Origin of the sequence: Microbulbifer halophilus (assembly GCF_026183675.1) — a bacterium.
Lineage (GTDB): Bacteria > Pseudomonadota > Gammaproteobacteria > Pseudomonadales > Cellvibrionaceae > Microbulbifer > Microbulbifer halophilus.
The window spans coordinates 57,672-114,765 of sequence record NZ_JAPIVK010000005.1 but is presented as its reverse complement, the minus strand read 5'-3'; the positions used below and the strand labels follow the sequence as shown (position 1 = coordinate 114,765).

Here is a 57,094-nt window from a genome sequence, read left to right as displayed (position 1 = left end):
GACATTGGCACCGCTGCCGGCGAACTCCACCATGCCGCCGGTGGCGACAAAGCGGTCGGCATCGCTCACGGTCAGGACGGGGAAAAACTCCAGCGCACCCACCGCCTCCAGCAGTTCCGACCGCTTCATGGCGCCGAACACGATTATCTGGCAGCTGCGCGCGCGCATCGTCTCACCGTCGTTGACGCTTTCGAGTTCGACCCAGCGGTCCTTCACCCGGTGCCGGTCGAGGCGCTCGGCCAGGGGCTCGAGCAGCGCCTCGCCGCCCATCACGCAGATACGAAACGGGGCATCGGCACCGGAAAAGACCTCGATAGGCCACTGCAGGTGGTGGGCGAAATGCACGATGTAGTCGACCATGACCTGACGGCCGGCGGCAGAATCGGACAGCTGGCCGACGGCCTGTGCACCGGGGGCCAGCGCCACCAGCAGCAACACCGCCAGAGGCCCGGAGAGCAGGCCGGGCAGGGTCAGAAAGCTGGGGAATCGGCGCTTCATCATAACTCAAGTTTCGGAGTTGAGAATCCTTGAAAATTGGCACAGAGCCGGGTGGCGCGGCCCTTTGCGGGACCTTGTGAGACAGGGAAGTCGATTAGAGCTTACAGGGACGTACTTGCTGGGGGGCGCCTAGCTCGTGTCCCGCAAAGGGCCGCGCCACCCGGCACCTCCGGCCCGACCCCCGAAACTTGAGATCATAATAGCCCTATGGTTCTCACCATCTGGCCACCGGGGCAGTCGTCGCCGATGGCACTGCCCGCTCGCCGTTCCTGGCGACCAGTCGTTCCGATCAAACCTGCGCGGAAAGCCGCGCCGGAACGCCGCTGCGGCCCACCAAAGAAAAGATTAGTCGCGGGGATATGGCTTCGCCACGGCCGCAGGGGCCGGTTGTGCAGGCGGTTACCTTCATTGCGGGGATTTCAGCGATCCGCGGCGCCGTTGTTGGCGGCGGGGCGCCATTTCAGCGCCTTCTCGATCGACGCGATCATGGAGCCCGCCACATCCTTGCGGGTGGCGCTCTCTATGCCCTCGAGGCCCGGCGAGGAGTTGACCTCCAGCAACAGCGGCCCCTTCTTCGAGCGGATGATATCGACACCGGCCACCTTGAGCCCCAGCGCCTTGGCCGCCTTGACCGCCAGGCGCTTCTCGTCCGGCGTCACCTTGACCACGGACGCGGTGCCGCCCTGGTGGATATTGGCGCGGAACTCACCCGGCGCGGCTTCGCGCTGGATCGAGGCCACCACCTTGCCCTCGATCACGAACAGGCGCAGGTCCTTGCCCTCCGCCTCGCGGATGAATTCCTGCACCAGCAGGTTGGCCTTCAGAGCCTTGAAGGCGTTGATCACCGACTCCGCGGCCTTGCGCGTCTCCGCCAGCACCACGCCCCGACCCTGGGTGCCCTCGAGCAGCTTCACAATCAGCGGCGCGCCGCCGACCATCTCGATCAGTTCGTTGGTGTCCACCGGCGAGTTGGCGAAACCGGAGGTGGGGATATTCAGCCCGGCCTGCTGCAGCAACTGCAGGGAGAACAGCTTGTCCCGCGACTGGCTGATGGAAGAGGAGCCGTTCAGCGCGAACACGCTGATACTCTCGAAGTGGCGCGTCAGGGCACAGCCGTAGAAGGTCTGGCTGGGGCGGATGCGCGGAATCACCGCATCCAGGTTGTTGAGGATACGCCCGTCGCGATAGTGCACTTCCGGATCGTTGGCATCCAGTTTCATATAACACTGGCGGATATCCAGGAAGCTCATGCGGTGTCCCCGCTCGGCCCCCGCTTCCATGATGCGCTGGTTGCTGTACAGGTCCGGGTTGGAAGCCAGCAGCCCGATGCGCAGGCCGGTACCGGCCATATGGTGCTCGTCGCGGTAATACTCTTCCAGCTCACTGGGGCGCACATCGCCGAGACAGAAAGTCTCCGACGGATCCACCATCATGCGCCCCAGCATCGCCTCGCGTCCCAGCAGCATGCGGTAGCCCATGGTGTCGCGGTTGGTCAGGGTCAGCTCGATATCCCAGACGCTGCCGCCGATGGACAGTCCCGTGCGGATCACCGGGCGCCGCTCGCTCTCGCCGGAAGAGCTGCGCACGGTGCGCTTGTCCAGCAGTTTGGCTTCGCAGCGCACCGTCGGCCGGCGCTGGTGCTGCAGGGGATGCGCCTCAAAGCTGACCCAGGCTTCGCCGTCGCGTTTGAAGGTGTGGATGTTATAGGCGTGCAGCGAGGAGGTCTTGGCTCCCGAGTCCACTCGCGCCTTGATCGCGGGCACCCCCAGGGAGGGCAGGCCGCACCACTCTTCACTGCCGACAATCAGTTTGTTTTCCAATTTCGCTTCCCTTGCTCGTGGAGATTTTGCGTCCCGGTCCTCCGGCAGGGCCCGACCCGGACGCGATCCGGGGCGGGCTCCCACCGGGCAGAATCATTTCAGGCCCAGCACATCGCGCATATCGTAGTGGCCCGGCGCGCGGCCGTCCTCCATCAGCCAGAGTGCCGCGCGCACCGCGCCGCGGGCGAAAGACAGGCGGCTGCCGGCCTTGTGGGTGATCTCCACCCGCTCGCCCTCGGCCAGGAACATCACCGAATGCTCGCCCACTACGTCGCCGCCGCGCACAGTGGCGAAGCCGATGGTATCCCGCTCGCGCGCGCCCGTCTGCCCCTCGCGGCCGTAGACCGCCACCTTCGACAGGTCGCGGCCCAGGGTGTCGGCCACCACCTCGCCCATGCTCAGGGCGGTGCCGGAGGGCGCGTCCACCTTGTGGCGGTGGTGGGCCTCGACGATCTCGATGTCGGCGTCTTCGCCCATCACCCGGGAGGCGGTTTCCAGCAGGTTGAAACAGAGATTCACACCGGTGGAATAATTGCTGGCGAGACACAGCGGCACCCGCTGCGCCCGGGCCAGCACTTCGCTTTTCTGCTCGCTGTCGAAACCGGTGGTGCCGATGACGATGGGGCGACCCCGCTCGGCGCAGAAGACGGCGTTGTCCCGCGTGGCCGCCGGCGCGGTGAAATCGATCAAGACATCGAAGTCGGCCCGCTCCAGGCTGTCGACGATCGCCAGAGTCCCCTTCCCGAAACCGAGGGACCCCAGCCCCGCCACTTCGCCGGCGTCGGCACCGACCAGGCTGGAGCCCGGGCGCACCACTGCCGCGGACAACTCGGCCCGCTCCGACTGCACCACCGCCGCCGCCAGCGCACGCCCCATGCGGCCGCCGAATCCCGTTATCGCCATTTTTACCGGCATATTGCCCTCTCCCTTAAACCCCGATACAAAGACGCCGATTCTACCTCCGGAGGAATCACCCGGCATAGAATCGTTTTACACGGCGCGAACAGCAATAAACCCGCCGGGCCGCGGCCATGGAAAACGCACAACTGGGACAATTCAAGCAGAGGTGGCTGGCGATGCAATGCGGGCTGGACTGGTGGGGCGTCCGGGTTCCGGGGCGCGGCGGGTCCCTCTCCCCCGGCCCCTCTCCCGGTGGGAGAGGGGAGCTTAGTCGGAAGCGGCGGGGGTGGATCGGCCTGCGAGGCCTCGTTCGACCCCGTGCCAGTCCCCTCTCCCGCTGGGAGAGGGTTAGAGAGAGGGGAGCTTTCTTTTCGGGTTCCGAGTCCCAAACTTACAACTTCATATCCCCGAAGAAATTCTTCACCCCTTCAAACCAGCCGGTCTGGCGCGGTGAGTTTTTCTTTTCGCTGAGGGTATTGGAGAACTCTTCCAGCAGCTCTTTCTGCCTGCTGGTCAGATGCACGGGCGTTTCCACCACCACGCGGCACAGCAGGTCGCCGGGGGGGCCGCCGCGCACCGGGGTGACGCCCTTGCCGCGCAGGCGGAAGAGTTTGCCGGTCTGGCTCTCGGCGGGAATCTTCAGTTTGACCTTGTTGTCCAGGGTCGGTACTTCCAGCTCGCCGCCCAGCGCGGCAGTGGCGAAGCTGATGGGCACCTCGCAGTAGAGGTTCCGGCCATCGCGCTGGAACAACTCGTGCTCCTTGACCACCACCTGCACGTACAGGTCCCCGGGCGGGCCGCCGTCCGGCCCCGCCTCGCCCTCGCCGGAAAGGCGGATGCGGTCGCCGGTGTCCACGCCCGGCGGTACCTTGACCGACAGGGTCTTGGCCTCTTCCACGCGGCCGCGGCCGTGGCAGCTACCGCAGGGGTCGGTGATGATGTTGCCGCGCCCGCGGCAATTCGGGCAGGTCTGCTGCACCGAGAAGAAACCCTGCTGCATGCGCACCTGACCGATACCACCACAGGTGCCACAGGTCTGCGGCTGCGAACCCGGCTTGGCGCCGGAGCCGTCGCAGGTATTGCAGGCCGCCAGGGTGGGCACACGGATCTTCACGTTGGTACCGCGCACCGCGTCTTCCAGGTCCAGTTCCAGGTCGTAGCGCAGATCGGAACCCCGCGCCGGGCCGCGGCGGCCACCCCCGCCGCCGAAAATATCGCCGAACACGTCGCCGAAGATATCGGAGAAACCGCCGAAGCCGCCGGCTCCGGCACCGCCGCCGCCCATCTGGCCGTCCACGCCGGCGTGGCCGAACTGGTCGTAGGCCGCCTTTTTCTGCGGGTCGGACAGGATCTCGTAGGCCTCGCTGGCCTCCTTGAATTTGTTTTCCGCCTCGACGTCGTCGGGATTGCGGTCCGGGTGGTACTTCATCGCCACCCGGCGGTAGGCTCTCTTGAGGTCTTTTTCCGAAGCGTCCCGGTCGACACCGAGGACTTCGTAATAATCGCGCTTGGACATATCAGGAGTGTTCTTTTTTGACGGCACTTCTTAACGGCGTAAGGCGCGGCGGCTTTTCCGCAGAATTGCCGTCGCGCCTTGCGAGCTATTTGTAGGAGCCTGCCCTGCATGCAGCTTTGTTTTTTTGCCTGCGAGGCAAGCCCCTACATAAGAGGAGTAAGCTGACGCTTACCTTTTATTTATCCTCTTTCTTGTCGTCCTTCACTTCTTCGAACTCGGCGTCCACTGCGTCGTCACCACCGGAAGACTGCTCGGCCTGTTCACCGGCTGCCCCTTCGGCGCCGCCGGCGGCCTGGGCCTGCTCGGCGTACATCTTCTGGGCCACCGGGCCGGAAGCCTCGGTCAGCTTGTTGGTAGCGGCGTCCATGGCTTCCTTGTCGTTACCCTTGACCGCTTCCTCGGCTTCCTTGATGGCTTCCTCGATCGCGGTTTTCTCTTCCGCGGTGGCCTTGTCGCCGGCCTCTTCGAGGGTTTTCCGGGTGGCCGAGATCAGGCCGTCGAGGGTATTGCGGGCAGTCACCAGTTCCTCGAACTGTTTGTCCGCCTCGGCATTGGCCTCGGCATCGGACACCATCTTGTCGATCTCTTCCTCGGACAGGCCGGAGGAGGCCTTGATCACGATGGACTGCTCTTTACCGGTCGCCTTGTCTTTGGCGTGCACGTGCAGGATGCCGTTGGCATCGATATCGAAGGTCACCTCGATCTGCGGGGTGCCGCGCGGCGCCGGCGGAATATCGGCCAGGTCGAAGCGGCCCAGGGACTTGTTCTGCGCCGCCTGCTTGCGCTCGCCCTGTACCACGTGGATGGTCACGGCGGTCTGGTTGTCGTCCGCGGTGGAGAACACCTGCGATTTCTTGGTCGGGATGGTGGTGTTCTTATCGATCAGCGGGGTGGCCACGCCGCCCATGGTCTCGATACCCAGGGTCAGCGGGGTCACGTCCAGCAGCAGTACGTCCTTGACGTCGCCGGCCAGTACCGCGCCCTGGATGGCCGCGCCCATGGCGACCGCCTCGTCCGGGTTGACGTCCTTGCGCGGTTCCTTGCCGAAGAACTCGGTGACTTTCTGCTGTACCAGCGGCATGCGGGTCTGGCCGCCCACCAGGATCACTTCGTCGACACCGGAGGCGGACAGGTCCGCGTCGGCCAGGGCGGTTTTCACCGGCTCCAGGGAACGGGTCACGATCTCTTCGACCAGGCTCTCGAGCTTGGCGCGGGTCAGTTTGACCACCAGGTGCTTGGGACCGGTGTTGTCCGCGGTGATGTACGGCAGATTGACCTCGGTCTGCTGGCTGGAGGACAGCTCGATCTTGGCCTTCTCGGCGGCCTCTTTCAGGCGCTGCATGGCCAGCGCGTCGCCGGACAGGTCGATGCCCTGGTCCTTCTTGAACTCGTCCGCCAGGTAGTTGATCAGGCGCAGGTCGAAGTCCTCGCCGCCGAGGAAGGTGTCGCCGTTGGTGGACAGCACTTCCACCTGCATCTCGCCGTCGACGTCGGCGATCTCGATGATGGAGATATCGAAGGTACCACCGCCCAGGTCGTAGACCGCCACGGTGCGGTCGCCGCTCTGCTTGTCGAGGCCGTAGGCCAGCGCCGCCGCGGTGGGCTCGTTGATGATGCGCTTCACTTCCAGGCCGGCGATGCGACCGGCGTCCTTGGTGGCCTGGCGCTGGGAGTCGTTGAAGTAGGCCGGCACGGTGATCACCGCGGCATCGACCGTCTCACCGAGGAAGTCCTCGGCGGTCTTCTTCATCTTCTTCAGTACTTCGGCGGAGATCTGCGGCGGGGCCTTCTTCTCGCCTTTCACTTCCACCCAGGCATCGCCGTTCTCGGCTTCGATGATGCCGTAGGGCACCATCTTGATGTCTTTCTGGACCACCTCGTCCTTGAACTTACGGCCGATCAGGCGCTTCACCGCGAACAGGGTGTTCTGCGGATTGGTAACGGCCTGACGCTTGGCGGCCTGCCCCACCAGGATTTCGCTGTCTTCGGTGAAGGCGACGATGGAAGGCGTGGTGCGGTCGCCCTCGGCGTTCTCGATCACGCGCGCCTTGTCTCCATCCAGTACTGCCACACAGCTGTTGGTAGTACCCAGGTCGATACCGATAATCTTGCCCATCTGTAGAATCCTCGCTTTTGTTGCGCGCCGACCGCGTCGAGCGGGCCCGCTGCGCGTTTGCATTCGGTGATGCCAGCTATATTGGTGCCGGCCTTACAATTTCAAGGGGCTTTTTGCCCGATCCTCCGGAACTCTTGTCGAGATGCAGGAGGCGGACCGGAAAGCGATCCGCCTCCCGGTCTTCACACTTCAGTGCAGATCCCTAGGGTGCCTTGCTGACCACCACCATCGCCGGGCGCACCAGGCGGCCGTGCAGGCGGTAGCCCTTCTGGAACACTTCCAGCACCGTGTTCGGCTCCACATCGCCGTTGGGCACCTGGGTCATGGCCTGGTGCAGCTCCGGGTCGAAGGGTTCGCCGGCCGGGTCCACGGCCTCCACCGAGTATTTCGCCAGGGTGTCCACGAAAGACTTGTGGGTCAGCTCGATACCCTCGACAATCGCCTTGTTGGCCTCATCGTCGGTGTCGATGGTGGACAGCGCCCGCTCCAGGTTGTCCACCACCGGCAGCAGGTCCTGCAGCAGCTTCTCCACACCGAACTTGTGCGCCTTTTCCACATCCTGCTGCGCGCGGTGGCGGGCGTTCTGCGCCTCGGCCTGGGCGCGCATGGCCAGGTCTTTCTGGATCGACAGCTGTTCCTGCAGCTTGACGATCTCTTCGTGCAGTGCGTCGGAGCTTTCGTCCTCAGCGTGCAGGGCTTCCTCGGCCTGGTGCTGTTCCTCTTCGGTCGGCTCCTCGACTTCCGCGGAGGCCTCCTCCTCGGTTGCGGCTGCCTCTTCGGTCAGTGCCTCGGGCTCTTCCCCCCCAACTGAGGGCTCTTCTATCTGATCTTCTTCGCTGCGCTCTTTGGCCACTGCTTTCTCCGTCGCGTCGACTGTCAGTTTCAACAAAATTGCCCGTCGGGCGGGCACTGCCAACCTATATGGGGCCCCACCCCCACAGTTCAAGTGGACTTTTCGCCGCGGAACCGATTGGGTCCGCGAAGAGCCCGCTGCCGCGGCGGCGGCGCAGCCTCTGGGCAGGCTAGTGTGGTGTAACGTACTAAATGCACTTATCAGAGCCCCCCAAATTGTTCACAGCAAGGCGCCGCTCGCAGGGAATGGTGGTTCCATTTGCAAGAGCGGCAACGCCGCTGTGGACGATTTGGGGGGCTCTGATAAGTGCATTTAGTACGTTACACCACACTAGTGTCGCCCCGCCCGGCTGGCTAACCCCACGGGATTACTGTATAAATAAACACTGATTCGAGCGCCGGGAATGCCCCGGCCGCCGAAACTGAACCCCGAAACCTGACCCAATAACAACGGCCACGATTGCTATGCTGCTGCACCTGTCGATCAGCCAGTTCACCCTGGTGGACCAGCTGGAGCTAGAGTTCGGTTCCGGCACCAGTGCCCTCACCGGCGAGACCGGCGCCGGCAAGTCCATCACCCTGGACGCCCTGGGCCTGGCCCTGGGCGACCGCGGCAACGCCGAACTCGTGCGCGCCGGCGCCAAGCGCGCCGACATCCACGCCACCTTCGATATCAGCGACCATCCGGAGGCGGCGGCCTGGCTGGAGGAGCAGGAGATGGACGCCGGGCCCGAGGCCATCCTCCGGCGCGTGATCGGCGCCGACGGCCGCTCGCGGGCCTATATCAACGGCCAGCCGGTGACACTGCTGCAGTTGCGCGCCCTGGGCGAGCAGCTGATCGATATCCACAGCCAGCACGAGCACCAGTCGCTGCTGAAAAAGGACACCCACCGGCGCCTGCTGGACGAGTTCGCCCATGCCCAGGAGCTGGCCGCCGAGACCCGCATCCATTTCAAGACCTGGCGGGACCAGTACCGCCGCTATCGCTCCCTGGCCGACAGCGCCGAGGAAACCCAGGCGCGCCGCGACCTGCTGGAATACCAGTTGGAGGAACTGGAACAACTGGACCTGCAGCCCGGCGAGATCGAGGAACTGGAGAGCGAGCAGCGCCAACTGGCCAACGCCGGCCAGATACTCAGCGGCAGCTACCAGCTGGCGGCGATGCTGAGCGGTGGCGAGGGCGATATCGCCGAACACCTGCACCGCGCACTGCAACTGCTGACGGCGATGCCGGAGCAGTCGCCGGCACTGGCGGAGGTGGCGCAGATGCTCGACAGCGCGCGCATCCAGGTGGACGAGGCGGCCGGCACCCTGTCGCGCCATATCGACCGCTTCGAGATGGACCCGGAGCGCCTGGCCGAGGTGGAGGAGCGCCTCAGTGCCATCTACCAGGCGGCGCGCAAGCACCGGGTGCAACCCCACGAACTGGCGGATCTGCAACAGCAACTGCAGTCGGAACTGGACGATATCGGCGCACCGGACACCCTCGATCGCCTGGCGGCCGAGTGCGAAAAGCTGGAACAGACCTTCCGCGCCACCGCCGGCAAACTGAGCGATCTGCGCACAGAAGCCGCCGCGGAGCTGGCGGAGGCGGTCAACGCGCAGCTTTCGGATCTGGCCATGCCCCACGCGCGGGTGGAACTGGCACTGCAACCGCAGGAGAAGCCCAGCGCCAGTGGCCTGGAGGAAGTGGAGATACTGATTTCCACCAACCCCGGCCAGCCGCCGCGGCCGCTGGGCAAGATCGCCTCCGGCGGCGAGCTGTCGCGGGTCAGCCTGGCGATCCAGGTGGTCACCGCACAGACCTCGCGCACGCCGACGCTGGTGTTCGACGAGGTGGACGTGGGCATCGGCGGCGTCACCGGCGATGTGGTCGGTCGCCTGCTGCGCCAGTTGGGCGAGCGCCGCAACGAGCGCGCCGGACAGGTGATCTGCGTCACCCACCTGGCACAGGTGGCAGCCCGGGCCCACAAACAGTACCTGGTGGAAAAACACAGCGACGGCGAGGCCGCGTTCGTCTCCCTGCGGGAGCTGAAAGACAGCGAGCGCCGCGAGGAAATCGCGCGTATGCTGGGCGGCGAAACCACCGCCCAGTCCCTGGCCCACGCCGGGGAGATGCTGGAGCGGAGTTGACTGGGGGACTCAGTGAGGTGCGCCGTGGCAGACAACTGCTCCATGCGTTTTCTGCATGACCGCTGGGCGGCACCCCGCATCCTTGGCGGCCTCGCACCGACCGGCCAATGGGCCGAAAATGACCGGGAATGGCAGTAAACTTCACCTATACTGCTGCGCCACCAGAAGTAACAATCTCGGCACTATCCATGCGAAGAACCATATTCAACACCCCCATTCTCACCCCGCTCCTGCGTCAGGGCGCCCGCCTGCTGTTGAGACTGCACGGCTGGCGCGTGGTCGCCGACCAGCAGGCGCTGAAACTGAAAAAGTACGTACTGCTGGGCGCGCCCCACACCAGCAACTGGGATGGCTACTACTTTATCCTCGCCGCACTCAAGCTCCGGCTGACACCCCACTGGATGGGCAAGGACAAGCTGTTCACATTCCCGCTCGGCGGGGCAATGCGCTGGTTCGGCGGTATTGCCGTGGACCGCAGCAGGGCCAACAACCTGGTGCAGGGCACCGTCGACCAGTTCAACGCAAGTAGCGAGCTGGTCGTGGCGGTGCCGCCGGAGGGCACCCGCGGCCGCAAGGAACGCTGGAAAACCGGTTTCTACTACATCGCCCGCGGCGCGGTGGTACCGGTGGTGTGCGGCTTTATCAACTATCCCAGAAAGGAAGTGGGAATGGGGATGGCCATGGAGATGGGGGAGAACCTGAAGGCGGAACTGGAGCGCTTTCGGGACTTTTACGCGGACAAAGTTGGCAAGTTTCCCGAACGCTATACGCCACCGGCCTGATGCCGGTCGCGCCGGAGCCCAGTCCGGCAGGCCTGCGGCCTGCAAGCGGAGCTGGAGCTCCGCACTCCCGGGATCACTTTTTCTTCACGTAGAGCACCAGGCTGTGGCCCGTCAGTTCGTAGCCGTGCTCTTCGGCGATCTGCTCCTGCAGGCGCTCGATTTCCTCGTTGTGGAACTCGATCACCTTGCCGGTATCAGTGCAGACCATGTGGTCGTGGTGCTCGCCGCGGTCCAGCTCGAACACCGAGTGACCGCCGTCGAAATTGTGGCGTATCACCAGACCCGCCCCCTCGAACTGGGTCAGCACCCGGTAGACAGTGGCAAGGCCGACGTCCTCGCCCGCCTCCAGCAGCAGCTTGTAGACATCTTCGGCGCTCAGATGCGGCTCGCTGGAGCTTTCCAGCAGCTGCAGGATCTTCACCCGCGGCAGGGTGACTTTGAGGCCCGCTTTGCGCAGTTCCTGATTCTCAGTAGACATGAATAAATAGTTCCCGACAGGATTTCGGTGGATTGTTCACTTTCAGAGGCTCGCTCGCGCAGCCCGCAGACTGCCGGCCGACTCGACAACGACCCGCGACAGGGCCGTGCCCGGACTCCGCAGGGGTCCCTGTCAGCGGGCCAATACTTCGGGTATTATCCACGCCCAGCGGAGTCAGCGGAACCCCGGGGCACTTTCCGGTCGCATTGGCGGCCGATGGCGCCCGGCTGTGGAACTTTCGCCGCCGGCGAGCGCCTATTCTGTAACCCGGCCGCCAATGCTGACCGAGAAACCATAATGGAGCAATGAATGCCGTCTAGCCTGAGAATCCTCGCCGTCGTCGGCCTGAGCGCCCTGCTCGGGGCCTGCAGCCTTTTCAAGTTCCCCGGTGTACACCGCATCGAGGTACAGCAAGGCAATATCGTCACCCAGGAGATGGTCGACCAGCTCAAGCCGGGCATGACCCGCCGCCAGGTGCGCTTCGTACTGGGCACCCCGCTGATCGAGGACACTTTCAATCCCAACCGCTGGGATTACATCAACCGCGTGCGCGACCCGGAAAACGAAGTCACCCAAAAGCGCTTCAGCGTCTACTTCAATGGCGACATCCTGATCGCCACCAGCGGCGACTGGCAGCCGGCGGGCTGGCCGGAGTAACCGGCCTGGATCGCGCCTACTGCTGTTGTTTCTGCGCCTGCCGCTTCGCCTTCTCTGCGCGCTGCCTGCGCGCCTCTTTGGGATCGGCGATCAGCGGGCGGTACACCTCGACCCGATCCCCCGGCTGCAATTCGTACTGGTCCGCAGGTGCCAACCCCTTGGTGCCCAGGGCCTGGCCGAAGATCCCCAGCTTTGCCGTGGCCGGATCCACCTCCGGGTACTCCTCCGGGATGCCGGAGCGCACCAGCGCCTCCTGTGCCGTAGTGCCGGGCGCGACCAGCAGGCGCATCAGCCGCTGCTCGTGGGGCAGTGCGTAAACCACTTCCACCGCAATCGTCCTGTTCTCCGTCATGGCGATTCCCCGCTCTTGTCTCCGTAAACCTGCTCTGCCCTGGCACTCATGACCCCCACCATCTGATTGGCCAGCTCGCTGAACAGCTTGCCCGCAGCGGCGGCAACCAGCCGGTTTTTCAGGCTGAAAGACAGCGAAAAGCGCACCTTGCAGGCATCCACCGCCAGCGGTGTGAAATGCCAATGGCCGGTAAAATCCGAAAAGGGCCCTTCAACCAGTGTCAGCGTCATGCGCAACGGTCGCTCCAGTTCGTTGCGGGTCACAAATGTCTGGTGAATCCCCGCCCGCGCCAGCTCCAGGCGCGCCTCGAGGATGTGTTCGTCCCTGAACAGAACCTCGGCGCTGCGGCAACCGGGCAGGAACTGCGGGTAGCTGGCCACATCATTGACCAGGTCGAACATCTGTTCCGCACTGAACATCACCAGCGCGCTGCGCTCTATTTCAGTCATTACTGCTGTCTATTCCAATACTTCGAGCCATTTTGCCTGCGATCGGCGGCGAGCCGGCAATTTTGACAGCCGGCGCTACTCAAGCAAGGCAATTCCTGCAACAATCGCACTTTTTACCCGGCCGGTCACGGCGGCGGCCGGGCACAACCAATCCGAAAGACAAGAATAACAGGCGAGCGAGAAGACTATGGCCGCAGCGAGAGAACACTTTGGATCGCGACTCGGATTTGTCCTGGCCGCGGCGGGTTCCGCCGTGGGTATCGGCAACCTGGTGGCGTTTCCGGTAGCCGCCACCAAGAGCGGCGGGGGCGCCTTCCTGCTGGTTTACGCGCTGTTCGTGTTCTTTATCTGCCTGCCGGTGATGATGGCCGAGCTGTCCCTGGGCCGCAGGTCCGACAAGGACCCGGTGGGCGCCTACCGCCAGCTCTCCGGCGGCTCCGGGCCGTGGCGCATTCCCGGCTGGCTGGCCCTGATCACCCCTTTCATGATTGCGGTCTTCTACCTGGTGGTGACCGTGTGGATTCTCGGCTACCTGGTGGAAACCCTGCGGGGCAACCTGGACCAGCTCGCCACACAGGCCCATTTCAAGCAGTTCATCAATTCGCCGATCGTGTTTCTCTACCTGGTGATCGTGATGCTGGGGATCAACGGCATCCTGGCGCTGGGCGTCAAGGACGGCATCGAGCGCGCGGCGAAAACCCTGATGCCGACACTGTTCGTGATGCTGCTGGGACTGGTGATCTTCGTGCTCACCCGCGAAAACGCGATAGTCGGCATCAAGTACTACCTGATACCGGACTTCTCCCAGCTGGATGCGAGGGTCGTGAACAACGCCATGGCGCAGGCGTTTTTCTCCCTGTCGCTGGGCATGGGCATCATGATCACCTACGGCTCCTACATGAAAAAGCAGGATTCGATCCCCGGTTCGGCTCGGGCGGTGGCCATTACCGACACCCTGGTTGCCTTCACGGCCGGGCTGCTGATACTACCCAGTATCTTCCACTTCAATCCGCAGATAGATACCACCACCCTCAGCGACTCCTCCGCCGGCATGATCTTCCTGTTTCTGCCCAAGATCTTCTTCGCCCTGCAGGAGAGTATCGGCTATTTCGGCGCGAGCGCCTTCGCCTCGGCCTTCTTCTTCCTGGTGCTGGTGGCCGCAATCACGTCGCTGGTGTCCATCATCGAGGTGCCGCTGGCCACCCTGCGCGACGAAGGTGGCATGGGGCGCAAGAAGTCCATTTACACAGTGGCGGCAATCCAGCTCGTGCTGGCCATCGGCTGCGCCATGTCCTTCGGTATGGCAGACTGGCTGACCAGCTTCGTCCAGGTGGCCGGCAAAGACACTTCTTTCTTTGCTCTGGTAGAGCTGATCTTTTATTCTACGATCCTGCCGCTGAACGGCCTGCTGGTCTGCCTGTTCGTGATCTACAAATGGAAACGGGCCAACTTCGACAAGGAGCTGCAGCAGGGTGACAGCGGTTTTGCCGGCTCCCTCTTCCAGAGGTACGTAAACTTCTCCCTGGGGACCTTTATCCCCCTGATCCTGTTGCTGGTCTTCATCATTACGGTGGCAGACAAGTACTTCGGGTACAGTTTCTTCTAAATCGGGCACCAGTAGTATCCATGGCCAAAAAGAAAAAGGCACAATCCTCCCGCACCATCGCGCTGAACAAGAGGGCCCGCCACGATTACTTCATCGAGGAGAGGTTCGAGGCGGGCCTGGAGTTGCAGGGCTGGGAAGTCAAGAGCTGCCGCGAGGGCAAGGCGCAGCTCACTGACAGCTACGTGATTTTCAAGCGCGGCGAGGCCTTCCTTCTGGGTTCGCGCATCCAGCCGCTGCCCAGTGCCTCGACCCATTTCGTCACCGAGCCCGACCGCACGCGGCGCCTGCTGCTCAAAAAGCGCGAACTGGCCAAGCTGATCGCCTCTGTCGAGCAGAAGGGCCACACAGTGGTGGCCACCGCAATCTACTGGAAAAAGCACCTGATCAAGTGCGAGATCGCGCTGGCCAAGGGCAAGGCCAAGCACGACAAGCGCGAGACGGAAAAGCGGCGCGACTGGAACCGCGAGAAACAGCGTCTGATGCGCAACGAGTACCGCTGACCCGGGCTCCTACAGAGTACGCTCGGCGTAAGCACAGATAAGAATAACGAAGAGAATCACAATGAGTGCACCGCGAGGACAGTTCAGCTCCAATATCGGTTTCCTGATGGCCGCGGCCGGCTCCGCCGTGGGCCTGGGCAATATCTGGGGCTTCCCCACCAATGTGGCCGCCAACGGCGGCGCCGCCTTTGTACTGGTCTATCTGATCATGGCCTTCCTGCTCGCGTATCCGGTACTGATGGCGGAACTCACCATCGGCCGCCACGCGCGGCGCAATATGGTGCAGGCACTGCGCGGCATCGCCACCGGGCCGATCAACCGCTTTCTCGGCGGCCTGACAGGCTTCGGCGGCATCCTGGTGGCCTCGCTGATCCTCAGTTTCTACGCCATCGTCGCCGGCTGGATGGTGGCGCACCTGGCGGAGCCCTTCTTCAGCCTCGCCGGCGTCGAGGGCACCGCAGAGTGGCTCAGCGCCAACAGCACCGCCCGCAACCTGACCTTCACCGCCCTCTTCAGCGCCCTGACCATGCTGATCATCGCCAGCGGCGTGGAGAAGGGGATCGAGCGCTGGTCCACCCTGCTGATGCCATCGCTGATGGTGTTGTTGCTGCTGTTGATCGTCTATGTGCTGACCCAGGAAGGCGCCATGGAGGGGCTCAAGGTCTATCTGATCCCTGACCTCAACCAGCTATCGCCGGAACTGTTGCCGGAGCTGTTGATTGATGCCATGGGCCAGGCGTTTTTCTCGCTGTCCCTGGGGGTCGGCACCATGCTGATCTACGGCTCCTATCTCAGCCGGCAGGAAAGCCTGCCACGCCTGGGCGTACTGGTAACCCTGATCGACGTGGGCATCGCCTTCACCGCCGGCCTGCTGATACTGCCTGCCATGTACGTAGCCAGGGAAGCCGGTACGGAAATCTTTGACAAGGCCGGCAACCTGATCGCGGAAGATCAACTGGTTTTGCAAGTGCTGCCCGCCCTGTTCGACACCATGGGCACCGCCGGCCTGTTCGTGGCCATCGCCTTCTTCGCCCTGATGGTGATCGCCTCCCTCACCTCCTCCATCTCCATGCTGGAGGTACCGGTGGCCTTCACCATCGAGAACCTGAAAATACCGCGCCGCCTGGCAACTCCACTGGTCGGCCTGGTCATCTTTGCCATCAGCAGCCTGATCATCTTCAATTTCAAAGCTCTGTTCCTCCTGATAGTCACCATCGCCACCAAATTCGGCCAGCCATTGCTGGGCGTCGCCCTGTGCATCTTCGCCGGCTGGATCTGGCGCCGCGACCAGCTGCTGGCGGAACTGAAAAAGGGCCACGAAGATATCGAGCAGACCCTGTTCTGGAAGATCTGGCCCTGGTATGTGCGTATCGTCTGTCCGCTGCTTATCCTGACCGCTTTCGCCCAGTCGGTCATGTGACCCCCGGGCCATTCCGGGACCGCGGAGCTCGGGAGCGCCCGCCGCCAGCTCCGCACAGCCCACAGGCCCTCCACTGACCCGACAACCACAAATACTCCCGCGACGCCTATTGCCTCCCAGGGAATTTTGTTATACTCCGCTCCACGCAAATGCGTTTCCTACCGGGGATGACTTGGATTCGACGCCGGTGACGAAACCATGGGTGCATGCCGTGATGGCAGCCAATCACGTAAATCCAAAGCTGCAATCTATTAGTTGCCAACGACGACAACTACGGTGCCCAACTCGCTGCGTAAGCAGCCTGTGAAGCACTAACTAAGGGTTCGTCCCTTAGCGGTCTTCAGTAAGGTGCCAGTACCGCGCTGCAGACTGTCAAACAGAACTGGATCGCTGTGAACCGCGCCTGTCGGGGATCGGCTAAAACCTAAACAGGCTCGCCAATTACGTCCTGCCCGTCGGGCTGTAAGCGGCTAAATCAATTGACGGAACTAAGCATGTAGAGCCTCTGGCAGAGTGCTGACGGACGCGGGTTCGACTCCCGCCATCTCCACCAACTCACCGTCTCAGACGGACCACAGAAGCCTCGAAAGCCCAGTGTTTTCGGGGCTTTTGCTTATCTGACCCATCCCAGTTAATCTAACTCAACCCGTCCAAATCTAACCGCAACTGGCCGGGTTTGTGGACGGGTTGGGCCTGCCGGCACCGTCCACCCCGTCCAAATCCAGCGAGGAAGGCTCAGCCATGCCGCTGTCAGATACCAAGATCCGCGCACTCAAGCCCCGCGGGAAGAAGTACCTCGAGGTCGACGAGAAGGGCCTGGCCATTGAAGTGACCCCCAGCGGCGCCAAGCGCTGGGTGTTCCGCTTCAGGCTCCACGGCAAACGGCCGGAGATGGCCCTGGGGCTCTACCCTGATGTACCCCTGAAACGCGCTCGAGCGCTTCGGGACGAGGCACGCCAGCATGTGGCCGCCGGCATAGATCCCCGGGACGTGAAGCGCGCCCGCAAGGAATCCGCCCTCGAGGCCAATCGCAATAGCTTCTCCGCGGTCAGCCAGGAGTGGTTCGCAGCCAAGATGGCCCATCTGTCCAAGTCCTCCAGGGACCGCGCCCAGCGCGCTCTGGATAGCGACCTGCTGCCCTACCTGGGCAAGCGCCCTATCGCCGAAATTACCGCGCCGGAGGTGCTGCGCTGCCTGCGCCGGATCGAGAGCCGCGGCGCCCTCGAAACCGCCCACCGGGTAAAGCGGGTAGCCGGCCAGGTCTTCCGCTTCGCCGTGGCCACCGGCAAGGCCGACCGCGACCCCACCACCGACCTCACCGGCGCGATGAAGCCCACGAGAAAGCGGCATCTGGCCGCGATCACGGATCCGGCGGAGGTAGGCAAGCTCATGGTGGCAATCGACGAGTACCAGGGCACCCCGACCGTGAGAACCGCCCTCAAGCTGTCCCCGCTGCTCTTCTGCCGCCCTGGGGAGCTGCGCAAGTTGGAGTGGTCGGAAATCAACTGGGAGGCCAGCCAGATAGAGCTGCCGGCCGAGAAGATGAAGATGGGCGAGCCACACATCATTCCGCTGGCAGAGCAGGCCCTGGCCCTGCTGCGGGAACTCGAGCCCCTCACCGGCCGCGGCAAGTACGTTTTCCCTTCCGCCCGGGGCCAGAGCCGCCCCCTGTCCGACAACGGCGTCAGGACCGCCCTGCGCTCCCTGGGATACGACAACGACACCATGACCGCCCACGGTTTCCGGGCAATGGCCCGCACGCTGCTGGATGAAGTGCTGGGCTGCCGGGTGGATTACATCGAGCACCAGTTAGCCCACGGGGTGAAAGATGCCCTGGGCCGCGCCTACAACCGCACCAAGCACCTGCCTCAGCGGGCGGCCATGATGCAGAAGTGGGCTGATTACCTAGACGACCTACGCGAGCACGCGAGATCGGGCAACGTGGTTGCCGTTCATTTTGGTACGAAATAAAGCAAGAAACATGAAAGAAATTGAAACTTTAATGGCAGAGTTCAAGGCTGAGGATGAATATATAGAAGAAATTCAGCTCCGAGCAAAACGCTACTGGAGAGAGCGAAAATGGCCACAAAACCCAGAAGCATGGTTGCGCAAAGCCGAAGTTCAAATTCCTAACGACATTACGCGACTCCCACCTAATCTCCGCGAAGAATTCGAAATGCTGTTCCGAACTCAGTTGCGTCATGCCAAACATTGCCTAGCAAACGGTGACGCCGATGGGTTAACTGTGGCAATAATGTTATTGGACACGAATTGCGAGACTGTGCGTACGAATATCCGATTACACAGAGAAGCCAGCTACTCAGCTTTGCAAAGTGACAAAGGAGATAAGGGAGCACAAGCTCGCTGGGGGAATCGTGGCGAATTGAATAAAAAAATAAAGGAACTTGCACAACGGCAAGACGACTGGGGATCACTACCTACAGCAGAATTATGGCCTTTGCTTTACGCGTGGCTTGACGAGAACAGACTAAACCCGTCAGAAACCACCGGGAAAACAACAGATAAAAGCAGAATTATCTGGGATGGCAACCCTAGCGGAATATCCTACAAGACCTTCAAAAACCAAATAAGCGCCCACAGGCAACAGCAGAACAAAAAATAATCAACCCATCCCGATGACCCGGGCAGGGAGAAAATATAAATAAAGTGCGTATCAGCCTCAACAAGCCCACATAGGAGCTGATACATGCCACACAATCTAAACCTTCCCTCTGCGATCAATCCCGATGCCAGCTACCGAGCCCGTACCTGCGCCAACTTCTTTGGCATAGGACTCTCGACGTGGTGGCATTGGGTAAAAACCGGAAAGGCCAAGCGCGGCACTAAACTCGGTCCTAAAACTACCGTATGGGACGGCGCCTACCTACTGGAGTTAAAGCGGGCCCTCATTGCTGAAGTTAACAGCATGGGGGACGCAAAATGAAAAACGCCCGACCAGCAAAGAACCAGCCGAGCGCCCTGAACAGCGCCAATCCTATCAAACTACCCTCCCGCCTGGAACGCCTGGCCCGCGCCTTCTCGGCATCTGTTGGAGGCCTCTCGCGGGAAGCCGTAGACCGCGCTACGCCCTGCAGCAATGGGCCGGAATACGTCCGACAGTTGCGCCGGCGCCTGGGGGTGAGAATCCCTTGTATACGGGTGCCATTCATCACGAGCGACGGGATCTCCAGCCGCCGCGGCGTCTACCGCCCTACTGATGAGGACCGCACAAAGCTTGCCAAAGCGCTGAATGGCGCGAGGGGGTGACCGTGTGGGTATCAGTCGACAAAGAGCCAAGGGCCGCAAGCCGGCGGGTACATTCGCAGCACTTCCTCACGCCGTCATGGATAGCGATGACTTCCGTTCGCTGTCTGGGGGTGCCATCAAGGTGCTGCTGGGCCTCTTGCGCCAGTACCGCGGTAACAACAATGGAGACCTCTCCGCAACGCTCAACCAGGCGCGGGAATGGGGCGTGGGCAGTTCGGCCACGCTCGCAAAAGCTTTGCAGGAGCTTCAGGACCGTGCCCTTGTCGTCCGGACCAGGGAGGGGCGCTTCCTCAAGCCTGGAGGCTGCTGCGCGCTCTACGCGCTCACCTGGCAATCTATCGACGAGTGCCGCGGGAAGCTGGAGATCGCTCCGACCAGAGCACCGATGCGCAGCTTCTCCTTGGAGCGCATCAAAAAACCTACTTCATAAAGTGAACCGTATCGGTTTAAAAAGTGAAGCGATGGGAGATCCACAAGCACCGGGAAACCCGCCCATCGCTTCAGAAAATGAACCGATGGGCGGGGGTGACCTGCTTCAGAAACTGAACTCCTCTATAGATTACCAGGGGTTCTCCCTGATTTATTATTTACCGCTATGTGTCGCGTGGTCGGCAACAAGCCTTTTCGTCTCGGTAACGATCCGACCGTTACTTCATCGTAATTCCACCGTTACTTATCGGTTCAATGTCCGCATCGGAAGCGGACATTTCGCGGACCTATCAGTCCAACAGCGCCCGGTTACCGAAATCGAGTATTCGGGGAGGCGTCGTGGATCGTGAACGCATACTCCAGGCAGTGGATAACGTGCAGGCAGAGCTGGACGGGCTGCGAGCCCTGGTGCAGGAAGAACAGCGGGAGCCTGCTCTAGATCCCGATACCCAGCCGGAGTGGTTGGAGACCCACGTGATTGTCCACCGATTCGGGATCACCGACGACCACGCCAGAAAAATGGCCCGGCGCCTGGCGCACACCGGTGGGGCAATCAAACCAGAAGGCAGGTGGTTGCTCGACCCGGAGGCGGTACGGGAGGCGTTGGGTCGGCACGTTTAATTTCCCTTCGGCACGGTTGCGGCACGTTTCGTGTGGACAATGACCATTGGATTCAATGAGCAAAGCGAGGTCTATATGGGTTCAGTACGGTTGGGCAATACCGGCGGGCGAGATTTCGTCCGATCCGCCATTGCCGGTGCGCTGGCGGAGGGTGGCTACACCACAGCGGTTAATTATGGTCGATCCCGCTGGGGGATCGAAATCTCAAAGGCGGCTGTGCCTGCCGCTACATTCGGCGACCTGGGTGACATCGACTTACAGGCTGTTGATTTTTTCAACCTTGTGCGGGAGCGGTCCATAATCGGCCGGATGCCCGGCATCCGCAGTGTGCCTTTCGAAACCGTGCTGGTGGAGGTCACTGCCGGCACCACTGCTGCTTTTTTCGCAGAGGGTAATGCGATCCCTGTCTCGGGATTTGATTTCGACGCCGGAGGCTTGCCGATCCGCACCTATGGGGGGCTGACCGTAGCGAGCAAGGACTCGCTGCGTGCCGACAACTTCGAAAACACTATCCGTGACGACCTTTTGCGAGCCGCCATCGACGCTGTGGACTCGACGTTCATCGACCCGAACAACGCCGGCGTTGCCGATGTCATCCCGCCGAGTATCACCAACGGAGTAACCCCGGTTGCCGCAACCGCTGACCCGCAGGCCGACATCACCGCCCTGGTGGGCGACTTTGACGGCGACCTGGGGGCTGCGTTCCTCATCACGACCCCGGCTCTTGCGGTCGCGCTGCACGGCGCTGGTTACGAGGGGGCCGGCGCTCGTGGGGGTGAGGTCGCCGGGATCCCCCTGATAACTTCCCGCAATGTTCCCGACGGTGTGATCGTTCTGGCCGACGCTGCTGGTATTCAATTGGCCTGGGAGGCGGGCGTCATCACCTCATCCAATAGCACCACACTGCAGATGGACGATGATCCCAATATGTCCAGCGCTACACCAACCGGCACCAACGTGGTCTCCCTGTTCGATACCAACACAATCGCCTTTCGCGTTGTCGGCAACGCGAACTGGTCCGTACGCCGGGCAGGATCCGTGAGCCTCGTTACTGGCGCGGAATATTAAGGGGGTAGCGATGACAGTTACATTAAATCAACTGGCTCGCCGCGTCGCTGATCTCGAGATGGCTTTGCGCCACAAGAGAATGGATCTGGCCTTGGACCACGTGCAGAAATTTGTCAGCGGCGGCAGAAGGGTGGTTACTGGGATAGCCAGTACCAAACAGGTGGACAGAATGGGCGACATCGTCGAGCCCAAAGGCGGGCACTGGTCGCTGCCGGTTCCATTGTTGTGGATGCACCGGCATGACGAACCGGTCGGATGGGTGCGCGAGGCGACGGCCACCGATTCCGGGGTCCGCGTCCGCGTTGAGATTGCCGAGGGAATCCCGCGCGCGGACGAGGTGTGGAAAATGCTTGAGGCCGGTCTGGTGGATAGCTTCTCCATCGGGTTTATCGGAACCAAGTCAAAGCCAATAAAAACCGGCCGGCGCTTCACGGAATGGGAGCTGATAGAGATTTCCGTGGTCAGCATCCCGGCAAACCCTGGCGCCAAGATCGGAAAACAATACAGCCGTGGCGAGGCTGTAAAACTGAACACCGTCGGACGCGGCGCCGTTCGCTTGAAGAGAGGATGAATCGATGAGCCTTGATACAGACAAGAGCCGTGCACTGCGCGTTGAAATTTCCGAAAGGGTGGCCTTTTTTACTGAATCTCTGGGGGTCGACAGCGGTGATGTAATTTTTAGCGGAACAGTTAAGGACGGCATGATTGAGATCGTGGCTGCTGTGGCGTTCCTCGATCTGGAGGAGACCGCCCGCGTCGCGGTGCCGAGAAGCTGTAGCGAAAAATTCGTTGCCGCTCTCGTCGAAGCGCTTCGTGCGGACTTCGCGGGGACAACACAAACACATTGAAGGGGGAGCCCATGGCAACTCGCTCACTCGGCACACTGACCCTGGATCTCGTCGCCAAAATAGGCGGCTTCGAGCAGGGTATGGGGAAAGCAGAAAAGCGCACTCAGAAATGGCGCAAGGAGGTAGAACGAAACGTTCGGGCTGCCGGTAAAGCATTTGCTGCAGGAGCCTCTGTCGCCGCTGGTGCACTGGCCGTAATGACCACGCGCGTAATTAACAATGCGAAGGAAATAGAAAATTTTTCCAATGTGGCCAACACCGGCGTAGAGGATTTCCAGCGCTTCGCCTTCGCCGCCGAGCGCGTCGGCATCCAGCAGGATAAGCTGGCCGACATTCTCAAGGACACCACCGACAGAGTGGGGGATTTCCTCCAGACGGGCGCCGGCCCGATGGCGGACTTCTTCGAAAACATCGCCCCGCAGGTGGGGGTGACGGCCGATGAATTCCGAAACCTTTCTGGCGCGGACGCGCTTGGGCTTTATGTAGACAGCCTTGAAAAGGCGAATTTGTCGCAAAATGAAATGACATTCTATATGGAGGCTATCGCCAGCGATGCCACCTTGTTGTTGCCGCTACTTCGGGACAACGGTCGTGAACTCGAAAGATTCGGTGACAAGGCGGAGGAAGCGGGCGCGGTCCTGTCCGAAATCGAGCTGGAGAACCTGCTGGACGCCAAGGAAAACATCGACGATTTACAAAATGCGATCACTGGTCTGCAAAACGAAATAACGGTCAACGCGGTTCCGGCCATCGATAATATGACGGAACTTCTGAGCGACCCAAAAACAATCGATGCTATCAGTGACGTAGCGGAAGCCTTGATTACAGTCGCATCCGCCGCCGTCAAGGCAACGGTGGAGATCACAGAATTTACACAGGGAGTTGCCGAAAGTGTGGCCCGGCTGGTGCATGGGGAGCCGGAAGTTCTGGCGCTTGAGCGGTCTATCAACTCACTGCAATCGACGCTGGAAAGTGGGGTTATTGCAGACGGCAAGCTACTGACGGGCGTGCGCCTGGCAACGGGCGAATTTTTGCATCAGGGGACAGCTGTTGAGGTCCTGGAAGAAAAGCTGAAATCTCTGCAGGCGCAGCGCGAAGAATTTTTCGGCCTTGGGGGTGGTTCGCAAGCTCAGGATCCGCCGCTGGGAGTAATCCCGGAGCTCGACAATTCTTTGATTACGGGCGCCGCGGCGGTTGCCGAAAAGACCGGCGAAACCGCAGATAATATTGCGGCCTTTGTTGATCCTCTCGAAAGGTTCAACAATCTGTACGACTCGACAATCGAGAAGCTGGAGGCTCGGGAGGCGGCGTTACAGCGTCAACGCGATGCGCAAGAGGCATATAACAAGTTGGTTGAGGACCTCCGCACCGACGAGGAACGACTCACCGACCAGGTCCGCGAGCGGCTGGCCGTCCTCGATGCCGTCCAGGACATCACTGACGCCCAGCGCAACCAGACGCTGGGCCGCATCGCCGACGACGCCACCGAGGAGGCCCCGGAGCTGGGCGGCGTCTCCAGCATGGAGGGCATCGACACCGCCCGCACGGAGCTGCAGGACTGGTACGGCGAACAGCTGGACATGCTGCGCAAGTTTCGCGAGGAGCGCGCCGACCTCAAAACCACCTGGGACGAGGAGGAACTCGCCCTCCAGGAGGAATACGAAAACCGCCTGACCGAGATCACCAAAGCTAACGAGGAAATACGCACCCAGCAAATGCTGGATGGCTACAGCGCGATCCTCGATGTGGCCGGCAAATACTACGAGGGGCTGGAGGGGGAAGAGGCGGCCTACACCCGCGCCGCCATCCAGCTCGGCCAGACCCTGCTGGACGAGAAAAAACGCAACGCGCTTGAGAGCATCCTCACCAGCACGCACAGCGCCGCCATGGGCGCCTACGAGGCCCTGGCCTCCATCCCCTACGTAGGCCCCGCTCTCGGCGCCACCGCCGCCGGCACAGTCTACGCCGCTGGCGCAGTGGCTGCCGCCGGCGTGACCGGCATGGCGCACGACGGCATCGACGCCGTCCCGGAGGACGGCACCTGGCTGTTACAGCAGGGCGAGCGCGTCACCACTGCCGAGACCTCCGCCAAGCTGGACCGCACGCTGGACGACGTTCAGCGCGGGATGAGTGGCCGCAACGGCCCCGGCGGAATGACGGTGAACAACAACTTCAATATGAAGGAGCAGCCTACACCCAGGACGCGCCAGCAACTGGCTGCGGAGGCGGCGCAGAGACAGCGGATGGTCGAACGGAGGTTGGGCTCGAGGCGATGACGTAATCCAGGGGGGGGAGGTAAACGAAAAATATTCGCACCGAGCGGACACCGCGCCCCCAATCAAATTTTCGCACTGCCAAAATTAAATTTCGGATTTTCAATTTCGGCAAAAAGGTTAAAAAATGTCCAAAAAGGGGCGAAGACCCAAGCCAGCGCGCCTTCATCTGGTGTCTGGGACCCATCGGCCCGGCCGTCATGGGGATGCGACCTCGAAGCGGGCCCGCACAGATCGAGATCGCTCCGCGTTCGGAGCGCTGAAGAAGCCTCCGAGCCTGAAGGGAGAGGGGGCGAAGGCCTGGAAGCGCTGGATCGAGCCCGCGTACTGGCTCGACGCCAGCCGAGAGCCAGCAGCGATCGCGTTCTGTGAGCTCTGGAAGGAAATGATGGTTAATCCGGCTAGCTTCCAAGCGGCGAAGCACAGCCAATTGCGTGGGTACATGGCTGAGCTAGGCCTCACCGATGAGCGCAACCGCGCCGAGAAGAAAGACGACGAGGAGGATGAATTTTTCGATGATTGATACCAAAGAACAAAGGCAGGCCGCTCTGTCACATGCCCGATCTATGGTTGGCGTGAAGTTTCGACACCGGGGACGCCAACCCTGGGCAGTGGATTGCTGGGGACTCGTTGTTCTCTCTTGCGCGGCCGCAGGCCTGCAAGTTGGAGATAAAAAGTACTATGGCAGAGAGCCCTGGAAAGATGGGTTGAGGGAGCACCTGCAAGAATGTTTCGGGAACCCGATTCCGGAAGAGCAATGGCAACCTGGCGACGTGGCTATGTTCAAGGCTAAGAACCGAGGCCCCTGCCATGTTGGCTTCTTGGCTGATTATAGGTACGGCGGGTTTTCCTTGGTCCACTCACATGCTCAACATAATGTCGTCGAGCATGTTCTCGACAAACGATGGCGCCATCTGCTGGTGGAGGTGTACTCGCCGTGGGATCATTGATATTTGGCAGCATCAAGATAGACGCGCAGCCTGTAGATGTAAAAATACAAACCAGCAAGGCGGGTGTCCCGAGGCCTATCATTTTCGGCACGGTCAGGCCAGTGAAAGGCAATATCATCGCTACCACCGAGCCAAAAATTGTTGAATGGACGGAGAGAAAGTCTGGAGGTTTGTTTGGGCCTGACATCAAGATCCAGCACCGGGAGATATACCGGACTTATGCCATACGCATTTGCGAAGGCCCTGTTACCCGGGTAGAACGTATCTGGAGAAACAATGAACTGATATACGTACACGACCCTGAAGTTTACATTAATGACGTCTACGTAGTAGCGCACGGTCTTCCTCAAGAGCTGGCAGAAATCTACACCGCCACTCTGGAAACAAATGATTTAACATTTTTACAAAGAGCATCCCTTTATCTGGGGGATTTCGACCAACAACCCTCGCCGGTGATGCAAGAGGCGTTCAGCGCAGAGAACGTTCATGCTTACCGTGGCACTTGCTATATGGTAATGGAAAACGAAAACCTGACCTCTACGAGCGGGGCTATCCCCCAGTGGCAGTTCGAGGTTACACGATGCCCAGAGACGCCTATGCCTTCGGCACCGAAGGCGAGGCCCTGAACAACTGATAAAAAAGCCCGCTTTAAGCGGGCTAATCTGCACCTGTTCTTGAGGTCAATTCTTTTCGGCGGTAGCAAGACTAAGAAGTTTCTTGAGGTCGTTAACTTGCCCCTCAACTGCCCATAGCGCGTTAGATACAATCTCTTCATTCAGGCGATCGCAATCCGCTTCAAAATGCGCCGAAAGCATCGTGACCGTGCCGTGTAATCTTTCGAGTCCGCAATTCAGCGCGTCAACGTAAAAGCCTTCTCCCGTGCTGGCGATGTCGAAAACTTCTTCGGGAGTGCACGCAGTTTTCTGAACTTTAGCATTCATTGCGCAGACTCCCCTCTGTTTTTGATGTCCAATTCATCAACAAGGTCGCGACCCTTGTCGGCGAAATTCTTGCCGATAATTGCCAGGCCCCGCGCCTGAGTAATTTCCTCGGAATCAATGACTGCGGCGCACAATGTGTACAAATCCTCGATGGTTCTGGAGATCTTTTCGATTGTGGTGTCCATGCTGGGCTCCTTATTGGATGGAGGCCCCCACCGGTACCGCTGAATGGAGGCGGGCGATTCGAGGTTGGTCCTACCGTCACAGGAACGGCCCGCCGAAGCGGCCCCAAATCGCCCACCATAGATGAGCGAGCACAAAAAAACTCGCGAGCGCGAGTTGTGCGCCTGTGAAGTTCGGGGGACCAATCCCGGCCGCAGATTTTGCCACGGCAGCTTCAGTATCCGCCGATCTCGCCGCTGCCGTCAACCACCCCGTCACCAGACGCATTTGTAGACACGGGGTCGTCTACACAGCCGTCACGGGCGCGTGACGGAGAAATATACTCCCCGCAGCTTTATCAAGGCAGCTTAATCAGTTGGACGGGTTTTGTGACGGGTTTCGATTAAGAATCGAAAAATAGTTAATGTAAATCAATCACTTAGAAATTCTTTTCGACTCCCGCCATCTCAGACGGACCACAGAAGCCTCGAAAGCCCAGTGTTTTCGGGGCTTTTGCTTCTCTGGCCCATCCCAATCTATCCAGCCGCAAGCAGAAAGTTACAGGAGGCTCGGCATTTGACGGGCCTTTTTCGTTTATCCCCACACCTGGCACAAACCATCTTTGAACAACCCTACTGCCGCGTCCGGCCGTCCAGGCCACTTGCCCTCCCCCGTCGCCTCCTCCAGAATCGCCCGCCGTGCAGTGATCGGCTGGCAGAGGGGCCACCCGACCTTCCGGAATACGAGACATAAAAGCTGTGAAAAGCTTCTCCAGTGGATTTCAGATATGACGACACCGAAGAACCCCACCAACACGGCCCTGCCCCACGCCAGTGTGGGAACCCGCTGGCATCAATTGTCCGGGATTCTGGGTTTTCTGCTGGTAGGTCCGCTGGCGGGCTGGCAGATGCTATCGCTGGTCGAGCGGCAGCAGCTGCCCATCTGGCTGTGTTTCCTGGTAGGCGGCCTGGGAATGGTGCTGCCGGGCGTGCTTGCGATGTTACTTCAGCCGATGCGCCAGAGTGTTTCCGTAGACGCCGGAGGGCTGCGCTTCGGGCGGCACGGGTGGGTGCCGTTCTCCGAGATCGATCAGATGCGCTACCAGAGTTTCCTTACCCTGCACCGGCCCGGCAGGGCGACGCTGATCGTCCAGCAGGGTAAGCACGATCTGGATGCATTCAACCGCTTCTGCGAGTCTGCCTGGGGGCACTGGTTCGATTGGCAGCGAATACACGGCACCCCGCCCGGCGCGCAACGGCGGGCCGCCCTTTACGACAGGGCAAAGATCGCCGGCCTCTTAACAGTTGGGGGCACGCTGTTCATCGGGACCCTCGCCCTGATGTTCAATCTGACACTGCCCGTCACCGCGCTTCTAATATTGGCGGGCGTCTTTATAACCGGGCTGATCGTCGCCATTTTCTATGGCGCCTGAAGGGGCCGCGATCTGCCCGGGAAAACGCGGCCACTTTCACGTCCATTCCCCGGACGCGAATGCAGGCCCGCCCCGGCCACAGGGAAGACATTTGCCGTCAGGCGCCAGCCCCGGCCAGTTGCACCGTCTTCGCCCGGCGCTTCTCCCGCGCGGCCCGGCGCTTGCTGCGGCGCCGGTTCCAGATATAGATGCCGGTCACCGACAGCAACAGCGGCGATAACCCCGCCACACACCAGATCACCTTGCTCGCCAGACCGGCGAAGTTGCCGAAGTGCAGGCGGCGGTAGCTGGCCACGATGGCGGCACCCAGGGTGGCCTCGCGAATATCGTAGCTCGACATATGCTCACCGCTCCGGGCGTTGTAGGTCACCATGCTGGCGTATTCGTCCAGCAACGGATTGTTACTGTGCACATCCCCCCAGAAGGTGAAGTTGGTATCCGGTTCCCAGGGAAAGGAGATGTAGGTGGTCTCGAAATCGTCCAGTTGGCGACCGGCATCGGTCATCAGTTCCTGTAGGGAGAGATCATCGTTGTACAGGCGCCCGGCCATTTTGTAGTGCTCGGCGCCTTCGGCGTGGTGTTCCATCTCGTGGGCGAAATGCTCGATATTCCACCAGGCACCGGTAAAGCCGAGGATCAGCAGGACCGGCGCGGCGATGATACCCGTCATCTTGTGCAGGTCGGAAAAATAGACAATCAACCGCGCGTTCCAGCGCAGGGTAAAAAAGTTCTTCCAGAACTTCCGGTAGAGGATGAAACCGGAGATTCCCAGCAGGCACAGCAGGATGGAGAAAATACTGCTGATCAACAGGCCCGTGTCGTCCATTAACAGGGTGTAATGCAGTTCCAGCAGCCAGTCGGTCAGGTGGTGTGTGGTGCTCATGGGCGGGCGCAACGGCTCGCCGGTGTACTGATTCAGCAGCGCGTAGGTCCACTCGCTGGTGCCGCGCTCCATGGTGTAGACCAGGTCGGCGCGGCCGCGATCCTGGAACAGCACCCAGCCGACGATCTCGTAACCGGGGAAGTGGCTGTTTACCGAGTCTGCCAGCGCGTCCAGGTTCATGCGCTCGCGCCCCGCCGGGTCCACCCGCACCCGGTCCTCGATCAGCAGGGCATCTATCTCGTGCTTGAAGACCAGGATACTGCCGGTCACGCAGATGACCAGCAGCGGCACAAAGGCGACAAGCGCCATCCAGCTGTGCAGCTTGAACAGGAATTTATTCATGTATGTCTGTATTCGCCGAAAGAGAACTGTCGGTAACCGACCGCCAGAGCCGTCTCCCTGTCGGAGAAGCAGCGCTGCCCGGCCAGGGCCCGAAAAGATGCGAAAGTTACCACAATAGATTCTCATTTGCATTTAATAAAGCGACCCCATCGATCTTCCCACCGCTTCACACCGGACCGTTCAGGATTCAACCAAACCAGAGGAAATACCCGCCCGACCGTTACCCGAGCCGCCTGAAGAAGGTGCCCCACCGGGTAGTGCAAAGGCCTGGCTCCTGTGCTAGCTTTCGCACCACCCACAAAACGATAATGAGAACGATTATCATGAGTGCTCGTTTTTGCACCCTGGCCACCGCAGTTGCACTGGCATCGGGCGCCCTGCCCGCCCTCGCCGCCGATGAAAAGACTCACAAAGGGCCGGAGCAGTCACAGCAGGCTATCGAAACCGTCACCGTGACCGGGAAATACACCGTCGACGAATCCATCGATACCGCCACCGGCCTGGGCCTGACCCTGCGGGAAACCCCGCAGTCCGTCACAGTGCTGACCGCCGAGCGGATCAAGGACCAGAACCTCAGCAACATTGTCGAGACGGTGAACAACGCCGTCGGCATCTCCTCCTCGCAGCTGGACAATGTCCGCAACTCCCTCCAGTCCCGGGGGTTCGATATCAGCAATTACCAGATCGACGGCGTGCCGCTGTCCTGGTCCCTGGCCGGGGATTCCGGTGAGACCTCCGCCGATGTCTCCATCTACGAGCGGGTGGAATTTGTGCGCGGCGCCACCGGCCTGCTCACCGGTGTCGGCGACCCGTCCGCGTCCATCAACCTGGTGCGCAAGAAAGCGGACCACACGGACCTGGCCGGCTATATGGACGTGGACCTGGGCCGCTGGGGCAAAACCCAGACCACCGCGGATATCGCCGGCGGCCTGAACGAATCCGGCACCGTCAGGGCGCGTATGGTTGCCCGCTACCTGGACAGCGAATCCCACCTGGATAATTTCTCGGAGCAGCAGAACGTTTTCTACGGCGTGATCGAAGGCGACCTCACCCCCAACACCCTGCTGCGGGTGGGCGGCCACTACCAGAACAGGAACCCGCGCGGCGCAACCTGGGGCGCCCTGCCGGCACTCTATTCCGACGGCACCGCAACTGACTGGGACGTCTCCAGGACCACCGGCCTGGACTGGACCCGCTGGGAAACCACCAGCGAAAACCACTTCGCCAGCATCAACCATGTGTTCGACAACGGCTGGGACCTGAAAATCAACTACAACCACCTGGCCTACGACAAGGCATCCCGCCTCGTGCTGCTCAGCGGCGCGCTGGATAAAGAGACCGGCGAGGGCCTCTACGCCCAGCGCTACCGCTCTTCCGGTGCCACCGAGCAGGACAGCTACGACCTGCAGCTGAAGGGGGATTACCAACTGTTCGGGCGACAGCACGAATTTGTCACCGGCGCCCTGCACAGCGAACAGCGGGGCGATACCAGCACCCGGGATCCGGATCCGCTGGGCGGCAATACCGGCTGGGACTCCGTGGCGGTGGGCAATTACTACCAGTGGGGCGACCTGCCGGAACCCGACTGGACCGAGGCGGCCACGGTCCGCGACGACAACGAAACTTCCCAGACCGGCTACTACGCTTCCACCCGCCTGTCGTTGAGCGACCACCTCAAGGTGATCGCCGGCGGCCGCGTTGCCAGCTGGGATCGCCGGCGCACCTACTACGGCGACGTCAGCAATTACGGCGACGACGACGTGGTGATCCCCTATTTCGGCGCCCTCTACGACCTGACGGCCGGGCACCGGGTATACGCCAGCTACACGGAAATCTTTACCCCGCAGAACAACAAGGATGCCAGCGGTGACTACCTGGATCCGCTGACGGGCACCAACACCGAAGTGGGCCTGAAGAGCCGTTTCCTCAACGACCGCCTGCAGACTTCCATCGCCCTGTTCCGCGTCGAACAGGACAACCTGGCCGTCGCCGACCCGGAGTTTGTGCCCACCCCGGAGCAGGACTCCGCCTACTACGCGGCCCAGGGTACGGTCAGCGACGGCTTCGAGGCCGAAGTGATCGGGCGCATCGGCAACGGCTGGGATATCTCCGCCGGCTACTCCCGGTTCGAAGCGGAAGATGCGCAAGGCAGGGAAGTCAACACCACCTCCCCGCGCAGGCAGTTCAAACTGTTCACCACCTATCAGTTCGTCGACAGCCTGCCGGCGCTGAGCGTCGGCGGCGGGGTCAATTGGCAGTCCGGCTTCTACGCGGAGGGTTCGGGCAACCATCTGGAGCAGGATGCCTTCTCCCTGGTAAACCTGATGGCGCGCTATGATCTCAGCAGCAATATGTACCTGCAGATGAACGTGGAAAACGCCCTCGACGAGACGTATTACAACTATCTCAATGCCGGCTATTACAACCAGTACAACTACGGCAAACCGCGCAATGCGACCCTGAGATTCAGTTATAACTTCTGATCCGGCGCGCGGCTCATTTGCCAGGCCACCCTGTGTCTTGCCGCCCCGGTGTCGCGATCGGGAAGGCCACCTGCCGGACCGGAAATTTTGGCAACCGGTGATGTAACCCGCGCGCGTACCGGTTCTCAATCTTCCGGATACATTCAGATTTGGCGCCCAATGCCCTCGAATCTCTGCGGATGCCCCGCTAGTCTCGGCGCGATACAGACAGCGATCCATCGCAGTGCGCCGTTACCGGCAAGCGCCCATAGCCCGCGGGGATCGCCGATAATAAAAACGGTTGCACCGGAATCCCCGATTCGCGGCAGCCGATAACAAAATAAGTTTCAATAGTTCACAAGCTCTCACCACCCCACCCGGCACTTGCGCCGGGCATGCCAATCCGCACAAAAACCAATAAGAGCCGCTGTTTTTCTGGCTCATAACAGGCGGAACTGTATCTGTAGCCAGCGCGCGCCCGCAGGCGGATGCCGTCTATCCGGGCGGGCAATGCAGATACACCGAGGATGCACCGACCTCTGGTCCATCCATAAAACCGTTTCACTACGCGGTGAAACTCAGCTTCGGTCAAAATAATAAATTGACTAAGGAACGTGATGATGAAAATCAGATCCCTCAAATACATTATTCCCGGGCTTGTACTGGCCCTTTCCGGGGGAGTGGCATTCGGCCACGGCCTGATGGTCGAGCCCCCGTCCCGCAACGCCCACTGCGGCCTGAACGAAAAGGCCGACCAGGCGACCACCCCCGCCTGTGTGGAGGCGGCGGAAATCGACGCCAACGGTATGTACCAGTTCATGAGCGTACTCACCCACACACGCGGCAAGTCGGAAGGAACCAGCACCAATGTCTGCGGGTTCGACAGTGAGACCTGGAGTGGCGGTCCCTCGCCGTGGGATTACCAGTTGGACTGGCCCACCACCGACATGGACTCCGGTACCCAGACGATTACCTGGAACATCAGCTGGGGGCCGCACTGGGATGATACCGAGGAGTTCAAGTACTGGATCACCCGTCCCGGATTCGAATACCAGGTGGGCGGTAGCCTGTCCTGGAGCGATTTCGAGGCGGAGCCCTTCTGCGTACTGAATTACGACGACACCAATCCCGACGGAAACCCCGCGGTGGTTGCGGAAAAAAGCGCGAACCTGTTCCACACCTCCTGTGAAATTCCGGAGCGCTCCGGCCGCCATATCATTTACGGCGAATGGGGCCGCAACTACTTCACCGACGAGCGCTTTCACGGCTGTATCGATGCGCAGTTTGACGGCGGGGGCACCGGCTCCAGCTCGTCTTCCTCATCCAGCAGCTCTTCGTCGAGCAGTTCTTCTTCGAGCAGCTCCTCCAGTAGCAGTTCGTCCAGCAGTTCCTCCTCCAGCAGTTCGTCTTCCAGCTCGTCCAGCAGCAGCTCGAGCGGCGGTTCCGGCGGCGTTGCCTGTGAATATGTGGTTTCCAACGAGTGGAACTCCGGTTTCACTGCAGAAATCCGACTGACCAACACCGGCAGCAGCGCAGTGGACGGCTGGGATATCAATTGGGAATACACCGATGGCAGCTCTGTCAGCAGCTCCTGGAATGCGGCGGTCAGCGGTACCAATCCCTATTCGGCCACCGGCGTGGGCTGGAACGACACCATCGGTGCCGGCCAGACTGTCTCCTTCGGCCTGAAGGGTGACAAAGGCGGCAGCGATGTTCAGGTACCGGAGATAACCGGGGACATCTGTAACTGAAAAACAGCGGTATAAATGGTCAGAACTGAATGACGCCGGCACGGTGTCATTCAGTCCAGACTGTCCTTTCGGGGAAACCCGCTCCCGTACGCCGCCTGCCTTCGGGCAGGCGGCGTTTTTGTTCCCGCCCCCCCGACCGTGGCGCAGCTCCTTCCCGCCCGGGCTGCTATTTTTAGAGTCACCTCGATTTGCAAACCGGTATTTTCCCCGGGTGTCGTGTGCCCGGTGCCTTGTTTTGAATGACGATTTCAGCCCCGCAACCAAGCCGCACCCGGCGGCCTGAACCGTGAACCGCAGCCGGCGCACCGTCTGGAGCTGGGCCTTTTACGACTGGGCCAATTCTGCCTTCGCCACCGTGGTGCTGGCGGGGTTCTTCCCGCTGCTGTTCCAGGACTTCTGGAATGCCGGCGCCCCGGCAGAGATCGCCAACCTGCGCCTCGGCTGGGCCAACGCCGCCGCCTCGCTGGTCCTGGTGCTGAGCGCGCCGCTGCTGGGCGCCCTGGCGGACGCCGCCGGCGCCCACAAGCGCATCCTCTTCCTGTTCGCCGTACCCGGCATGGCCGCCACCGCCGCGCTCACCATTGTGCCGGAGGGCGCCTGGCTAACGGCGTCGCTGTTGTTTGTCTGCGCCAGCCTCGGTTTCCTGGGGGCCAATCTGCTGTACGACGCCCTGCTAGTCCAGGTCGCACCGCCGGCGCGCTGGCACTCGGTGTCCGGGCTGGGTTTCGGTCTCGGCTATCTGGGCGGCGGTCTGCTGTATCTCGTCTGCGTCGCTGCAGCGCTCAGGCCGGAGCTGTTCGGCCTGTCGGACAGCACCGAGGCCGCGCTGGGCGCCTTCACGCTCACCGCCATCTGGTGGGCGGTCTTCTCGCTGCCACTGCTGCTCTTTGTACCGGAGCCTGGCCGACTGCGGGAAACTGCCGGCGGCTCCCTGTGGCGGGACAGTATCGGCCAGGTCTGGCAGACCCTGCGCCGACTGCGCCACCACCGCACTATCGCCGTTTTCCTGCTCGCCTACTGGCTGTATATCGACGGCGTGGGGACCGTGATCCGCATGGCCGTAGCCTACGGCCGCGCGTTGGGGTTCGAGCGTTCGAACCTGATCCTGGCGCTGCTGCTGGTGCAGTTCGTCGGCTTCCCCGCCGCCATTGCCTTCGGCCACCTGGGCGAGCGCATCGGGCCCCGGCGCGGTATCTACCTGGGGCTGGCGGTCTACCTGCTGGTCTGTATCTGGGGCACTTTTATCCGCTCACCCTGGGAGTTTTTTACCATTGCGGTACTGATCGGACTGGTGCAGGGCGGTGTGCAGTCCCTGAGCCGGTCCTTCTACGCCCGCCTGATTCCCGCCGGGCGCAGCGGCGAGTTCTTCGGCTTTTACAACCTGATGGGAAAGTTCGCCGCGCTCATAGGCCCACCACTGTTCGGGCTCTTTGGCACCTGGTTCGGCATACGCTATTCCATGCTGGCACTGATCGTGCTATTTGTGGCCGGCGGGCTGTTGCTGTCGCGGGTGCGCGAACACGATTGAACTTCCCGCGGGGCAAGACTGCCGGCACAATCCGTCAATCCCGGCCCGCTACCGGTCTGCTAGCATCTGTCGATCCCGGCTGCAGGAGCCCGCAGAGGGGATTTATTTCATGCACAGGATTCGGCGCCATGCTTTTTACTGAATTATTGCAATCCGCAACCCACGAAGAAGGTTCCAGCCGGCTGCAGGTATCGGACGACTGGCTGCAGGGCCGCAGTCTGTTCGGCGGCCTGCAGGCCGCCCTGGCCGTTTACGCCATGCGCGGGTTGGTGGAGGCGGAACTGCCACTGCGCACCCTGCAGGTGACATTCATGGCGCCAGTGCCCGCGGGAGAGGTATCTGCGCAGGCACGGATCCTGCGCAGTGGCAAGAATACCCGCCACCTGGAGGCAAGTCTGGTCCAGGGGAACGAAACCCTGATGACCGCTATCGGCGTTTTCGGCGCCGGCCGCCAGTCCACAATACGGCTCGCCCCGGAACAACCCCCCGTCGATAACAGCGAGGCGGAAGAGCTTCCCTTTATACCCGATCTCTCCCCGGCCTTCATGCAGCACTTCACCCCGCGCTGGCTGCGCGGCGGCCTGCCGTTCAGCGGCAGCGAGCTGCCGGAAACCGTCATCGAGGTGGACTTCAAGGACTCCTCCGAACAGGCCTCCGAACTGCACGCCATCGCCCTCGCCGACTTCCCGCCGCCGGTGGCCCTGTCCATGCTGAAAGAGATATCCGCCGGCAGCTCACTCACCTGGATGCTGGAATTCCTCACCGACGACTTCGCCGCCCTGCCCCTGCAGGGCTGGCGCATCGACGCCCGTATGCTGGCGGCGCGGGACGGCTACACCAACCAGTCCTGCCGCGTGTGGGGGCCGGGCGGCGTGCCGGTAGCGCTGAGCCGGCAGAGTATGGTGGTCTTTGGCTGATTCACCCCGCCTGCAAAGCAGGCGCACCCGGGAACGCGGAGCTCCAGCTCCGCAACGCCTGCATCGCAGGACCATCAGCCAATAGACGAGTGCATTCATGCCGGAACCCGATCACTGGAACAACCTGCTCTGGGCGGTGACTGCGGAAGATATCGCCCGCGACAGCGATCTGCCCTGGCTGCCCCATGAGCGAGGGGAGTCACTGACTGCGTATTTTTCCCGCACCGACGTCCGCGAGAGGCTGGCGCCCGAACTGGAGTCCGCACTGCACCGCCACGACGAACAGCAGAAAAATACCAGGCTGGGCGCCTATTTCGAGAATCTCTGGGAGTTCGCCTTCCGCCATCACCCAGATTACGAGCTGCTGCACCGCAACCTGCCACTGCGCGCCGAAGGCCGCACGCTGGGGGAGCTGGATTTTATCGTGCGTCACCTGCCCGCAGGGGCCATGGAACACTGGGAAATCGCGGTCAAATTCTACCTGCAGGTGGATGCGGAACACTGGGTCGGCCCCGGCCTGCGCGACCGGCTGGATATCAAGCTGGCGCGGATGCGGGATCACCAGTTGCCGATCGTCCACCGAGCTCCGGTTGACACAATTCTGCAGCGGCTCGGCATACGGATCGAGCGCCAGTGGACGCTGATGCCCGGCCGGCTGTTTCGGCCGCTGGGGGAGGCGCTCGCCAGTGGAGCCGGATACTGGTGGGCTACCCTGGACACATTCCGGCAGGCTTACTGCCGCGAACCGCTCCGCTGGGCGGTTCTGCCCAAACGTACCTGGCTGGCGGAGCTCCGCGGCCAGGTGCGAGGCAGCGAAAGCTGCGACGAGCTCGCGAGCAGGCTGCGGGGGGAAGGCGGGAACACCCCCGTCTGCGCCGCCGCGCTGGACGGCGGGCGCGAAATCGAGCGCGGCTTTATCGTGCCCGACCAGTGGCACCGGGCGGCGCTGGAACGGTTGCCCTGACAGTCGCGCCCTTGTTGGACCTCGGTGCCCGCACCCCGGTCTGCGCAGTAGGAGACATGGGGGCCGGGTCGCCCCCTCTCCCTAACCCTCTCCCCAGGGAGAGGGGACTGGTATGGGGCTCGAGAAGGCTCGATGGTCGACTCTCCCCGATGCGTCCGACACAGCTCCCCTCACCCTAATCCTCTCCCCAGGGAGAGGGGACTGGTATGGGGCTCGAGAAGGCTCGATGGTCGACTCTCCCCGATGCTTCCGACACAGCTCCCCTCACCCTAATCCTCTCCCCAGGGAGAGAGAACTGGTATGGGGCTCGAGAAGGCTCGATGGTCGACTCTCCCCCGATGCTTCCGACATAGCTCCCCTCTCCCACCGGGAGAGGGGCCGGGGGAGAGGGCATCGGAGAGCCCGGTAGCCTCCCCGACTCCGTTGTTGGGCTTCGCTGCACTTAATCCAACCTACATCGACCCCACTCGTTCCCGCTTCATTTGACACCCGTCCCGATTGCTTTACAATTTTCAGAAATTTCTGAAAATTCGTAAATCCATGAATCTCTCCTCCCAGACCCAGGCATTCGTACTGCACTTCGGCGAGATGGGAAGCCGCTGGGGCTTCAACCGTACCGTGGGACAAATGTTTGCACTGCTGACAGTCCACTCGGAGCCGCTCAACGCCGACCAGTTGGCCCGGGCGCTGAAGATCAGCCGCGGCAACGTGAGCATGGGGCTGAAGGAATTGCAGGCCTGGCGGCTGGTAGAACTGCACCACCTGCCGGGGGACCGCAAGGATTATTTCACCGCCGCCGGTTCCATCTGGGACCTGGCGCGGACCGTGTTTGAAGAGCGCCGCAAGCGCGAGCTGGACCCCACCCTGACACTGCTGCGCCAGTTGCTGTTGAACGACCCGCAGGATGAACAGGAGGCCGGGGCACAGGAGCGCATGCAGGAAGTCTACGACCTGCTGGAGCTGCTGGACCGCTTCGCCAACGCCCTGAGCCGGCTGGATCAGAAAGATCTGCTAAAACTGATGAGGTTGGGATCGGGAATCAGCAAGTTGCTCGAACTGAAAGGCAAAAGCGGCAGCAGAAAGCGGTAAGCGCCACAGATGGCGGCGCCGGGCGCGAGCGACAACCCAACAGCCCGGAGCTGAGAATGGTGCGGCACCGAAACCCGTCTTTTCACTCAAATCTTGGGTGGCGGTTTCGGGAGCCGGGGCCGGGTGCGCCATTGGCAGGCACCTCCAACTTCCAAACTTGAGTTTTAAGCCGACCCCCCGAGGTACCCATGCTAGATACTCTGATACTGTCGAGGATACAGTTCGCTGCCAATATCAGCTTTCATATCCTGTTCCCGTCCATCACCATCGCCCTGTGCTGGATCCTCTTCTTCTTCAAGCTGCAGCACGACCGGACCAACGACCCGGTGTGGATGCGCGCCTACCGCTTCTGGGTCAAGGTTTTCGCACTCAATTTTGCCCTGGGCGTGGTGACCGGCATCACCATGTCCTTCCAGTTCGGCACCAACTGGCCGGGCTATATGGAAACTGTCGGCAATATCGCCGGGCCGCTGCTCGGCTACGAGGTACTGACCGCCTTCTTCCTCGAGGCAACCTTTCTCGGCATCATGCTGTTCGGCATGAACCGGGTCCCCAACAAGGTCCATACTTTCGCGACACTGATCGTCGCCATCGGTACCATGCTGTCCGCCTTCTGGATTCTGGCGCTGAACTCCTGGATGCAGACACCGGCGGGCTACGAAATGCGCGACGGTGTCGCCCACGCCATCGACTGGTTGGAAGTCATTTTCAATCCCTCGTTTCCCTACCGCTTTACCCACATGCTGCTGGCATCCGGGTTGACGGCCGCCTTTTTTGTAGCGGGTATTTCCGCCTACCGCATCCTCAAGGGCGACGAAAAGCGGGCCCCGCGCCTGACACTGAAGACCGGACTGGTGCTGGCGGCAGTACTGGCGCCGATCCAGGCCTTTGTCGGCGACCTGCACGGCCTCAATACTTTCGAGCACCAGCCACAGAAAATTGCCGCGATGGAGGCGGTCTGGGAAACCGAGCGCGGCGCGCCGCTGCTGCTGTTCGCGGTGCCGGATGAGAAATCGCGCAGCAACCGGATGGCCGTAGGTATTCCCCACGGCGCCAGCCTGATTCTGACCCACACCTTCAACGGCGAAGTGCGCGGTCTCAACGATTTTGAAGAACACCCGCCGGTGAAACCGGTCTTCTACGGTTTCCGGCTGATGGTGGGCGTGGGCCTGCTGATGCTGGCGGTGGCCTGGACCGGGGTCTACTTCCTGCGCAAACGCAGAGAGCCGCCGCGCTGGTTCCTGAAAGTGGTGGTGGGCATGACTTTCTCCGGCTGGGTGGCGGTGCTGGCCGGCTGGTACGTGACCGAGATCGGCCGCCAACCCTGGCTGGCAACCGGTATCCTGAAAACCGCCGATGCGGTGACACCGGTACCGCCGGGCCACGTGGGTTTCTCCCTGACCATGTACCTGCTGCTCTACGCGGTGCTGCTGACCGCCTATATCGGCACACTCAAGGTGATGGCGATGAAGGCGGTCAGGACGGAAGAATTCGAAACCGCCGAACCCGACCAGGCCGGCAGCCTGACGCACCTGCCTCAATCCTCGAAGGGCACTCACGGAGGTGAAGCATGAGTGAGAGCGCAATGACTTTTGCAGACTGGTTGCCGGTGATCTTTATCGGCCTGATGGGCCTGGCGATACTGATCTACGCAATGCTCGACGGCTACGACCTGGGTGTCGGCATACTGCTGCCCATGGGCGAGGAGGACGAGGCCCAGCGGGACACCATGATCGCCTCCATCGGCCCCTTCTGGGACGCCAATGAAACCTGGCTGGTACTGGCGGTGGGCCTGCTGCTGATCGCCTTCCCCAGCGCCCACAGCATGGTACTGACACACCTCTATATTCCCGCCGCCATCATGCTGATCGGCCTGATCCTGCGCGGCGTATCCTTCGACTTCCGCGCCAAGGCCGCAGTGGCCCACAAACTGGCCTGGGACAGGGCCTTCAAGATCGGCTCACTGCTTACGACGCTGACCCAGGGCTATATGCTGGGCCAGTATGTGATGGGGTTTGATCCCGGCTGGCAGCCACAGCTGTTCTCCTGCCTCAGCGCCCTGGGTGTGACCGCCGCCTACAGCTATATCGGCGCCAACTGGCTGGTGATGAAAACGGAAAGCAAACTGCAGCGCCGCGCGGTGAACTGGGCCAAACTGGCCGGCCGCTCTACTTTCCTGGGTGTCGTGGCGGTATCCCTGGTGAATCCACTGGTCAACCCGGGGGTATTCAGCCGCTGGTTCACCTTTCCACTGGTGATGTTCGTACTGCTGATCCCCGTCATCTGTTTCGCGGCTTTCGTACTCAACGACCGGCTGCTGGCGCGCCTGCCAAAAGAGCGTGACCGCCACTGCCGCGTGCCCTTCTTTGTCACGGTACTGATATTCCTGCTTTGCTTTACCGGGCTGGCCTTCAGCTTCTTCCCCTATATAGTGCCGGGGAAACTGACCATCTGGGAGGCCGCCAGCGCGCCCGAGTCGCTGATGTTTATCCTGATCGGCGCAGTGATTGTGGTTCCGCTAATCCTCGCCTACACCGCATACTCCTATATCGTTTTCAGCGGCAAAGCCACGGATCTCGAGTACCATTGAGAACCCGCCGGGAGTACTTTGTGCTCCCGGAATTTTCGGCCAGTATTATTTGAATTTTTATTCAATTTTCGCAACAGGGTAAAACCATGTTGCGGGCAAATTCAGTTTATTCCCTGAAAAAATGATAAACTATTCCTTGATGAATTGAGATCACCGGCTTCCCATTTTCAATAAATGGAACTGGCTCACGTAGTGACAAAGTACGCTTGCACAATGAAGAACCCCCGTCGATAATCAGACTTCGCCAGATGCCAACACATCTGGCCCGTTTTTTTGCAGCGCCCGGGAATTGGCGCGCCGAGTTACGACGTAGGGATATGACTGTGACCGAAAAACTGATTGGCGACCGTCGGTCCGCCGCGCTGCCACGAAAACCTCAACGCAAAAACGGTCGCGAAAAGTACGAAAAACTGCTCGATACACTCGAGACACTGCTGAAAACCAGGGAGGTTGCCGATATTTCCCTGGCGGACCTGAGTGAAGCCGCCGGCGTTCCCACCGCCTCCGTTTACCACTTCTTTCCCAATCGCGACGCCGGCGTTACCGCCCTGGCCGATCGCTATTTCAACAGTTCCCGCGCAGAGCTCGACATTCCCTCCCAGGCGCGGGAATGGAACAACTGGCAGGACCTGATCACGCTTTTCTGCGAGCGGACAAGGGAGAATTACGAGGCGAGTGAACCGGTAAAAAAACTGAAATTCGGCCCCGAGGTAAGCTGGGCGGTGCGGGACCTGCTGCAGGACAATAACCGTCGCCTGGCGCGCACGCTGCGCGACCTGTTCGCACAGGCCTTTGAGCTGCCGCCCTCGCAGGACTGGGAGGAGCGTTTCCTGCAGGCGATCACCATCAACGATGCCTTCTGGTCCCTGTCCTATGCCCGTCACGGGCGGATCTCCAACTCCATGGCGGCCGAGGGCCGCCGCGCGGCCATTGCCTACCTGAAGCTCTACCTGGGGGAGCTGCTGGAGCGCCGCCAACTGGCCGTCGCCGAGGAGTTGAGCCCGGCCTGAATGGGGCGGGAGCCGACCCGGTCGACGGTTTTCACGATCCCGGATGCAAATAGGGATGGCGGAGCCCGCCATCCCTAAAATGCCTGCCGAATCAGTAGCGCCAGTTCACCGAGGCGGTGAAGCTGCGCGGCGGTGCGTAGAAGCCCTGATCCCAGTAGAGGCTGCTGATGTATTTCTCGTCGGTCAGGTTGTTGCCGTTCAGGGAGAAACTCAGGTTTTCGTTCACGTCGTAGCTGGCGAAGGCGCGCACCGTGGCATAGGCCTCCTGTTCAATCGGATAGCCGTAGTCCTCGTTGATCCGCTCGATATCGTCCTGCCAGTTGATACCGCCACCCACTTTCAACCGTTCCATCGCCGGCGGGCGATAGCTGGCAAACAGGCGCACCACATTGGCCGGCACAAAGTCTCGCTGTCTGCCGCCGTCCTGGTTGTCGATATCCACCCTGGTGTAGCTGAAATTCGCCTGCAGCCCCGGCGCCAGTTGGCCGCTGAGAGTCAGGTCGTAGCCTTTGCTGTCGTAGTCGCGCTCTTCGTAAACCTGGATCTGCGCACCGGTTTCCGGGTGCTCCACAGTGCCCGCAGACTCAGCGACATTTTCCTGCTCAGTCTCGTAGTAAGCGACGGAGGCGATCAGCTTCCCATCGAAAAACTCCCCCTTCGCACCGATTTCGTCATTGATTCCCTCGGTGGGATCGAGATGGACGAGCTCTTCGCTCAGGTCGTCCTGCGGCATGAAGGTTTCGGTACGGCTGGCATAGACCGAGTAGTTGTCGCCGATACGGTAGACGACACCGGCGTAGGGCAGTACGCGGTCGCTCTCCTCGGTGTTGTTGCTGTTGCCGTAGCTATAACCTTCGCTTTCCCAGTCGATCACGCGCGCACCGCCGATCAGCGACAGGGCATCGGTCAGTTGCAGGCGGGTGGCGGCGAAGAAGGCACTCTGCTCGTCGGTCCAGTCGCTGCCATCGGTACCGCCGTTGTACTCGGGGCGCTCGAAGCTGCCGTCCCACTCGCCGAAATCGCCGATCGAGGGGTAGGCGGTCGGGTAGAGGGAGATATCCTCCACGTCGCCCCGGGACCAGTTGTAACCCAGCAGCAGGTCGTGCTCGCGGCCCGCCCAGTGGAAATTGCCGGTCAGGCGCAGATCCACCAGGTCGTGCCGGTCTTCCAGGTCGTAGACACCGGGGTTGGCAAACAGGCCCTCGCCGCTTTCCGTATCCGGCAGGCCGAACATATAGAAAAGCTCGCTGTCGATCTCGCTTTCCGCGTGGGTGTAGTAGGCCTTGGCCTGCCAGCCGTTGGCGAAGGTGTGCTTCAGCTCTGCGAACGCATCGGTGGTGACCTTGTCGGAATAGGCCCAGTCCGATGCGGTGCTGACAGAGGCGTCGTAGTCCACGGGTGAGCCGTCCGCATGGCTCAGCGGCAGGGCGCCCCACAGCGGGCTGTCGGCGTAGCTGGTCTGGTAACTGGAGCCCAGTGTCAGCAGCGTGGAGGCGCCCAGATCCTTTTCCACCACGCCGTAGACGATGGTCTTGTCCATGGCGTAGTTGTCCAGGTAAGACTCGCGGTCTTCTTTGGCCACCACCAGGCGGCCACGCAGGCCGTCGGTCAGGGAGCCGGAGACATCCCCCTCCACCCGGGCCTTGTCCCAGGAACCGGCCTCGGCGCCCAGGGACAAGCGGAAATCCTCGGTGGGGCGCTTGCGCACCAGGTTGACGGTGGCGGACGGGTTGCCGGCACCGGACATCAGGCCACTGGCACCGCGCACCACTTCGATGCGCTCGTACAGGAAGGTGTCGGTTTCGCCCTCCTTGTTGCCGTAGGTCGCCGGTACACCGACGCCGTCCAGCTGGAAGTTGGTGATATCGAAACCGCGGGAGGTGTAGTAGGTGCGGTCCGTCTCGACGCTTTCCACCTGCACCCCGGGCACCGCCAGCAGCGCCTGGTTGAGTGAGTCCAGCTCGAAGTCGTCCAGTTGTACGCGGCTGAGCGCGGACACCGACTGCGGGGTTTCCAGGCCGCTCAGGCCCAGCCCCGTGGCCGTATCCATCTCGTCCACCAGATAGGACTCGACCTGCTCGCCGACGACTTCGACGTTTTCGACTTCGCGCTCGCTTTCCGCCCATGCGCCGGCGTGGGCAGCCACCAGAGCGGTGGCCAGCAGAGTGCGCCCAGTAGGTATACGCTTGCAGTGACTCACAATTCCTTCCCCCTTTGTGAATTTGCCGCGCATTCTATGCACACACAAAACCAAATACAATAAATTATCATTTAGATTTGTATGGATTGGGTGTAGCGGCGCCGACAACTACACTTGGAGGGGACAAGCACAAACCACTAGCCGGAGACCTCGCCATGTCGATCGCCTCTCATGCGCTGGACAAGGATTTCCCCGAATACTCAGAAACCATCAAGCGCCTGAATGAAGACGACCTTCAGTTCAAGACGGAGAGCGACACCTACCACAGGCTGGACAAGCAGATACGGGGGCTGGAGGAACGCGGCGTCGCCACAGACGACAATCACTTCAACGCCCTCAAGATCCAGCGCGCACACCTGAAAGACTGGCTCTATCACCGTATCGCCGACAGTCATCGAAGCCATTAGCGGGTGAACAGCCACTAGCGGACAGGCAGGGCCAGGACCATTGGCCGCCAGCGGCCGGCCCGGAATCACCTGCCCAGATGCTTCCGCCGCCAATCCGCGATGCGCTTCAGGACCTTGTTCGGGTGCTCCGTATACCAGCCGTAGCCGCGCCGGCGCTCCGCGGATATCTCACTCAGCCGGTAGTGGACACTGCCGTCGCGGTCGCCGAATACCGGGCGACCGGAACCGATTTCGTAGAAGCGCGCCCAGAGCGCGTCCGCATCCACATCCGCCAGCAGTTCCTTGTAGTCATGCTCACCCCTGTCCCAGCGGTAACCGCGGATCCGGTGCGCAGCAAACCACTTGTGAGCGCTCACTATTGTCCGCTTGATCTCGTCCGACGGCTGCTCCAGCGCCATCAGGAACAGCAGCAGGTCGGCGCTTTCCGATGTGGCCATGGCCACCGGCTCGAAGGCCCGGGCCGCAGGCCGTCCCGCGCCTGAGCCTGCAGCGATTCCGGGAGAAAACCGAGGCGCGCATCGCCACTGGCGACGGCGTTGACGATGCGCAGCAGATTGCTGACGACGACGGTCGTTGAAAGTGACCAGGTCGTGGTATTCGCCGCGCAGGGGAAAGCTCTGCGGCCAGCCGCCGGAAGGTGTCTGGAAACTGAGCACGCGATCGGCGATACGCCACCCCTCCCCGCTGCGATAGAAGTCCACACCCCGCTCCAGCTCGCGGCATCGATAGTCACTTTCACACCCCCGAAACCAGAGTGATAAAGCACAGGGAGCCGCTTCATAAAGCTGCCATACTGGGCCGCTAACGTGGTGACTTTTTGGGACTCCGCCGTGACGAAGTATTCCAAGAGCAACCTCTGGATACTCTTCCACACCGCTGCCGTTCTCGCGCTGCTGGTGAACCTGTCCAGCGGCCTGCGCATTGCCACCCTGCGCAGACCAGCCATCGCTCAGATCGCCGAGCTGTTGCCCGACGGCCGCGTCCACCAGTTGCATTTCCTCGGGGCCTGCGCCCTCACCGCCATCGCCTGCGCCTATCTGCTGTTCCGTCTCTACACGCTAATCCGCGGTGGCTTTCGCTCACTGGATTGGAAAAACTTCGACTATCACCGCTGCGTGATCTGGGGCGGCTGCGCGGTGCTGGCAGTCTCGCTGGCCAGCGGCTGGCTCCTTCTGTCCGATACCGCGGCGCTGGGCTCGCCCCGGGAACTGCACTTTGCCGCCGCGCTGGGTATGCTGCTCTATCTGTTTTTTCATGGCGGCAGCTATCTGCTGCAGTACGGCAGGCGCGCGCTGCTGCTGATCCTGCGCCCCACCCGCCAACCCGGCGGGCGATTGCTGGCGAGCGCCGCTGTCGCCACCGGTGTGGTGCTCGGCGGCTGGCATTTTATTGCCGGCAGCGCGCAGCATTCCCTGCCTGTGCTCAGGGTTTCCGTGTCGACGCCGATTCATATCGACGGCGCCGCGGACGAAACCGAGTGGACCAGTGCACAGCCACTGACTCTCAGCACAGAGGGCGGCGCCAACTTCGCGAACGGCAACACCCCGGTCACACTGCGCGCCCTGCACAATACCCGGGAAATCTATTTCCTGATTTCCTGGCGGGATCCCACCGAGAGCCTGACACACCTGCCACTGCGGAAAACCGAAAACGGCTGGCAGGTACAGCAGGACGGTTTTCACCGCTTCGACGAAACCCGCTACTACGAGGACAAGTTCGCCGTGCTGCTGTCCGACGCCTGCGACTTCGGCGCCGCTGGCACCGCGCACCTGGGCCGCAAACCGCTCGACAACAAACCGGCCAACTGGCACGGCCACGGCTACCACTACAGCGACTCGGACCGGATTCACGATCTCTGGCACTGGAAGGCCGTGCGTACCAACGATATGTATCTCGCCGACGACAACTTTATCGGCCCGCCGGATATCCGGCGGCCCGGTCGGCGCCGCTACACCGCCGGCTACCGGAAGGATGGCAAGGAATCCGGTTCCTACGTAATGAACTGGCAGTGGTACAGGCCCGACACCGTGATTCCCAAACGCCTGCCCCGCCTGGCGGAACAACTGGCGCGCTACGAGAGCGCCGGAGGCGATAGCGACTGGGTCATTCCCTGGTTCGATTTCGCTCCCTATGCGGCGGAGAACGATGACTTCCCGGAGGGCACGCTGATGCCCTCGGTGATTTACAGTTCCAACCGCTTCGAGGGCGACAGGGCCGATGTGCGCGCCCGCGCGCGCTGGCGGGACGGGCGCTGGACTCTGGAACTGGCGCGCCCGCTGGATACGGGTTCGGCAAAAGACGTGGCCATTCACACCGGCACCTGTCTATGGGTGTCCGCTTTCGATCGCGCCCAGGTGGCACATACCCGCCACAACCGGCCCATCCGGCTGGAGCTGGAGTGATCTTATGTGGCGCCGCGCCCTATTGTTATTCGCCCCGCCGGCCTGCGTGCTGCTCGTCGCGATACTGCACCAGCAACCCCCGCCCACACCGGTGGAATACCACCTGGGCAAGATCGATCGCAACGGCGAAGCTATGGGCGCCTGGTCCGGCCCCTGGGCCTGCGTCTGCGATGCCCGCACCGGCCTTTTGTGGGAAGTGAAAACCGACGACGAAGGTATCCACCACGGTGACTGGAGTTATTCCTGGTATCGGGAGGACTTCGGGGTTCCAAACAACGGCGACTGCTATTTCGAAGAGGAACGCTGCGATACTCGCGACCTGATCCGCCGCAGCAACCGCGAACGACTCTGCGGCACCGACAACTGGCGCCTGCCCGCCAGCGCCGAATTGCAGACACTGCTATATCCGCAGGCAAAGGAAGGCGCCCCGCTGATCGATACCGATTATTTTCCAAAAACCCGGCGCGGCGATTACTGGACCCGCGACGGCGAGAAACCTTTACAAGGCGTTTACCGCCATTTGAAACACGGCGCCGTAGCCATCGATTTTATCGCCGGGGAACAGGTCACAATTCCGTACCGCAATGCGGCATTTGTGCGCCTCGTGGCCGACGCTTCAAAAGCCTGTCATCAACTTCGGAAATAATGAGTGTGCAGTAATAATTCAAGTGTCGAAACTACCCCCGAAACTTGAACAACTCGAGTTTCAGAGTTCGTGGTGCCTACGATTGGCACAAGCTGGAGCGGGGTGCGCCTTTCTGGGACTGTCTGCGAGAGGGACCTCGCAGACAAGCCTACAGGGATGTATTTACGGCGTGTCCCAGAAAGGCGCACCCCGCTCCAGCTCCCTGAACTGAACCCCGAAACTTGAGTTGAGTAATAAACACAAACGCACAACCACTGTTCAAATTTCCTTGAGGAGTCTCCCATGAGACAGTTTCTCGGAGGTATGCTGTTCGCGTCGGCATGCCTGGTCGCCGCCGATATTTCCGCCGCGACCAAACACCATCGCCTGAGCTGGGACGGCGACGGCAGCAATAGCGCGGTCATCGGTTTTTCTCCCGACGGCAGCAGCAACAACCCCACAGTGAAATACGGTTACTCCACCGACGAGGGGAGCTGGTCTTCCGCGCAGGTGGACAATACCGAAACCTTTGACGGCTCTATTACCAGCCACTTCGTGCGGCTTTCCAATCTCAATGCGGACTCCGAAATCTATTTCCGCGTCTGCGACCAGGACGGCTGCGGCCAGCGCTTCTGGTTCCGGACGGCACCGGCCGACAGTGATCCCTACGTGGTGGTCGCCGGCGGCGACACCCGCACCGGCCACACCAACCGCCGCCAAGGCAACCGCCTGCTGGCCAAGGTGCGCCCGCTTGCCGTAATGCACGGCGGCGACTTCACCAACGCAAACAGCGCCTGGGAAATGGATGCGTTTCTCGACGACTGGACGCTCACCTATTCCAGCGACCAGATCGATGGCTACGATTACAAGCGCATCTACCCGCTGATTCCCACCCACGGCAACCACGAGGACGGCAACTACTCCACCCTCTGCCAGGTTTTCGGTGTGGACTTCAACGACGACGGCAACTGCAACCCACACGACACCTACGGCGCGGTGCAGGTTTCCCCGCTGCTACGCATCTACACCCTCAACAGCCAGTTCAAGGACAGCGGCTGGTCTTCCTATGCCCAGGCCATGAACAACTGGCTGCAGAGCGACCTGTCCGCTTCCGGCAGCGCCGCGGACTGGCGCCTGGCCCAGTACCACAAGCCCATGTTCCCACACTACACCGGCAAATCGGAAAACGAAACCCTGTTCGGCTGGTGGGCACAATCCTTCTACGACTACGCCGTGAACCTGGTGGTGGAATCCGACACCCATATGACCAAGTTGACCCAGTCGCTGATTCCCGACGGCAACGATTTTGCCGCAACCACCAGCGGCGGCACCGTCTATACCGGCGAGGGCAGCTGGGGCGCACCGGCGCGCTCCGCCAACGACCCGAAATCCTGGACCATCGACCTGGCCAGCATCCAGCAGTTCAAGGTGATCCAGGTGCGCCCCGACCAGTTGGTAGTGCGCACCGCGCAGTTCGACAGCTCCGCCGCCACCCTCAGCCGCGCCGAGCGCGACGCCGACCCGCTGCTGTTGCCGGCCGGGGTCAACTGGTGGTCCGCCAACCAGGTGGGCGAGGCCGTGACCATCACCCGCAACAGCGCCAACCGCAGCGTGATAGACGGCGGTTCCGGCAACGGTGACCCGGACATTGCACTGGCAGCGACCGACGATGTATTCGTCTCCTCCAGCCAGAGCGCCACCAATCTCGACAGCCACAGTGACGGCCTGCTGGCGGACGGCAGCGACAGCACCTTCGGCGAGATGATGACGCTGATCCGATTCGACCTGTCCGAACTGGCGGGCTGTTCGATCAACGGCGCCAGCCTGGAGCTGAATATCACCAACGTCTCCGGCGACAACTACGGCATCTACCGAGCCGCAGGCAACTGGCGGGAAGGCAGCGCCACCTGGGATTCCGTCGGCGGCAGCGGCATTCTCGGCGGTCTCGCCACCAGCTTCACGCCCTCCTCCACCGGTATCGCCGCCATCCACCTGCAATCCCCCGGCCTGCTCGACGACTGGCTGGACGGCGCCAATACCGGCCTGGTGATCGCCTCGCGGGGCGGCAGCAACGGCGTGGACATGACCTCCAAAGAGACGGGCCTCAGCCCGGTCATCCGGGTGGATGCCGACTGCGACGGTTCCGGCGGCGGCCAACAGCTCTCCCGCGTGAGTAGCGACGATGTGTTTGTCTCCTCCTACCGGAGCGGCGATAACTTTGACGGCCACAGCGACGGCCTGCTCGCGGACGGCTGGGATTTCATCTACGGGGAACTCTACACCCTGGTCAAGTTCGACCTGTCGGACCTGGCCTGCTCCAGCTACAGCAACGCCACCCTGGAGCTGGATATCACCAACCGCTCGGACAAGAGCTACGGCATCTACCTGGCAAACAGCGACTGGCAGGAGGAATCGGCTACCTGGAATTCCATCAGCGGCGCCGACATGCTCGGCCCCCGGGCGGCCACCTTTGTCCCCTCCTCCACCGGCACTCGCCAGATCGACCTGCAATCGTCCGGCCTGATCGACAGCTGGCTCGCCGGCGGCAACACCGGGCTGGTGATCGCCCCCGAGAGCGGCTCCGACGGCGTGGATATCAGCTCCCGGGAAACCGGGCAGGGCCCGCTTTTGAAGCTGGAAAGCCACTGCAACTGAGCGTTCAAAAACCGGCTCCTCGGGAAGGGGAAACCCGTCACTTCCCGCCCCGGGCAGATGCGGTAGCATTGCCGCATCTGCAACCGAGGAGAATTCCCCATGAAACACTGTTGGCTACTGACCGGGATGCTGGCGCTGGCCGGCTGCCAGAATATGGATGCCGTGGCCCCCTGGGTCGATGTGGGCAACCAGGTGGCCAGGAACGCGGGCTACGATACCGATTCCCGAATCGCCGGCGGTATCAAGGAGGTCCTGCACACCAGCACCGACCGCGCCAGCAGCAGCCTGTCACAGACCGGCGCCTTCCACCTGCGGCTGCCGGCATCGGTCCAGCCGCTGGCCGACAGCATGCGCCAGCTGGGCTTCGGCAGCCATGTGGACCAACTGGAAAACGCCATGAACCGCGGCGCGGAACAGGCCGTGGCCGAGGCGGCACCGGTATTCAAGCGGGCGATTACCGGCATGAGCGTCGACGACGCCCTGGGTATCGTGCGCGGCGGCAACACCGCCGCCACAGACTACTTCCGCGGCCGTACCGAAAATGCCCTGCGCCAGCGCTACCAGCCGATTGTGGAAGCCAACCTGCGCAAAACCGGTTTCTACGATCAGTACCGGGAAGTGCTGTCGATCTACGAAAACCTGCCCATCGCCAACAAACCCGACATGGACCTGGAGAGCCATGTGATCGACAGCAGCATGACCACGCTCTTCGGCCGTATCGGTGAAGCGGAAACGCTGATTCGGAAAGACCCGGTTGCACGGGGCAGTGTGTTGATCGGACAGGTATTCGGCGCCACGCAGGGGCAATAAAGCGCCCCGCGCGGCTGGATGGCCGCCGCCCGCGGGCGGCGGCGGTTTAGCGGTTATGGCTCAATGCCGGGCTACTCCCAGAATTTCCACCACTTCTTGCTGTTCTCCTCACGGGCTTCCTGTCCCTGCTGCGAACCTTTATCCGCCTCTTTGTGGACCTGCGCGGACTTTTTCTCCGCCTGTTTTTCCAGGCCACTGCGCTCTTTTTCCCCTTTGCGCCGCTGCTTCCCGTGCTTTTTCTCCGCTGCTGCAGCGTCTTCCCCGACAGCCTTTTCTTTCGCTTCGGACGCCCGATTCATCTCATGCCTTATCTCGTCGTTTTTTTTCTCCGCTTCCCCGCGGCGCTCCTCTGCTTCCCGGCGGTGCTCCTCTGTTTTCCGCTGGCGCTCCTCGGCCTCGGCACGTTTTTCGACGGCCGCCTCGCGGCGCTTCGCGGCTTCGTCTGCGGCCCTGTTTTTCATCGCCTCCCGGCGTGTTTCCATCTCCTCCCGATCGGGTTTGCCCTTGTCGGCAGAATCCGGCTTTTGCGCCAGAACGGGAGTGGCGACGAGCAGGACTGCGAGAACGGAAATTGGTAATCTGGTCATGCGTGACTCCTGGCTTTGTAATGGTTGATCCAACCTCAGCGGATTGATAGCGCAAAATAGGGGCAAAATCTATCGGGGGAGTCGGTATACTGGCAAACGGTCTGCAGGCATCTATGCCGAGCCGGCCATCAGCAGCGCAACGATACCCACCAGCAACAGCGCCACCGCCCAGATCAGGTCGAAGTTGATCCATTTCTGTCGCAACACCGCGAGCCCGAACTTGCGGTAGATCAGCCAGGCGCAGCTGCCCATGACAACCAGCATCGACAGGGTGTGCACACCGACTGCCAGCAACATGGCGCCGTTTGCGGATGCGGCCATGCCCGCGTGGCCGCGATGGCTGTCCGCCCCGTCGGCCACGCCCAGCAGCGCCGGCACCAGCATCAGCCCGGCGCCGTGGGCAGTGGCCATCAGGAAGGACCACCAGAAGAGATCGAGCGCGCCCACCTTCATTCCCACCCAGCGCGGGTGGCGGTAGTAATTGAACAGCTTGTAGATTCCCAGTGCCAGCAGGGCGGCCGCCGTCAGCCAGCGCACCAGTTCCAGCGGCACGAAGCGCAGGCCCGCCATTACCAGCAGTACCACGGCGACAATCGCCGCGGCGTGGCCGGCGGCAATCGGCAACAGTGAATACCAGATCACACGCTCGCTGCGCTGCTGCAGTCCCAGCGACAGGGCAAACAGCCAGCCCATTCCCGGATTCAGACCGTGAAAAGCGCCGAACGCGAGCATCGCCAGCCAGGGCGTCACGAGGGGTAACAGTAGGAGTCGGTGGAGGCGTCGCCCCCCTCCAGCCTTACCTGGTGTACGCGGGTTTTGCCGAAGTCGACAAAAAAGTCCGGATCGATGTCCATACCGCCGTCCGGACGGGTATTGACCTTCACCATCCAGCCGCTCATGCCACCGGGATAGAATTGGTCGTCCCAGCTGCTGTAGAGAGAGTTGGTAAAATAGACACGGCGACCGTCGCGGCTGATTTCCACCATCTGCGGCGCGCCCAGCAATTCGCCCTCGGCTTTGGGGTGCCCCTTCCGGTTGACGACGCCACCGATCTCCACCTTGCCGGTGAGCTGTGGCTTGAACGGATCGCTGACGTCGTACTGGTGCAGCTCACCGGTGCCCCAGCAGGCTACGTAGAGAAAACGGTCGTCGAGGGACAGGTCGATATCCGAGACCAGCGGCGGCACCGCCTTGAAGGGTTTCAGCGCCTCCGGCAGCACATCCTCTTCCGCGGGTACCGGTGGAATGGTGATGACTTTCTCCATCTGCCATTCCCCGCCCCGGCGCCGCCAGGCCCAGACCGAGGCCGACAGATCCTCGGTACTGACCACCACGCCGGCAAAGCCGTACTGTTTTGTGGGATCGTGGGCCGGGCGCAGCTCCAGCAGCATCTGGTGTTCTTTGCCGATATCGATACTCTGTTGCAGGCGGCGCTTGCGCAGATCCCAGAAGTGAATCCGGTGGCCGTATTTATTGCCCAGCAGGTCTTCCGGCACCAGGCCGTTTTCAAACTGCGACGGCTTGCCCCACTCACTGCTGATCAGCACATCCTCCGCCAGGTGCCACCAGAAATCGTAGGCCAGTTCCTGGTCGCCGCGGTGCAGTTCCCAAGGGCCGATCACGTCGAAACTGAAATGATCCAGCAGGAAGATACCGCCGGGCCCGTCGTCGCCGTTTTTCGATCCCATGGCGGAGATGTAAATGGCGTCCGGCCCGCAGTGCACCGTGTGCGGGCGGCTGTAACCGGACTTCTCCATCACCTCCTCCGGCTCCAGGGTTTTGACAATCTCCGGCCTGCGGGGATCGGCCTTGGTATCGATGATATAGATACGCGAGCTGCGAAGACCCGGAACCACGAGATAGCGGCGCTCCAGGTGCGGGTGTGGCGCATAGGGGCAGAGTGCCGAACTGCAGGCGTTCCATCCGAAATGGTGCAGCTCATCGCCGATATTGGGCAACTCCAGTTGGTGTACCACCTGGCTGTAGCTGCCGGAATCCGGATCGAGATCCACTACGCAGATGGCATCGGGTTTATTCTCACCGTCCGGGTTGAGTGCCGCCACATAGGCGTGCCGCTCGGCCGGCGCCTGCATCGCCATTTTCGCGGACGGATAAAAAGACGGGTCGGGCTTCCACAGTGTCATCGGAGGCCTCCTTGCGAGGTGGAGAGTTGAAGCTGCCTGGGCGAGGCCAACAGTATAGGAAGCCCCGGCAGACGATTGCCACAGCCACGGAGCACTACAACAGGCAAAGGGCGCCACAACGCCGGACAAATTGAAGAACCGATAATCTGTGATTATTTGAACTGCGACCGTCCCTCCAGATCCAGTGCCCGTGCGATTTGCCGCAGCAGATGCTCCAGGCGGCGGCGCAACTCCGCCTTCCCCCGCGCCGGTTTCTGCTCATTGTGGACATTGGTCTCTACACCGCTACATAATCTGTTGCTAGCATCGTTGTTGACCGACATCTTTCGTTCTCCTCGTGGACTTGATCACGAGCGCTATTCTTCCAGCGTTCGGGCCGGCGTACGAACGATCCATTATTTAACAAACTATAAGAAAACCTTATGGAAAGAATCCTGTCTCACCTGGGGGCCCTGCGCTGTGTCGAGGCTGCGGCGCGCCACCATAGCTACTCCAGGGCCGCAGACGAGCTGCACGTAACCCAGGCTGCGGTCAGCCAGCAGATCCGCCAGATCGAAGAGGTGCTCGGGGTAAAGCTGTTTATCCGCCGCGGTCGCAATATGGAGCCCACCAACAAGGGCCGGCACCTGGCCGGGCAGTTGAACAGGGGATTTGAGGCAATTGTCGACGGTGTCCACCAGATCCAGACCGAACCGCTTGCCGGCACCCTCAATGTCACCACTACCCAGTCCCTGGCCACCATGCTGCTGATGCCCAATTTGTGGAAATTCCACCGGCAGCATCCGGAAATCGATGTGCGGGTCATGGTGTCCACCAAACAGGAGGACCTCAGGCACGGCGATATGGATGTGGCCATTCGCTTCGGCTTTTTTGAACAGTCGGAATTGCACCAGACAATACTGTTCGAGGATCCCCTGGTGGCACTCTGCACACCACACCTCTTGGAGCATATGGATCTTTCCACCCCGGACAAGGTCAAGGACTGCCTGCTGGTCGATGCGGCTTACCGGCACACGGCGGACTGGCAAACCTGGCTGAAGCTCGCCGGTGTGGATTTCGTGCCGGAAGAAATCAGGTGGCTCAGGGTCAGCAACCTGGATGTGGCGCTGAGCGCGGTAATGTCCGGACACGGGATTTTCCTGGGTTCCCTGACGCTGTCGAAGCAACTGGTGGAAGCGGGCAGCCTGGTCAAGCCTTTCCCTTACCAGATCGAAAACGGTATCCGTTACAGTTTTTTATACGATGAGTCTTCGCCGCGGGCAGAACGCATCCGGGCCTTCGGGGACTGGCTGTTCAATCTGGTGCGAGAGTCGGGCGATATCCGTTGAAAGTCGACCGTTAGCATCGACTTCAAACGACTTTCGATCCCCTCAAGAAAGGGATAGGGGGAGCATAAGCCCTGATGGCCCCAGGATGGGGAAACGGCCGGGTTATTAAGGGTCTCATAATTGTATTAACAGTTGTCCAGGTTCCTTTAACAACGGGCGAGTCCTGTATTCGCTCCATGCCATCGTCATTCCGGACTTGTTCCGGAATCCAGGCCGACGGGGCACCTCCGCTGGATCCCGGATCAAGTCCGGGATGACGGCCCGGAGGGTGGACTTTGGTCAAAACAATTTTGAGACGACTAATATGTCACTTTTTCACACCCAGTCTGTCCAGGTACATTTTCAGTTCGGCCTCACTCATATCCACATATTCCACCACCCGCCCATAGAGCATTGCAGTGGGCACGCTCCGGCCGCCCCGTTCGCGCTGGGTTTCGTCCAGTACATGTAAAACTGTCCGCTCTGTGCGAGTGAGGCCGTCGCGGACGTCGGGAATGTTTTCCTGGAACTTTTGGTGGTCCATTGTCACTCCATTAAAAAACCGGGCAGCGCCCGGTTTTTTTGAAAGAGACCTGTCAATCCGACGCTGCTTTCAGGTGGCGGTTGAAGAAATCCCGAATCATGGTGTACTGGTGGATCCGGGTCTCTTTGCCACGCAGGCTGTGCTTCTTGCCGGGGTAGGTCATCAGCTCGAACTGTTTGCCCTGGTCCTGCAATTGCTTGATCAACCTGGTCGTGTTGGTGAACAGCACATTGTCGTCCGCCATACCGTGGTAGATCAGCAGCGGGCCTTTCAGATCTTCGCTGTAGGGGAATACCGATGAGGCCTCGTAGGCATCCGGCACCTCGTTGGGGTTGCCCATATAGCGCTCGGTATAGTGGGTATCGTACAGGGACCAGTCGGTAACCGGTGCGCCTGAAACCCCGGCCTGAAAATAGTCGCCGGCCTTGAACATGGTCATCAGCGCCATATAACCGCCGTAGCTGTGGCCGTAGACGCCGATACGCTCACCGTCCACATACGGCAGTGAGCGCAGGAACCTGACTCCGGTGACCTGGTCTTCCACCTCGACGCTGCCCATGCGGTGGAAGATCGGGTTTTCAAATTCAGTGCCACGATGGGCGGAGCCGCGGTTGTCCAGGGTGAAGACGATATAGCCCTGCTGTGCCATATACTGGTTGAAAGCGCGATCCCAACTGTTGGTTACCAGCTGGGCGTGTGGGCCACCGTACAGGTAGACCAATACCGGGTAACGCTTGTTTTCATCGAAATCCGCCGGCTTGTACATGCGGTAATAGAGCTGGTGTCCCTGTGGCGCTTTTACGGTACCGAACTCCGGCGCTATCCAGTCTTTCCTGTAGGGATATAGCGGATGGCCTTCGACCACGGCGTTTTCTTCCAGCCAGGTCACCTGCTCGCCATCGGCCCGGTGCAGGCTGACCTGGGGCGGTGTGGTGGTATTGGAAAACTGGTCGATATAGCCGGATGCATCCTCGGCAAATTCGATACCGTGCATACCGGCGCGGCGGGAAATCTTTTGCGGCAGGTTATCGCCCTGCCCGTCCAGATCGACCGTGTAGAGATGGCGCTCCATCGGCGTATCGCGGCGGCCGGTAAAGTAGAGTTTGCCATTTTCTTCATCCACGGCCTCCAGCGCATCCACGGCCCAGTGTCCATCGGTCAGGCGGCGCACAATCCCGCCATCCAGATCGTACAGATACAGATGCTTGAAGCCATCGCGCTCGGAGGCCCAGATGAAGTGATCGCTGTCTTCGAGGAAACGCAGGTCCTTGTTGAGATTGATCCAGCTATCGCTGCGCTCTTCGACCACCACTCGGTCATCGCCGCTGTCCAGGTTGAACAGGTGCAGGTCCAGTCGTTGCTGGTCGCGACTCTGCCGCTGGTAGCTGAGCAGGTTATCGCGGGCCCATTTCACCCGCGGGATATAGATATCCTCGTTGTCGCCCAAATCGATCCAGCGGGTTTCGCCGGAATCCAGGTCCAGCACACCCAGCCGGATTTTGACATTGGGCCGGCCGGCGGCAGGATAGCGCTGCTGGATCAGGTCGATGCGATCGGCGTAGATCTCACTGCGGGTCACCTCGTCCACCGGCGACTCGTCCACGCGCAGGTAGGCGATATGGCGATCGTCCGGTGACCACCAGTAACCGGTCATGCGATCCATTTCCTCCTGGGCGACGAATTCGGCCATGCCGTTCTTGATCGGGCCCTCGCCATCAGTGGTGAGTCGGCGCTCTTTGCCGGTTTCCAGATCGACGAGAAAAATATCCTGGTCGCGGATAAAAGAGACGTAGCGCCCCCCGGGCGA

The 57,094-nt window shown here is 61.4% G+C and carries 53 protein-coding genes, 1 other RNA gene and 1 pseudogene (2 of these 55 only partly in view); 34 read left to right on the top strand and 21 right to left on the bottom strand.

Annotated features, from left to right (window positions below):
* The 7 genes and pseudogenes from OQE62_RS04315 to grpE all read right to left on the bottom strand — a co-directional run.
* Positions 1-501, bottom strand: partial view of a YfiR family protein gene (locus OQE62_RS04315; RefSeq protein WP_265720764.1) — the 5' portion only. Its footprint begins 87 nt before the window's first position; only the first 501 of its 588 coding nucleotides appear in the window; it begins with the start codon at positions 499-501; its stop codon lies beyond the left edge, outside the window.
* Positions 502-917: 416 nt separating this feature from the next.
* Complete coding sequence (gene rimK, locus OQE62_RS04310; protein ID WP_265720806.1) at positions 918-1,832, bottom strand: 30S ribosomal protein S6--L-glutamate ligase; 915 nt, start codon at positions 1,830-1,832, stop codon at positions 918-920.
* Between the two features lie 84 nt (positions 1,833-1,916).
* Positions 1,917-2,402: pseudogene (locus OQE62_RS04305) on the bottom strand (ATP-dependent zinc protease family protein); the annotation flags it as partial.
* Positions 2,403-2,411: 9 nt separating this feature from the next.
* Entirely contained in the window at positions 2,412-3,233 is an 822-nt protein-coding gene (gene dapB, locus OQE62_RS04300) for a 4-hydroxy-tetrahydrodipicolinate reductase (protein WP_265720763.1), read from the bottom strand.
* A gap of 376 nt (positions 3,234-3,609) precedes the next feature.
* Positions 3,610-4,734, bottom strand: coding sequence for a molecular chaperone DnaJ (gene dnaJ, locus OQE62_RS04295; RefSeq protein ID WP_265720762.1), 1,125 nt, complete (start codon positions 4,732-4,734; stop codon positions 3,610-3,612).
* Positions 4,735-4,909: 175 nt separating this feature from the next.
* The gene (gene dnaK, locus OQE62_RS04290) at positions 4,910-6,850 is read right to left on the bottom strand and encodes a molecular chaperone DnaK (protein WP_265720761.1); all 1,941 of its coding nucleotides are present in this window, start codon (positions 6,848-6,850) and stop codon (positions 4,910-4,912) included.
* Between the two features lie 202 nt (positions 6,851-7,052).
* A complete protein-coding gene (gene grpE / locus OQE62_RS04285) occupies positions 7,053-7,736 on the bottom strand; it encodes a nucleotide exchange factor GrpE (protein ID WP_265720760.1) in 684 nt (227 codons plus the stop codon).
* A 431-nt stretch (positions 7,737-8,167) separates the two neighbouring features.
* Here grpE and recN point away from each other — a divergent pair, with 431 nt between their 5' ends.
* Both recN and OQE62_RS04275 read left to right on the top strand, forming a co-directional pair.
* Positions 8,168-9,835 carry a DNA repair protein RecN gene (gene recN / locus OQE62_RS04280; RefSeq protein ID WP_265720759.1) on the top strand — a complete coding sequence of 556 codons (1,668 nt, stop codon included), beginning with the start codon at positions 8,168-8,170 and terminating at the stop codon, positions 9,833-9,835.
* 188 nt (positions 9,836-10,023) lie between these two features.
* The gene (locus tag OQE62_RS04275) at positions 10,024-10,617 is read left to right on the top strand and encodes a 1-acyl-sn-glycerol-3-phosphate acyltransferase (protein ID WP_265720758.1); all 594 of its coding nucleotides are present in this window, start codon (positions 10,024-10,026) and stop codon (positions 10,615-10,617) included.
* A 73-nt stretch (positions 10,618-10,690) separates the two neighbouring features.
* Here OQE62_RS04275 and fur read toward each other — a convergent pair whose 3' ends face one another.
* A complete protein-coding gene (gene fur / locus OQE62_RS04270) occupies positions 10,691-11,095 on the bottom strand; it encodes a ferric iron uptake transcriptional regulator (RefSeq protein WP_265720757.1) in 405 nt (134 codons plus the stop codon).
* 309 nt (positions 11,096-11,404) lie between these two features.
* On the opposite strand from fur, the gene OQE62_RS04265 reads away from it, so the two are divergent.
* On the top strand, positions 11,405-11,752 hold the full coding sequence (locus OQE62_RS04265) for an outer membrane protein assembly factor BamE (protein ID WP_265720756.1): 348 nt from the start codon (positions 11,405-11,407) through the stop codon (positions 11,750-11,752).
* 16 nt (positions 11,753-11,768) lie between these two features.
* Here OQE62_RS04265 and OQE62_RS04260 read toward each other — a convergent pair whose 3' ends face one another.
* The gene (locus OQE62_RS04260; protein ID WP_265720755.1) at positions 11,769-12,104 is read right to left on the bottom strand and encodes an RnfH family protein; all 336 of its coding nucleotides are present in this window, start codon (positions 12,102-12,104) and stop codon (positions 11,769-11,771) included.
* A complete protein-coding gene (locus OQE62_RS04255; protein WP_265720754.1) occupies positions 12,101-12,553 on the bottom strand; it encodes a type II toxin-antitoxin system RatA family toxin in 453 nt (150 codons plus the stop codon). The genes OQE62_RS04260 and OQE62_RS04255 overlap by 4 nt, the downstream gene beginning before the upstream one ends.
* Before the next feature lie 187 nt (positions 12,554-12,740).
* Between OQE62_RS04255 and OQE62_RS04250 the strand changes: the two genes are divergently transcribed.
* The 15 genes from OQE62_RS04250 (at position 12,741) to OQE62_RS04185 (ending at position 26,161) form a co-directional block, all read left to right on the top strand.
* Positions 12,741-14,159, top strand: a complete 1,419-nt coding sequence (locus OQE62_RS04250; RefSeq protein WP_265720753.1) for a sodium-dependent transporter — start codon at positions 12,741-12,743, stop codon at positions 14,157-14,159.
* A 20-nt stretch (positions 14,160-14,179) separates the two neighbouring features.
* Positions 14,180-14,659: an SsrA-binding protein SmpB gene (gene smpB, locus OQE62_RS04245; RefSeq protein WP_265720752.1), complete on the top strand. Its 480-nt coding sequence runs from the start codon at positions 14,180-14,182 to the stop codon at positions 14,657-14,659.
* A gap of 61 nt (positions 14,660-14,720) precedes the next feature.
* Entirely contained in the window at positions 14,721-16,079 is a 1,359-nt protein-coding gene (locus OQE62_RS04240) for a sodium-dependent transporter (protein ID WP_265720751.1), read from the top strand.
* Positions 16,080-16,242: 163 nt separating this feature from the next.
* Positions 16,243-16,632, top strand: a transfer-messenger RNA (tmRNA) gene (gene ssrA, locus OQE62_RS04235).
* Positions 16,633-16,820: 188 nt separating this feature from the next.
* A complete protein-coding gene (locus tag OQE62_RS04230) occupies positions 16,821-18,050 on the top strand; it encodes a tyrosine-type recombinase/integrase (RefSeq protein WP_265720750.1) in 1,230 nt (409 codons plus the stop codon).
* Between the two features lie 10 nt (positions 18,051-18,060).
* Positions 18,061-18,702: a hypothetical protein gene (locus OQE62_RS04225; protein ID WP_265720749.1), complete on the top strand. Its 642-nt coding sequence runs from the start codon at positions 18,061-18,063 to the stop codon at positions 18,700-18,702.
* Between the two features lie 648 nt (positions 18,703-19,350).
* Positions 19,351-19,776 (top strand): hypothetical protein, encoded by a 426-nt coding sequence (locus OQE62_RS04220; protein ID WP_265720748.1) that lies wholly within the window; start codon positions 19,351-19,353, stop codon positions 19,774-19,776.
* A gap of 338 nt (positions 19,777-20,114) precedes the next feature.
* Positions 20,115-20,396, top strand: a complete 282-nt coding sequence (locus tag OQE62_RS04215) for a hypothetical protein (protein ID WP_265720747.1) — start codon at positions 20,115-20,117, stop codon at positions 20,394-20,396.
* Between the two features lie 39 nt (positions 20,397-20,435).
* Positions 20,436-21,464 carry a hypothetical protein gene (locus OQE62_RS04210; RefSeq protein ID WP_265720746.1) on the top strand — a complete coding sequence of 343 codons (1,029 nt, stop codon included), beginning with the start codon at positions 20,436-20,438 and terminating at the stop codon, positions 21,462-21,464.
* A 10-nt stretch (positions 21,465-21,474) separates the two neighbouring features.
* Positions 21,475-22,035 (top strand): HK97 family phage prohead protease, encoded by a 561-nt coding sequence (locus OQE62_RS04205; protein ID WP_265720745.1) that lies wholly within the window; start codon positions 21,475-21,477, stop codon positions 22,033-22,035.
* A gap of 4 nt (positions 22,036-22,039) precedes the next feature.
* Positions 22,040-22,312: a hypothetical protein gene (locus OQE62_RS04200; protein ID WP_265720744.1), complete on the top strand. Its 273-nt coding sequence runs from the start codon at positions 22,040-22,042 to the stop codon at positions 22,310-22,312.
* Positions 22,313-22,323: 11 nt separating this feature from the next.
* The gene (locus tag OQE62_RS04195) at positions 22,324-24,588 is read left to right on the top strand and encodes a hypothetical protein (protein ID WP_265720743.1); all 2,265 of its coding nucleotides are present in this window, start codon (positions 22,324-22,326) and stop codon (positions 24,586-24,588) included.
* A gap of 124 nt (positions 24,589-24,712) precedes the next feature.
* Positions 24,713-25,108: a hypothetical protein gene (locus OQE62_RS04190; RefSeq protein WP_265720742.1), complete on the top strand. Its 396-nt coding sequence runs from the start codon at positions 24,713-24,715 to the stop codon at positions 25,106-25,108.
* Positions 25,050-25,535 carry a C40 family peptidase gene (locus OQE62_RS19470; RefSeq protein WP_377558775.1) on the top strand — a complete coding sequence of 162 codons (486 nt, stop codon included), beginning with the start codon at positions 25,050-25,052 and terminating at the stop codon, positions 25,533-25,535. Before OQE62_RS04190 ends, OQE62_RS19470 begins: the two co-directional genes overlap by 59 nt.
* Positions 25,523-26,161, top strand: coding sequence for a hypothetical protein (locus tag OQE62_RS04185; protein ID WP_265720741.1), 639 nt, complete (start codon positions 25,523-25,525; stop codon positions 26,159-26,161). The genes OQE62_RS19470 and OQE62_RS04185 overlap by 13 nt, the downstream gene beginning before the upstream one ends.
* 54 nt (positions 26,162-26,215) lie before the next feature.
* Here the strand turns inward: OQE62_RS04185 and OQE62_RS04180 are convergent, their stop codons facing one another.
* Together OQE62_RS04180 and OQE62_RS04175 are read right to left on the bottom strand one after the other, a co-directional pair.
* Complete coding sequence (locus OQE62_RS04180; protein WP_265720740.1) at positions 26,216-26,476, bottom strand: hypothetical protein; 261 nt, start codon at positions 26,474-26,476, stop codon at positions 26,216-26,218.
* A complete protein-coding gene (locus tag OQE62_RS04175) occupies positions 26,473-26,661 on the bottom strand; it encodes a hypothetical protein (RefSeq protein WP_265720739.1) in 189 nt (62 codons plus the stop codon). Before OQE62_RS04175 ends, OQE62_RS04180 begins: the two co-directional genes overlap by 4 nt.
* A gap of 764 nt (positions 26,662-27,425) precedes the next feature.
* On the opposite strand from OQE62_RS04175, the gene OQE62_RS04170 reads away from it, so the two are divergent.
* The gene (locus tag OQE62_RS04170; protein ID WP_265720738.1) at positions 27,426-28,070 is read left to right on the top strand and encodes a hypothetical protein; all 645 of its coding nucleotides are present in this window, start codon (positions 27,426-27,428) and stop codon (positions 28,068-28,070) included.
* A gap of 97 nt (positions 28,071-28,167) precedes the next feature.
* Here OQE62_RS04170 and OQE62_RS04165 read toward each other — a convergent pair whose 3' ends face one another.
* The gene (locus tag OQE62_RS04165; RefSeq protein WP_265720737.1) at positions 28,168-29,295 is read right to left on the bottom strand and encodes a PepSY-associated TM helix domain-containing protein; all 1,128 of its coding nucleotides are present in this window, start codon (positions 29,293-29,295) and stop codon (positions 28,168-28,170) included.
* Between the two features lie 323 nt (positions 29,296-29,618).
* Between OQE62_RS04165 and OQE62_RS04160 the strand changes: the two genes are divergently transcribed.
* From OQE62_RS04160 to OQE62_RS04120, 9 genes are all read left to right on the top strand, one after another.
* Complete coding sequence (locus tag OQE62_RS04160) at positions 29,619-31,778, top strand: TonB-dependent siderophore receptor (RefSeq protein ID WP_265720736.1); 2,160 nt, start codon at positions 29,619-29,621, stop codon at positions 31,776-31,778.
* A 599-nt stretch (positions 31,779-32,377) separates the two neighbouring features.
* Entirely contained in the window at positions 32,378-33,508 is a 1,131-nt protein-coding gene (locus tag OQE62_RS04155) for a lytic polysaccharide monooxygenase (protein ID WP_265720735.1), read from the top strand.
* 286 nt (positions 33,509-33,794) lie between these two features.
* Positions 33,795-35,036 carry an MFS transporter gene (locus tag OQE62_RS04150; protein ID WP_265720734.1) on the top strand — a complete coding sequence of 414 codons (1,242 nt, stop codon included), beginning with the start codon at positions 33,795-33,797 and terminating at the stop codon, positions 35,034-35,036.
* 128 nt (positions 35,037-35,164) lie between these two features.
* On the top strand, positions 35,165-35,953 hold the full coding sequence (locus tag OQE62_RS04145) for a thioesterase family protein (protein ID WP_265720733.1): 789 nt from the start codon (positions 35,165-35,167) through the stop codon (positions 35,951-35,953).
* Positions 35,954-36,050: 97 nt separating this feature from the next.
* Positions 36,051-36,917: a DUF1853 family protein gene (locus OQE62_RS04140; protein ID WP_265720732.1), complete on the top strand. Its 867-nt coding sequence runs from the start codon at positions 36,051-36,053 to the stop codon at positions 36,915-36,917.
* Between the two features lie 540 nt (positions 36,918-37,457).
* The gene (locus OQE62_RS04135; protein ID WP_265720731.1) at positions 37,458-38,006 is read left to right on the top strand and encodes a GbsR/MarR family transcriptional regulator; all 549 of its coding nucleotides are present in this window, start codon (positions 37,458-37,460) and stop codon (positions 38,004-38,006) included.
* A gap of 188 nt (positions 38,007-38,194) precedes the next feature.
* Complete coding sequence (locus OQE62_RS04130; protein WP_265720730.1) at positions 38,195-39,580, top strand: cytochrome ubiquinol oxidase subunit I; 1,386 nt, start codon at positions 38,195-38,197, stop codon at positions 39,578-39,580.
* Between the two features lie 11 nt (positions 39,581-39,591).
* Positions 39,592-40,596, top strand: a complete 1,005-nt coding sequence (locus OQE62_RS04125) for a cytochrome d ubiquinol oxidase subunit II (RefSeq protein WP_265720805.1) — start codon at positions 39,592-39,594, stop codon at positions 40,594-40,596.
* A gap of 323 nt (positions 40,597-40,919) precedes the next feature.
* Positions 40,920-41,606: a TetR/AcrR family transcriptional regulator gene (locus OQE62_RS04120; RefSeq protein WP_265720729.1), complete on the top strand. Its 687-nt coding sequence runs from the start codon at positions 40,920-40,922 to the stop codon at positions 41,604-41,606.
* 91 nt (positions 41,607-41,697) lie between these two features.
* Here OQE62_RS04120 and OQE62_RS04115 read toward each other — a convergent pair whose 3' ends face one another.
* Positions 41,698-43,806: a TonB-dependent siderophore receptor gene (locus OQE62_RS04115; protein ID WP_265720728.1), complete on the bottom strand. Its 2,109-nt coding sequence runs from the start codon at positions 43,804-43,806 to the stop codon at positions 41,698-41,700.
* A gap of 155 nt (positions 43,807-43,961) precedes the next feature.
* Here OQE62_RS04115 and OQE62_RS04110 point away from each other — a divergent pair, with 155 nt between their 5' ends.
* The gene (locus tag OQE62_RS04110) at positions 43,962-44,213 is read left to right on the top strand and encodes a YdcH family protein (protein WP_265720727.1); all 252 of its coding nucleotides are present in this window, start codon (positions 43,962-43,964) and stop codon (positions 44,211-44,213) included.
* A 65-nt stretch (positions 44,214-44,278) separates the two neighbouring features.
* Here the strand turns inward: OQE62_RS04110 and OQE62_RS04105 are convergent, their stop codons facing one another.
* A complete protein-coding gene (locus OQE62_RS04105) occupies positions 44,279-44,914 on the bottom strand; it encodes a pectate lyase (protein ID WP_265720726.1) in 636 nt (211 codons plus the stop codon).
* A 129-nt stretch (positions 44,915-45,043) separates the two neighbouring features.
* Here OQE62_RS04105 and OQE62_RS04100 point away from each other — a divergent pair, with 129 nt between their 5' ends.
* The 4 genes from OQE62_RS04100 (at position 45,044) to OQE62_RS04085 (ending at position 50,705) form a co-directional block, all read left to right on the top strand.
* A complete protein-coding gene (locus OQE62_RS04100; protein ID WP_265720725.1) occupies positions 45,044-46,615 on the top strand; it encodes an ethylbenzene dehydrogenase-related protein in 1,572 nt (523 codons plus the stop codon).
* Between the two features lie 4 nt (positions 46,616-46,619).
* The gene (locus OQE62_RS04095; RefSeq protein ID WP_265720724.1) at positions 46,620-47,261 is read left to right on the top strand and encodes an Lcl C-terminal domain-containing protein; all 642 of its coding nucleotides are present in this window, start codon (positions 46,620-46,622) and stop codon (positions 47,259-47,261) included.
* Positions 47,262-47,543: 282 nt separating this feature from the next.
* A complete protein-coding gene (locus OQE62_RS04090; protein ID WP_265720723.1) occupies positions 47,544-49,895 on the top strand; it encodes a DNRLRE domain-containing protein in 2,352 nt (783 codons plus the stop codon).
* Between the two features lie 99 nt (positions 49,896-49,994).
* Positions 49,995-50,705 carry a DUF4197 domain-containing protein gene (locus OQE62_RS04085; protein WP_265720722.1) on the top strand — a complete coding sequence of 237 codons (711 nt, stop codon included), beginning with the start codon at positions 49,995-49,997 and terminating at the stop codon, positions 50,703-50,705.
* 71 nt (positions 50,706-50,776) lie between these two features.
* Here the strand turns inward: OQE62_RS04085 and OQE62_RS04080 are convergent, their stop codons facing one another.
* The 4 genes from OQE62_RS04080 to OQE62_RS04065 all read right to left on the bottom strand — a co-directional run bounded on the left by OQE62_RS04080 (position 50,777) and on the right by OQE62_RS04065 (position 53,759).
* A complete protein-coding gene (locus OQE62_RS04080; RefSeq protein ID WP_265720721.1) occupies positions 50,777-51,325 on the bottom strand; it encodes a hypothetical protein in 549 nt (182 codons plus the stop codon).
* 78 nt (positions 51,326-51,403) lie between these two features.
* Complete coding sequence (locus tag OQE62_RS04075) at positions 51,404-52,042, bottom strand: hypothetical protein (protein WP_265720720.1); 639 nt, start codon at positions 52,040-52,042, stop codon at positions 51,404-51,406.
* On the bottom strand, positions 52,039-53,436 hold the full coding sequence (locus OQE62_RS04070; RefSeq protein WP_265720719.1) for a selenium-binding protein SBP56-related protein: 1,398 nt from the start codon (positions 53,434-53,436) through the stop codon (positions 52,039-52,041). The genes OQE62_RS04075 and OQE62_RS04070 overlap by 4 nt, the downstream gene beginning before the upstream one ends.
* Positions 53,437-53,588: 152 nt before the next feature.
* Positions 53,589-53,759: a hypothetical protein gene (locus tag OQE62_RS04065; protein WP_265720718.1), complete on the bottom strand. Its 171-nt coding sequence runs from the start codon at positions 53,757-53,759 to the stop codon at positions 53,589-53,591.
* 99 nt (positions 53,760-53,858) lie between these two features.
* On the opposite strand from OQE62_RS04065, the gene OQE62_RS04060 reads away from it, so the two are divergent.
* On the top strand, positions 53,859-54,764 hold the full coding sequence (locus OQE62_RS04060; RefSeq protein WP_265720717.1) for a LysR substrate-binding domain-containing protein: 906 nt from the start codon (positions 53,859-53,861) through the stop codon (positions 54,762-54,764).
* Between the two features lie 307 nt (positions 54,765-55,071).
* On the opposite strand, the gene OQE62_RS04055 is transcribed toward OQE62_RS04060, so the two are convergent.
* Together OQE62_RS04055 and OQE62_RS04050 are read right to left on the bottom strand one after the other, a co-directional pair.
* Complete coding sequence (locus tag OQE62_RS04055; RefSeq protein WP_265720716.1) at positions 55,072-55,287, bottom strand: hypothetical protein; 216 nt, start codon at positions 55,285-55,287, stop codon at positions 55,072-55,074.
* Between the two features lie 52 nt (positions 55,288-55,339).
* On the bottom strand, positions 55,340-57,094 hold the 3' portion of the coding sequence (locus OQE62_RS04050) for a S9 family peptidase (RefSeq protein ID WP_265720715.1). Its footprint extends 462 nt past the window's final position; 1,755 of the gene's 2,217 nt are visible here — the last part of the coding sequence; its start codon lies beyond the right edge, outside the window; its stop codon occupies positions 55,340-55,342.

Excerpts from the sequence above, each read along its gene's own strand:
- dapB (WP_265720763.1), bottom strand. The coding sequence starts at position 3,233 with ATGCCGGTAAAAATGGCGATAACGGGATTCGGCGGCCGCATGGGGCGT.
- dnaJ (WP_265720762.1), bottom strand. The coding sequence starts at position 4,734 with ATGTCCAAGCGCGATTATTACGAAGTCCTCGGTGTCGACCGGGACGCT.
- dnaK (WP_265720761.1), bottom strand. The coding sequence starts at position 6,850 with ATGGGCAAGATTATCGGTATCGACCTGGGTACTACCAACAGCTGTGTG.
- recN (WP_265720759.1), top strand. The coding sequence starts at position 8,168 with ATGCTGCTGCACCTGTCGATCAGCCAGTTCACCCTGGTGGACCAGCTG.
- OQE62_RS04275 (WP_265720758.1), top strand. The coding sequence starts at position 10,024 with ATGCGAAGAACCATATTCAACACCCCCATTCTCACCCCGCTCCTGCGT.
- fur (WP_265720757.1), bottom strand. The coding sequence starts at position 11,095 with ATGTCTACTGAGAATCAGGAACTGCGCAAAGCGGGCCTCAAAGTCACC.
- OQE62_RS04265 (WP_265720756.1), top strand. The coding sequence starts at position 11,405 with ATGCCGTCTAGCCTGAGAATCCTCGCCGTCGTCGGCCTGAGCGCCCTG.
- OQE62_RS04260 (WP_265720755.1), bottom strand. The coding sequence starts at position 12,104 with ATGACGGAGAACAGGACGATTGCGGTGGAAGTGGTTTACGCACTGCCC.
- OQE62_RS04255 (WP_265720754.1), bottom strand. The coding sequence starts at position 12,553 with ATGACTGAAATAGAGCGCAGCGCGCTGGTGATGTTCAGTGCGGAACAG.
- OQE62_RS04250 (WP_265720753.1), top strand. The coding sequence starts at position 12,741 with ATGGCCGCAGCGAGAGAACACTTTGGATCGCGACTCGGATTTGTCCTG.
- smpB (WP_265720752.1), top strand. The coding sequence starts at position 14,180 with ATGGCCAAAAAGAAAAAGGCACAATCCTCCCGCACCATCGCGCTGAAC.
- OQE62_RS04240 (WP_265720751.1), top strand. The coding sequence starts at position 14,721 with ATGAGTGCACCGCGAGGACAGTTCAGCTCCAATATCGGTTTCCTGATG.
- OQE62_RS04230 (WP_265720750.1), top strand. The coding sequence starts at position 16,821 with ATGCCGCTGTCAGATACCAAGATCCGCGCACTCAAGCCCCGCGGGAAG.
- OQE62_RS04225 (WP_265720749.1), top strand. The coding sequence starts at position 18,061 with ATGAAAGAAATTGAAACTTTAATGGCAGAGTTCAAGGCTGAGGATGAA.
- OQE62_RS04210 (WP_265720746.1), top strand. The coding sequence starts at position 20,436 with ATGACCATTGGATTCAATGAGCAAAGCGAGGTCTATATGGGTTCAGTA.
- OQE62_RS04205 (WP_265720745.1), top strand. The coding sequence starts at position 21,475 with ATGACAGTTACATTAAATCAACTGGCTCGCCGCGTCGCTGATCTCGAG.
- OQE62_RS04200 (WP_265720744.1), top strand. The coding sequence starts at position 22,040 with ATGAGCCTTGATACAGACAAGAGCCGTGCACTGCGCGTTGAAATTTCC.
- OQE62_RS04195 (WP_265720743.1), top strand. The coding sequence starts at position 22,324 with ATGGCAACTCGCTCACTCGGCACACTGACCCTGGATCTCGTCGCCAAA.
- OQE62_RS04190 (WP_265720742.1), top strand. The coding sequence starts at position 24,713 with ATGTCCAAAAAGGGGCGAAGACCCAAGCCAGCGCGCCTTCATCTGGTG.
- OQE62_RS19470 (WP_377558775.1), top strand. The coding sequence starts at position 25,050 with ATGAGCGCAACCGCGCCGAGAAGAAAGACGACGAGGAGGATGAATTTT.
- OQE62_RS04180 (WP_265720740.1), bottom strand. The coding sequence starts at position 26,476 with ATGAATGCTAAAGTTCAGAAAACTGCGTGCACTCCCGAAGAAGTTTTC.
- OQE62_RS04175 (WP_265720739.1), bottom strand. The coding sequence starts at position 26,661 with ATGGACACCACAATCGAAAAGATCTCCAGAACCATCGAGGATTTGTAC.
- OQE62_RS04170 (WP_265720738.1), top strand. The coding sequence starts at position 27,426 with ATGACGACACCGAAGAACCCCACCAACACGGCCCTGCCCCACGCCAGT.
- OQE62_RS04165 (WP_265720737.1), bottom strand. The coding sequence starts at position 29,295 with ATGAATAAATTCCTGTTCAAGCTGCACAGCTGGATGGCGCTTGTCGCC.
- OQE62_RS04160 (WP_265720736.1), top strand. The coding sequence starts at position 29,619 with ATGAGTGCTCGTTTTTGCACCCTGGCCACCGCAGTTGCACTGGCATCG.
- OQE62_RS04155 (WP_265720735.1), top strand. The coding sequence starts at position 32,378 with ATGAAAATCAGATCCCTCAAATACATTATTCCCGGGCTTGTACTGGCC.
- OQE62_RS04145 (WP_265720733.1), top strand. The coding sequence starts at position 35,165 with ATGCTTTTTACTGAATTATTGCAATCCGCAACCCACGAAGAAGGTTCC.
- OQE62_RS04140 (WP_265720732.1), top strand. The coding sequence starts at position 36,051 with ATGCCGGAACCCGATCACTGGAACAACCTGCTCTGGGCGGTGACTGCG.
- OQE62_RS04135 (WP_265720731.1), top strand. The coding sequence starts at position 37,458 with ATGAATCTCTCCTCCCAGACCCAGGCATTCGTACTGCACTTCGGCGAG.
- OQE62_RS04130 (WP_265720730.1), top strand. The coding sequence starts at position 38,195 with ATGCTAGATACTCTGATACTGTCGAGGATACAGTTCGCTGCCAATATC.
- OQE62_RS04125 (WP_265720805.1), top strand. The coding sequence starts at position 39,592 with ATGACTTTTGCAGACTGGTTGCCGGTGATCTTTATCGGCCTGATGGGC.
- OQE62_RS04110 (WP_265720727.1), top strand. The coding sequence starts at position 43,962 with ATGTCGATCGCCTCTCATGCGCTGGACAAGGATTTCCCCGAATACTCA.
- OQE62_RS04095 (WP_265720724.1), top strand. The coding sequence starts at position 46,620 with ATGTGGCGCCGCGCCCTATTGTTATTCGCCCCGCCGGCCTGCGTGCTG.
- OQE62_RS04090 (WP_265720723.1), top strand. The coding sequence starts at position 47,544 with ATGAGACAGTTTCTCGGAGGTATGCTGTTCGCGTCGGCATGCCTGGTC.
- OQE62_RS04085 (WP_265720722.1), top strand. The coding sequence starts at position 49,995 with ATGAAACACTGTTGGCTACTGACCGGGATGCTGGCGCTGGCCGGCTGC.
- OQE62_RS04070 (WP_265720719.1), bottom strand. The coding sequence starts at position 53,436 with ATGACACTGTGGAAGCCCGACCCGTCTTTTTATCCGTCCGCGAAAATG.
- OQE62_RS04065 (WP_265720718.1), bottom strand. The coding sequence starts at position 53,759 with ATGTCGGTCAACAACGATGCTAGCAACAGATTATGTAGCGGTGTAGAG.
- OQE62_RS04060 (WP_265720717.1), top strand. The coding sequence starts at position 53,859 with ATGGAAAGAATCCTGTCTCACCTGGGGGCCCTGCGCTGTGTCGAGGCT.
- OQE62_RS04055 (WP_265720716.1), bottom strand. The coding sequence starts at position 55,287 with ATGGACCACCAAAAGTTCCAGGAAAACATTCCCGACGTCCGCGACGGC.